The sequence below is a fragment of the Virgibacillus sp. FSP13 genome, from assembly GCF_054048505.1.
On sequence record NZ_JBSVKG010000020.1, the window covers coordinates 1 to 57,671 of the forward strand.

General features: G+C 36.3%; 52 protein-coding genes and 1 pseudogene (1 of these 53 running past the window's edge). 35 read left to right on the top strand and 18 right to left on the bottom strand.

Annotation, left to right across the window (positions count from 1 at the left end):
- The 6 genes from ACW2QC_RS15010 to ACW2QC_RS15035 form a co-directional block, all read left to right on the top strand.
- Positions 1 to 2,468: type III restriction-modification system endonuclease (locus ACW2QC_RS15010; protein ID WP_457544760.1), on the top strand; the 2,468-nt coding region annotated here is incomplete at its 5' end.
- A 632-nt stretch (positions 2,469 to 3,100) separates the two neighbouring features.
- Positions 3,101 to 3,583: a hypothetical protein gene (locus tag ACW2QC_RS15015; RefSeq protein ID WP_457544761.1), complete on the top strand. Its 483-nt coding sequence runs from the start codon at positions 3,101 to 3,103 to the stop codon at positions 3,581 to 3,583.
- Between the two features lie 157 nt (positions 3,584 to 3,740).
- On the top strand, positions 3,741 to 5,165 hold the full coding sequence (locus ACW2QC_RS15020) for a hypothetical protein (protein WP_457544762.1): 1,425 nt from the start codon (positions 3,741 to 3,743) through the stop codon (positions 5,163 to 5,165).
- 843 nt (positions 5,166 to 6,008) lie between these two features.
- Entirely contained in the window at positions 6,009 to 6,929 is a 921-nt protein-coding gene (locus tag ACW2QC_RS15025) for a tyrosine-type recombinase/integrase (RefSeq protein WP_457544763.1), read from the top strand.
- 230 nt (positions 6,930 to 7,159) lie between these two features.
- Positions 7,160 to 8,245 (top strand): SH3 domain-containing protein, encoded by a 1,086-nt coding sequence (locus ACW2QC_RS15030; RefSeq protein ID WP_457544764.1) that lies wholly within the window; start codon positions 7,160 to 7,162, stop codon positions 8,243 to 8,245.
- 786 nt (positions 8,246 to 9,031) lie between these two features.
- On the top strand, positions 9,032 to 9,331 hold the full coding sequence (locus ACW2QC_RS15035) for a hypothetical protein (RefSeq protein WP_457544765.1): 300 nt from the start codon (positions 9,032 to 9,034) through the stop codon (positions 9,329 to 9,331).
- A 57-nt stretch (positions 9,332 to 9,388) separates the two neighbouring features.
- On the opposite strand, the gene ACW2QC_RS15040 is transcribed toward ACW2QC_RS15035, so the two are convergent.
- Positions 9,389 to 10,396 (bottom strand): IS1595 family transposase, encoded by a 1,008-nt coding sequence (locus ACW2QC_RS15040; RefSeq protein WP_457544766.1) that lies wholly within the window; start codon positions 10,394 to 10,396, stop codon positions 9,389 to 9,391.
- 114 nt (positions 10,397 to 10,510) lie between these two features.
- On the opposite strand from ACW2QC_RS15040, the gene ACW2QC_RS15045 reads away from it, so the two are divergent.
- From ACW2QC_RS15045 to ACW2QC_RS15055, 3 genes are all read left to right on the top strand, one after another.
- Positions 10,511 to 10,705, top strand: coding sequence for an HNH endonuclease (locus tag ACW2QC_RS15045; protein WP_457544767.1), 195 nt, complete (start codon positions 10,511 to 10,513; stop codon positions 10,703 to 10,705).
- A gap of 146 nt (positions 10,706 to 10,851) precedes the next feature.
- Positions 10,852 to 11,307 (top strand): hypothetical protein, encoded by a 456-nt coding sequence (locus ACW2QC_RS15050; protein ID WP_457544768.1) that lies wholly within the window; start codon positions 10,852 to 10,854, stop codon positions 11,305 to 11,307.
- A 40-nt stretch (positions 11,308 to 11,347) separates the two neighbouring features.
- Positions 11,348 to 11,656: a nucleotidyltransferase family protein gene (locus tag ACW2QC_RS15055; protein ID WP_457544769.1), complete on the top strand. Its 309-nt coding sequence runs from the start codon at positions 11,348 to 11,350 to the stop codon at positions 11,654 to 11,656.
- A gap of 37 nt (positions 11,657 to 11,693) precedes the next feature.
- On the opposite strand, the gene ACW2QC_RS15060 is transcribed toward ACW2QC_RS15055, so the two are convergent.
- The 4 genes from ACW2QC_RS15060 to ACW2QC_RS15075 form a co-directional block, all read right to left on the bottom strand.
- Positions 11,694 to 11,915: a hypothetical protein gene (locus ACW2QC_RS15060; RefSeq protein WP_457544770.1), complete on the bottom strand. Its 222-nt coding sequence runs from the start codon at positions 11,913 to 11,915 to the stop codon at positions 11,694 to 11,696.
- Entirely contained in the window at positions 11,888 to 12,079 is a 192-nt protein-coding gene (locus ACW2QC_RS15065) for a hypothetical protein (RefSeq protein ID WP_457544771.1), read from the bottom strand. The genes ACW2QC_RS15060 and ACW2QC_RS15065 overlap by 28 nt, the downstream gene beginning before the upstream one ends.
- Positions 12,080 to 12,245: 166 nt before the next feature.
- A complete protein-coding gene (locus ACW2QC_RS15070) occupies positions 12,246 to 12,455 on the bottom strand; it encodes a hypothetical protein (protein ID WP_457544772.1) in 210 nt (69 codons plus the stop codon).
- Between the two features lie 128 nt (positions 12,456 to 12,583).
- Positions 12,584 to 13,057 (bottom strand): hypothetical protein, encoded by a 474-nt coding sequence (locus tag ACW2QC_RS15075; protein ID WP_457544773.1) that lies wholly within the window; start codon positions 13,055 to 13,057, stop codon positions 12,584 to 12,586.
- Between the two features lie 717 nt (positions 13,058 to 13,774).
- On the opposite strand from ACW2QC_RS15075, the gene ACW2QC_RS15080 reads away from it, so the two are divergent.
- From ACW2QC_RS15080 to ACW2QC_RS15095, 4 genes are all read left to right on the top strand, one after another.
- Positions 13,775 to 14,029 (top strand): hypothetical protein, encoded by a 255-nt coding sequence (locus ACW2QC_RS15080; protein WP_457544774.1) that lies wholly within the window; start codon positions 13,775 to 13,777, stop codon positions 14,027 to 14,029.
- A 117-nt stretch (positions 14,030 to 14,146) separates the two neighbouring features.
- The gene (locus ACW2QC_RS15085) at positions 14,147 to 14,410 is read left to right on the top strand and encodes a hypothetical protein (RefSeq protein ID WP_457544775.1); all 264 of its coding nucleotides are present in this window, start codon (positions 14,147 to 14,149) and stop codon (positions 14,408 to 14,410) included.
- Between the two features lie 849 nt (positions 14,411 to 15,259).
- Positions 15,260 to 15,589, top strand: coding sequence for a hypothetical protein (locus ACW2QC_RS15090; RefSeq protein ID WP_457544776.1), 330 nt, complete (start codon positions 15,260 to 15,262; stop codon positions 15,587 to 15,589).
- A 13-nt stretch (positions 15,590 to 15,602) separates the two neighbouring features.
- Entirely contained in the window at positions 15,603 to 15,755 is a 153-nt protein-coding gene (locus ACW2QC_RS15095; RefSeq protein ID WP_457544777.1) for a hypothetical protein, read from the top strand.
- 103 nt (positions 15,756 to 15,858) lie between these two features.
- Here the strand turns inward: ACW2QC_RS15095 and ACW2QC_RS15100 are convergent, their stop codons facing one another.
- On the bottom strand, positions 15,859 to 16,107 hold the full coding sequence (locus ACW2QC_RS15100) for an NUMOD4 domain-containing protein (RefSeq protein WP_457544778.1): 249 nt from the start codon (positions 16,105 to 16,107) through the stop codon (positions 15,859 to 15,861).
- A gap of 222 nt (positions 16,108 to 16,329) precedes the next feature.
- Here ACW2QC_RS15100 and ACW2QC_RS15105 point away from each other — a divergent pair, with 222 nt between their 5' ends.
- The 10 genes and pseudogenes from ACW2QC_RS15105 to ACW2QC_RS15150 all read left to right on the top strand — a co-directional run.
- Positions 16,330 to 17,652 carry a hypothetical protein gene (locus tag ACW2QC_RS15105; protein ID WP_457544779.1) on the top strand — a complete coding sequence of 441 codons (1,323 nt, stop codon included), beginning with the start codon at positions 16,330 to 16,332 and terminating at the stop codon, positions 17,650 to 17,652.
- Positions 17,653 to 18,078: 426 nt separating this feature from the next.
- Positions 18,079 to 18,714 carry a hypothetical protein gene (locus tag ACW2QC_RS15110; RefSeq protein ID WP_457544780.1) on the top strand — a complete coding sequence of 212 codons (636 nt, stop codon included), beginning with the start codon at positions 18,079 to 18,081 and terminating at the stop codon, positions 18,712 to 18,714.
- 80 nt (positions 18,715 to 18,794) lie between these two features.
- Positions 18,795 to 19,919, top strand: a complete 1,125-nt coding sequence (locus ACW2QC_RS15115; protein ID WP_457544781.1) for a 7-cyano-7-deazaguanine synthase — start codon at positions 18,795 to 18,797, stop codon at positions 19,917 to 19,919.
- Complete coding sequence (locus ACW2QC_RS15120) at positions 19,906 to 20,643, top strand: TatD family hydrolase (protein WP_457544782.1); 738 nt, start codon at positions 19,906 to 19,908, stop codon at positions 20,641 to 20,643. Before ACW2QC_RS15115 ends, ACW2QC_RS15120 begins: the two co-directional genes overlap by 14 nt.
- Before the next feature lie 30 nt (positions 20,644 to 20,673).
- The gene (locus tag ACW2QC_RS15125; RefSeq protein WP_457544783.1) at positions 20,674 to 23,430 is read left to right on the top strand and encodes a hypothetical protein; all 2,757 of its coding nucleotides are present in this window, start codon (positions 20,674 to 20,676) and stop codon (positions 23,428 to 23,430) included.
- A gap of 307 nt (positions 23,431 to 23,737) precedes the next feature.
- The gene (locus ACW2QC_RS15130; protein WP_457544784.1) at positions 23,738 to 23,899 is read left to right on the top strand and encodes a hypothetical protein; all 162 of its coding nucleotides are present in this window, start codon (positions 23,738 to 23,740) and stop codon (positions 23,897 to 23,899) included.
- Positions 23,892 to 24,173, top strand: coding sequence for a type II toxin-antitoxin system PemK/MazF family toxin (locus ACW2QC_RS15135; protein ID WP_457544785.1), 282 nt, complete (start codon positions 23,892 to 23,894; stop codon positions 24,171 to 24,173). Before ACW2QC_RS15130 ends, ACW2QC_RS15135 begins: the two co-directional genes overlap by 8 nt.
- A gap of 372 nt (positions 24,174 to 24,545) precedes the next feature.
- Positions 24,546 to 27,737, top strand: a complete 3,192-nt coding sequence (locus ACW2QC_RS15140; protein WP_457544786.1) for a DEAD/DEAH box helicase — start codon at positions 24,546 to 24,548, stop codon at positions 27,735 to 27,737.
- Between the two features lie 200 nt (positions 27,738 to 27,937).
- Positions 27,938 to 29,107 (top strand): N-acetylglucosamine-6-phosphate deacetylase, encoded by a 1,170-nt coding sequence (gene nagA / locus ACW2QC_RS15145; RefSeq protein ID WP_457544787.1) that lies wholly within the window; start codon positions 27,938 to 27,940, stop codon positions 29,105 to 29,107.
- A 206-nt stretch (positions 29,108 to 29,313) separates the two neighbouring features.
- Positions 29,314 to 29,472, top strand: a pseudogene (locus ACW2QC_RS15150) (aspartate/glutamate racemase family protein); the annotation flags it as partial.
- On the opposite strand, the gene ACW2QC_RS15155 reads toward ACW2QC_RS15150, so the two are convergent.
- Positions 29,466 to 30,008 (bottom strand): uracil-DNA glycosylase, encoded by a 543-nt coding sequence (locus tag ACW2QC_RS15155; RefSeq protein WP_457544788.1) that lies wholly within the window; start codon positions 30,006 to 30,008, stop codon positions 29,466 to 29,468. The pseudogene ACW2QC_RS15150 and the gene ACW2QC_RS15155 overlap by 7 nt on opposite strands.
- Before the next feature lie 255 nt (positions 30,009 to 30,263).
- On the opposite strand from ACW2QC_RS15155, the gene ACW2QC_RS15160 reads away from it, so the two are divergent.
- The 5 genes from ACW2QC_RS15160 to ACW2QC_RS15180 all read left to right on the top strand — a co-directional run bounded on the left by ACW2QC_RS15160 (position 30,264) and on the right by ACW2QC_RS15180 (position 38,574).
- Complete coding sequence (locus ACW2QC_RS15160; RefSeq protein WP_457544789.1) at positions 30,264 to 31,526, top strand: metallophosphoesterase family protein; 1,263 nt, start codon at positions 30,264 to 30,266, stop codon at positions 31,524 to 31,526.
- Between the two features lie 3 nt (positions 31,527 to 31,529).
- Positions 31,530 to 35,060 carry an AAA family ATPase gene (locus tag ACW2QC_RS15165; RefSeq protein ID WP_457544790.1) on the top strand — a complete coding sequence of 1,177 codons (3,531 nt, stop codon included), beginning with the start codon at positions 31,530 to 31,532 and terminating at the stop codon, positions 35,058 to 35,060.
- A 409-nt stretch (positions 35,061 to 35,469) separates the two neighbouring features.
- A complete protein-coding gene (locus tag ACW2QC_RS15170; protein ID WP_457544791.1) occupies positions 35,470 to 36,663 on the top strand; it encodes a DUF4317 domain-containing protein in 1,194 nt (397 codons plus the stop codon).
- Positions 36,664 to 36,859: 196 nt separating this feature from the next.
- Positions 36,860 to 37,969, top strand: a complete 1,110-nt coding sequence (locus tag ACW2QC_RS15175) for a flavin monoamine oxidase family protein (protein ID WP_457544792.1) — start codon at positions 36,860 to 36,862, stop codon at positions 37,967 to 37,969.
- Between the two features lie 362 nt (positions 37,970 to 38,331).
- Positions 38,332 to 38,574 carry a hypothetical protein gene (locus tag ACW2QC_RS15180; RefSeq protein ID WP_457544793.1) on the top strand — a complete coding sequence of 81 codons (243 nt, stop codon included), beginning with the start codon at positions 38,332 to 38,334 and terminating at the stop codon, positions 38,572 to 38,574.
- An 87-nt stretch (positions 38,575 to 38,661) separates the two neighbouring features.
- Here the strand turns inward: ACW2QC_RS15180 and qoxD are convergent, their stop codons facing one another.
- Genes qoxD through qoxA form a run of 4 tightly spaced genes read right to left on the bottom strand, consistent with a single transcriptional unit; the run spans position 38,662 to position 42,447 of the window.
- Positions 38,662 to 38,946 (bottom strand): cytochrome aa3 quinol oxidase subunit IV, encoded by a 285-nt coding sequence (qoxD, locus tag ACW2QC_RS15185; protein WP_457544794.1) that lies wholly within the window; start codon positions 38,944 to 38,946, stop codon positions 38,662 to 38,664.
- A 1-nt stretch (position 38,947) separates the two neighbouring features.
- A complete protein-coding gene (gene qoxC / locus ACW2QC_RS15190; RefSeq protein ID WP_457544795.1) occupies positions 38,948 to 39,544 on the bottom strand; it encodes a cytochrome aa3 quinol oxidase subunit III in 597 nt (198 codons plus the stop codon).
- A complete protein-coding gene (gene qoxB / locus ACW2QC_RS15195) occupies positions 39,544 to 41,490 on the bottom strand; it encodes a cytochrome aa3 quinol oxidase subunit I (RefSeq protein ID WP_457544796.1) in 1,947 nt (648 codons plus the stop codon). The genes qoxC and qoxB overlap by 1 nt, the downstream gene beginning before the upstream one ends.
- Positions 41,491 to 41,535: 45 nt before the next feature.
- Positions 41,536 to 42,447 (bottom strand): cytochrome aa3 quinol oxidase subunit II, encoded by a 912-nt coding sequence (gene qoxA / locus ACW2QC_RS15200; RefSeq protein ID WP_457544797.1) that lies wholly within the window; start codon positions 42,445 to 42,447, stop codon positions 41,536 to 41,538.
- Positions 42,448 to 42,910: 463 nt separating this feature from the next.
- On the opposite strand from qoxA, the gene ACW2QC_RS15205 reads away from it, so the two are divergent.
- A complete protein-coding gene (locus ACW2QC_RS15205; protein ID WP_457544798.1) occupies positions 42,911 to 43,312 on the top strand; it encodes a hypothetical protein in 402 nt (133 codons plus the stop codon).
- Between the two features lie 611 nt (positions 43,313 to 43,923).
- On the opposite strand, the gene ACW2QC_RS15210 is transcribed toward ACW2QC_RS15205, so the two are convergent.
- Complete coding sequence (locus tag ACW2QC_RS15210; RefSeq protein WP_457544799.1) at positions 43,924 to 45,378, bottom strand: DHA2 family efflux MFS transporter permease subunit; 1,455 nt, start codon at positions 45,376 to 45,378, stop codon at positions 43,924 to 43,926.
- 213 nt (positions 45,379 to 45,591) lie between these two features.
- On the opposite strand from ACW2QC_RS15210, the gene ACW2QC_RS15215 reads away from it, so the two are divergent.
- A complete protein-coding gene (locus tag ACW2QC_RS15215; protein WP_457544800.1) occupies positions 45,592 to 46,179 on the top strand; it encodes a TetR-like C-terminal domain-containing protein in 588 nt (195 codons plus the stop codon).
- A gap of 523 nt (positions 46,180 to 46,702) precedes the next feature.
- Here the strand turns inward: ACW2QC_RS15215 and betA are convergent.
- Together betA and betB are read right to left on the bottom strand one after the other, a co-directional pair.
- Positions 46,703 to 48,388 carry a choline dehydrogenase gene (betA, locus tag ACW2QC_RS15220; RefSeq protein ID WP_457544801.1) on the bottom strand — a complete coding sequence of 562 codons (1,686 nt, stop codon included), beginning with the start codon at positions 48,386 to 48,388 and terminating at the stop codon, positions 46,703 to 46,705.
- Between the two features lie 50 nt (positions 48,389 to 48,438).
- The gene (gene betB, locus ACW2QC_RS15225) at positions 48,439 to 49,911 is read right to left on the bottom strand and encodes a betaine-aldehyde dehydrogenase (RefSeq protein WP_457544802.1); all 1,473 of its coding nucleotides are present in this window, start codon (positions 49,909 to 49,911) and stop codon (positions 48,439 to 48,441) included.
- A gap of 253 nt (positions 49,912 to 50,164) precedes the next feature.
- On the opposite strand from betB, the gene cudC reads away from it, so the two are divergent.
- Together cudC and ACW2QC_RS15235 are read left to right on the top strand one after the other, a co-directional pair.
- A complete protein-coding gene (cudC, locus tag ACW2QC_RS15230) occupies positions 50,165 to 50,743 on the top strand; it encodes a choline uptake/conversion transcriptional regulator CudC (protein ID WP_457544803.1) in 579 nt (192 codons plus the stop codon).
- A 27-nt stretch (positions 50,744 to 50,770) separates the two neighbouring features.
- Positions 50,771 to 51,658 (top strand): glycine betaine ABC transporter substrate-binding protein, encoded by an 888-nt coding sequence (locus tag ACW2QC_RS15235; RefSeq protein ID WP_457544804.1) that lies wholly within the window; start codon positions 50,771 to 50,773, stop codon positions 51,656 to 51,658.
- Between the two features lie 162 nt (positions 51,659 to 51,820).
- On the opposite strand, the gene ACW2QC_RS15240 is transcribed toward ACW2QC_RS15235, so the two are convergent.
- On the bottom strand, positions 51,821 to 52,048 hold the full coding sequence (locus tag ACW2QC_RS15240; RefSeq protein WP_457544805.1) for a hypothetical protein: 228 nt from the start codon (positions 52,046 to 52,048) through the stop codon (positions 51,821 to 51,823).
- 162 nt (positions 52,049 to 52,210) lie between these two features.
- On the opposite strand from ACW2QC_RS15240, the gene ACW2QC_RS15245 reads away from it, so the two are divergent.
- Complete coding sequence (locus tag ACW2QC_RS15245) at positions 52,211 to 53,593, top strand: DUF6880 family protein (RefSeq protein WP_457544806.1); 1,383 nt, start codon at positions 52,211 to 52,213, stop codon at positions 53,591 to 53,593.
- Between the two features lie 362 nt (positions 53,594 to 53,955).
- On the opposite strand, the gene ACW2QC_RS15250 is transcribed toward ACW2QC_RS15245, so the two are convergent.
- Genes ACW2QC_RS15250 through ACW2QC_RS15260 form a run of 3 tightly spaced genes read right to left on the bottom strand, consistent with a single transcriptional unit; the run spans position 53,956 to position 55,933 of the window.
- On the bottom strand, positions 53,956 to 54,690 hold the full coding sequence (locus ACW2QC_RS15250) for a glucose 1-dehydrogenase (RefSeq protein WP_457544807.1): 735 nt from the start codon (positions 54,688 to 54,690) through the stop codon (positions 53,956 to 53,958).
- A gap of 16 nt (positions 54,691 to 54,706) precedes the next feature.
- A complete protein-coding gene (locus ACW2QC_RS15255) occupies positions 54,707 to 55,150 on the bottom strand; it encodes a MarR family winged helix-turn-helix transcriptional regulator (protein ID WP_457544808.1) in 444 nt (147 codons plus the stop codon).
- A 27-nt stretch (positions 55,151 to 55,177) separates the two neighbouring features.
- The gene (locus ACW2QC_RS15260) at positions 55,178 to 55,933 is read right to left on the bottom strand and encodes an SDR family NAD(P)-dependent oxidoreductase (RefSeq protein WP_457544809.1); all 756 of its coding nucleotides are present in this window, start codon (positions 55,931 to 55,933) and stop codon (positions 55,178 to 55,180) included.
- A 388-nt stretch (positions 55,934 to 56,321) separates the two neighbouring features.
- Here ACW2QC_RS15260 and ACW2QC_RS15265 point away from each other — a divergent pair, with 388 nt between their 5' ends.
- Both ACW2QC_RS15265 and ACW2QC_RS15270 read left to right on the top strand, forming a co-directional pair.
- The gene (locus tag ACW2QC_RS15265) at positions 56,322 to 56,972 is read left to right on the top strand and encodes an SDR family oxidoreductase (protein WP_457544810.1); all 651 of its coding nucleotides are present in this window, start codon (positions 56,322 to 56,324) and stop codon (positions 56,970 to 56,972) included.
- Between the two features lie 382 nt (positions 56,973 to 57,354).
- Positions 57,355 to 57,671 carry the start of a YitT family protein gene (locus tag ACW2QC_RS15270; protein WP_457544811.1) on the top strand. The gene runs 556 nt beyond the window's last position, so only the first 317 of its 873 coding nucleotides appear in the window; the start codon lies at positions 57,355 to 57,357; its stop codon lies beyond the right edge, outside the window.

Sequence of the window (57,671 nt, forward strand, 5' to 3'; positions counted from 1 at the left end):
GGAAAAGGAGAGATTATTTTCCTCTTGAAGTATTAAATTTTGTTAAAGCGACTTCTTTTGATAAGAAAATTCATGTATTGCTGATTAATATGGGAATGTTGAATTCCAAAACCATGAGTCTTATTTATGATGATTCTTCGCTATTTGGAAGTGCTGAAACCCCTTTTGATTTAGTTTCTAGAACAAAACCGTTTGTTATTATAGATGAACCGCATAAATTTAAGAGAGGTAATGAATCGTTTAAAAATATATTGAAATTTAAACCGCAGACAATTATTCGGTACGGAGCAACTTTTCCCGAATTAACAAATGGTGACAAGGATTACGAAAATTTACTTTATGATTTAGATGCAGTAAAAGCCTTTAATGATGATCTTGTGAAAGGTGTTTCGGTATTTGTACCAAAATTTGAAGGGAAGAAGAACGCAAAACTTACGTTTATTAACTCTGACGGTAAACTTGCTTCTTTCAAATATATTGAAGGAAACAAAGAGAAAACGTATCGACTAGGAAATGGACAAAGCCTATCCCAGATTACTTCTGAATTTCACGATATTGAAATTGAAAAACTAAATAAGAGCGTTGTGGAACTATCAAACGGAATTGTATTAGAAAAGCAACAATCAATTCATCCCTCTTCGTTTTCTGATACTTACCAAGAGGTGTTGATGAAAAAAGCGATAGACGCACACTTTGAGAAAGAAATGGAGTATTTTAATCTGCCTTCTCGCATTAAGCCTCTTACTCTTTTCTTTATTGATGAGGTTGATTCTTATCGAGAAAAAGTTGGCAGAACACCTTATATTAAAAATACGTTTGAAAAGCTGTTGAAACAAAAAACCGAATACATTTTAGAACATGAGGATATCGGAGAGGAATATCGGTCCTATTTGGAAGCTAGTTTAGCTTCAATATCTAAAACACATGGCGGGTACTTTTCAAAAGATAATTCGGACAAAGATGAAAAAATCCAAGAACAAATTGAAGAAATTCTACAGGATAAAGTTAAATTATTATCTTATGAATTTGAAGGTAAATGGAATGTACGTCGTTTCATCTTTTCAAAATGGACATTAAAAGAAGGTTGGGATAATCCAAACGTCTTTACCATTTGTAAATTACGCTCATCTGGAAGTGAAATTTCGAAACTCCAAGAAGTAGGACGGGGGTTGCGTTTACCTGTCAATGAATCTTTATTTAGGGTTAAAAGTTCTCAATTTGAATTGAGTTACATTGTTGATTTTACGGAACAAAAATTTGCTGAAAGTCTGGTTAAGGAAATCAATAATAGTGCAACCAGTATAGACCTAAAAGTGGTTACAGATACTCAATTTAAATTTTTAGCAAAAGAATATAACTCAACAGAAGATGAAATATTTGCTGAACTATTAGGAAAAAAGATCATCAACCGTCATGGGGAAATTCAAGATAACAAATTAGAAGAGCTATATACACTATATCCAAAACTTAGAAAATCCTTGAAACCTAATAAAGTTAGAAGTGGTGAAACAGCAAAACAATATGTTACGGTTCGTAAAAGTAACTATGAGGAATTTAAAAAACTTTGGGAAACTATTAATCAAAAGGTATTTATTGAATATCATTTAGGCACAGAAGAAGAAATAAAAAGTTTATTAGTGAATATATTAAAAGGAAATCCAATAAATCAGTTTGATTCCATTAAGATAGCGGAGAGAAAGATTGAAAAGAGTAAAGATGAAAAAGAAATGGTACTGCGCGATATAGATAGTAGTACATATTCTAGATATGAATATGTAGAAACAATTCCATATCATGAATTTCTAAAAATTGTATCAAAATCAACGTTCATTCCATTACCAACAATACATCAAGCATTGGTTGAATATCATCAATTTAATTCGATTGATAACAATACGTTTTTCACTCGAAAAACTGCATTGAACTTAATTAAAGAATATAAGAATCGAATAGCAGATGTCATGTTATCTAAAATCGAGTACAAACAACTTGATGTAGACGTTCATCCAACTGCATTAACTAATACGAATGGAACATTAAAAAAAGTTGCTGCACATGATGTAGGAACGAAATATTTAAAAGATGAGCCACAAAGTAAATATTTATACAATGAATTCTTTTACGATTCTAACGAAAACGAAACCATCAATGAGCAAATCAGCGAAGTAATAGTATTTGGAAAGATTCCAAAAAGAAGTATTCGAATTCCAGTAATTAATGGACAAACCTACTCTCCAGACTTTGCTTATGTAGTTAATCAAAAGGATGGAAAAACAAAACTTAACATTGTGATTGAATCGAAAAATAAAGAGGAACGTGGATTATCGATTGATGAGAAAGATAAAATTTCTCTTGCGAATCGCTTCTTTGATGCAATTAATCAATCAGATATAAAGGTGGAGTTCCAAGAGCAATTAGAGGGGCAGTATATGAGTGAAATTATCTATCAAATCTTAAAAAGACAATAATTTTAAGGCGATCTTCTTAGGTCGCTTTTTCTTTTAGATATTTACCTAATTGATGGGAATTAATAGTTATAAATATTTTCCCACAGCAATCTTTATTCGACAAATAGAGAAGAAAATATGTGAAGAGGTGCAGCGTTCAGGAGGACTATTTTATGGTTAATATCTTCCCTATCATAGCCCCTAATTAGATTGGAGGTTATATACAAAAAAAGAACTAAATTTAGGGCAAACGCTATATAATAGTCGTGTTGAAAACGGATAAAAAAATTTGAAAAAACCAGCTGCATCAAGGGATTGAGCGGTTCAGACCTATGAAGCCGTTCATACCTATAACTGGGTATACCTAGAACATACCCAGTTGTGGTTATGAAACTGAATAAATACAGTATGGTAACTAGTATTGGTTACCATTATGCGTTACTTTTTTTAGTTACAAAATATGTACAGGAACTAGGTATGTTGGGTAAAGTAGTTATTTCTTCATAGTTAACTTATAAAATAAAAATCTGAAATGTTTCCTTTCTTATTCTGAAAACAATCAAAACAAACTTTGTAAATGTTTTTAACAGATTCCTCTTCGAATGTGATTAGATACCGATTATAATGTTTAAAACATCTAGGAGGAATGTTATATGGAAATTATCAGAGTAATAGATGAATTAAATAATGGAGAGCCTATTTCAGATATGGCATCTGAGTTAGGGATATCCGTAAAATTACTAAAAACAAAATTGAAAAATGCAGCAGTAAGTTTTGATAGTGATGCAAAAGTATGGAAGTATAATGGTTCTAATAAGGAAATTTCATTGAGTAGAGATATTACAAAAACTATTAAACTTTTAGGTGTCGACAAACCTTTTGTTAATAGAAATGCAACTAATAATAAGAAGAGTAGTGCATCCTATGATTCAGATTATAAATTGTACAAGGATTATTTAGCTGTAAACCAAGAGAAAATAGAAACGAAGAAAACTATTTTCTTTTCGGATGATAATTATGATACAATTAAAAATATAAGTAAAGAAAGATCATTAAAAATTAGCGTCCTAATTCATGTATTGATTATGAAGGGACTTGAATATTATAATCTTGATAACGATGAGATAATAAATTAAAATTCTATTTGTCCAATTTATTTATATATCGATCATATATAAATACAATTTAATATACACACAAAGGGAGAACCCCAAAACTACTAGGTCTTTTAAATAAAGGCCAGTATAGTTTTGGGGTTTTTTTTGTGTTTTGGATTTAAACGGAGGTAGCAAAATGACAAAAATAGATAGAAAAATGATGATGCAACTAGATAACCTAAGAAAGTTACCTGCAATTTCATTAAGACTAATTCCATATTTAGCTTCAAAAACGGATTTGGATGGACGAATCAATATTACGATATGTGAAATAGAAAATGCTGGGATTATGTCTAATAAAGTGGTTAGAGATGCTCTACAACATTTAGAAGAGAATAAGTGGATTTATCATACCGAAAATTATCATTACTACAGTAATTTTAATATTAACTCCCAAGAATCTAGAAAAGATTATCATTATATCAATTTGTATAAATTCTTTACAGATAAAAAGTTTTTCAGGTTACATCAACGTCAATTACTGTTTCTCTATTATATTCTTAGTGCTAAGATGCCGGGAACAGAACATTCTATTGCGATTGAACATTTATATAGTAATCGGACAAATCAAGAAAATGTAAAAATGCCATTCTTTATTAGCTTTGAAGATATGCTAACAAATCTTGTAAAACTCATCGAAGCTGGCTTTTTTGAAGTACGACTTGGAAAAAGTAAATTATTTTTTAATAAAGAAACAGAAAATATTAAAGATAAAATTCGTATATATGCTGGAAAAACCAAAGGGAAGAAAAAGCAACGGATGAGTATGAAAGAAGGGAATAATAAGATCATTCATATCCGTATATCAAGAAATTTGGTATCTAAAGATCAAATTGTAGATATATATGACTCATCGCGCTTATCAACATTATCAGATTTGAAATCCATTGCAATTGAATATGGCTGCAGTTTAGATGTATATGAAGAAGATATGTTTAAAAAAATTCATGCTACTAAGGAAGCATTGTATAAAGAATTTGGAATTACTGGAATTCAGTTATATAGAGAGGCAATAGTAGATTTCTTTGAAACACAAACACATTCATTCGAAAATTTAATGAGGATTGGTGAGTTCTCAAATGTTCTAAAAAACTATTATGTAATTCCTCTTATTGAAGCAGAACTGAATAGAATTGTTAGTAAAGTTGAAAAAGAATGTACTGAAGGTAAAAATGAACTACCGTACGGTGAATTTGACTCGGAACATGCAATTGCAATTTTGCAAAAGAGTAATCCATATTTATCATATTTTACAGATTACGCATATAATGATAGAAAAATCTTATTAGATTATGACTTGAAGAATATCAATTATAACCTGTACGATGAGGTTTCAAAATTAAATCGAAGTTGGTATTTGTTTAGGCATAAAGTTGATCAAATTTATAAGTATGAGAAGAATGCTTATAATAATGATACAGACCAAGTTGTGTATTTAGCAAAACAAGGTTTACTCACGGATAAGAATCGTCAATTACAAGATATTAGCATTAAAAAACAGAAAGTTGTATATCAAAAACCTGAAAATAATATTCTCTTTTATAACTGGTTAGAGGGGTAATGGTTAAGAAATAACAATTGAGTAGTATCTGGATTTAAGATTCATGAAAATAAATTAATAGTCTTATGAGCTGGCCGGCTTAAAAATATAGTTAATAGACAAGGTTATGAAGTTCTATTTGAAATTGGTTGCTTATCACTTTAAAAAAAATTAAAAATAAATAATTCTGCCATTCTGCCTAATTGGAGAAGGGCTATTTGTCGTACCTCTTTTTTTCCTCTTAATAATCATCAGATTAAATCCTTTAACTAAAATACCTATACTAGCGGATGTAAAATATTCGATTTCCTTTTTTGAGAAATTTTTATAGTATCCTTGAAAAAATTATTTTATAAGGATATTTTTTTACTTAAACTGATAATGTTTATTCTATCAAAGATACATTTTAAATTATGTGGGAAAAGTTTTGCAGGCGTATTTTTAATATGTACCCCCGAACCCTTGAAATATATAGGTTTTTGCTGGAATTTCTATTTTTTAATGAAGAGCCAATTATTTATATTATGGATCTTATTACTGGATATATTATGAATTATATTATTGGTATTATTAAAACGGAGAGATAATTAATGTTGTTTTTAAAATATTATTTTCAAAGATTATAATTAAATCCTTCCGATAAGGAATCTAGTTGTATTAATAGATAATTCTGACCAAAGTTTTGTTAGGATGTCCTAGTGAATAAAAACCAATGATTATTTCGCAAGTAAACTCATCATATAATATACATTATGTACGTTGCATAGTTTATTAGAGGTGTTATACTCGACATATAATGTGTCATTTATTGATTAAATACATTGATTAAAAGTTTGTTAAACTCGTCATATAAGTGGAAGGGTGATGGTTCTGATTACAGATTTTATAGCTTATCTTCGTGAGAAGGGTATTTCTGATAATACGATTATTGCTTATAAAAATGATTTAAATAAATTCTGTCAGGATTTAAACATTAATCTAGTAGACTATGTTACTTCAACTGATATTAGAAGGTGGATTAGTAGCATGTTAAATCCTACTGATATTAAACCATTGTCAGTTGCTACAATCAATAGACGGATTAATTCTTTAAGAAGCTACTATACTTGGGCAACTTTAAATGGTAAGCTTCAACATAATCCTATGAAAAATATTAAGGATTTAAAATCGGCTGATGAAGCATCTGAAAAAATCATGTGGCTAACTGAAGATGAATTTGAGGATCTGCTTCAACTAGTTAGAAAAAAGCCTATAAAAAGTCGTGCAGTCGATCCTGAAGAAAAATATCGTAGAGACCGTGCAATTATTTTTATACTTACTTATGCAGGACTACGTGTAGAAGAATTATCTAATTTAAAATTAACCGACATAGATATAGAGATGAAGCGGCTCCGTATTGTTGGAAAGGGAATAAAGGTAAGAACTATTCCTATTTCAAATTTATTATTGGCTGAAATAAAAGATTGGCTAGAATACCGAAATGAAATGACTAAGGCCAATGAGAACATAGCTGCTTCGCCGTTTGTTTTTTACAGTCAACGATCACCGAAATTTAGTGTGAGAGGAATACAGACGATGATAGAGGGATACAGTTTACCAAATAAAAAATTCACTCCTCATATGTTTCGACATACGTTTTGTAAATGGATGCTAAAAGCAACTAATAATGATATTGAGAAAGTAAGAAGGTTGGCTGGACATAGTAATATTGCTACCACCAGCAGGTATTTAAAAGATTCATATAGTGATTTAGCAGATGCTGTCGAGGCAATGCCAAGGTTTTAAATAATAACGTTGTTTTGAAATAAAGGTCAATTATTGGAATAAAGATTGATGACCTTATATTTAACAGGAAAATAATTAACTAGTTATTTGTTTTACTAACTTTATAGAGGAATTAGATTTTGTTAAAGGTTTTTACTTGAAGGCGTAGCAGGTTGGCAATAGAGTGTGGTCTGTAATTTTTTTGAAGTTGTTAATTTATAAATAGTCTTATAATAAAGGTAGGGGTAATAATGAAGAAAAAGGATACTAGTCAAATAAGTTCAGTCCGAAATCTAATGTCAGGTATAGATACCAGTCAGTTAAGCTCGATTCAGAGCTTAATGTCGAGCATAGATACAAGTCAATTAAGCGTAACGCAAAACTTAATGTCGGGTATAGATACCAGTCAGTTAAGCTCAGTTCGGGGCTTAATGTCGAGCATAGACACAAGTCAATTAGGCATAGCGGCGCAAAACTTAATGTCAGGCATAGATACCGGTCAGTTAAGCTCAGTTCGGAGCCTAATGTCGAGCATAGACACAAGTCAATTAGGCATAGCGGCGCAAAACTTAATGTCAGGCATAGATACCGGTCAGTTAGGCTCAGTTCGGAGCCTAATGTCGAGCATAGACACAAGCCAATTAAGCATAGCGGCGCAAAACTTAATGTCAGGTATAGATACAAGTCAGTTAAGCTCAGTTCGGAGCCTAATGTCAAGTATAGATATTGGACAAGTAGCTTCATTTGGAAAACTTTATCATGCAATTCCGGAAAGTTTAGTCAGAATAGATTGGGCAAATTTTAAGGTTACGGATGAGGATATTAAACAAGCCCATAGTTTATTAGAAAATAATAATATTGAAGAGGAAGTACTGAAAGAAGTTAGTGTACATAAAGACCCTAACAAAATAAGTCAGAAAGTAAAGATTGTTTTTATATTTATTTTTGTTTATTTCATTCCTGCACTTAACAGTATTATTCAAACAGCAGAATATACAGAAGACATATTGATACCAAAGGTTCAATCTTTTATTGAACATCAGCAGGAAGGTTTATTTCCATCGAAAAATGCTAGTATAAAGTGGCTTAATAAAGAACTTAAAAAGGATGTTTCAGAACAAATCACAAAGAACTTCAGGATTGTTATTAAAGATGACCTTGTTGCATATAAACAGAAAACAAAGGATTCAAGAAAGGTTGGAACATTAAAAGTTGGGTATGTTGTTCAAATAATAGAAAAGAGGAAAAATTGGTCATACGTAGTTTATTCTAGTTTTGAAGACAATCAAGTAATAGAAGGTTGGGTTTTTACTAGATACCTTAAACAAATTAAATAACGATGATTATTAACCCAATAATTTATTTATACCGGAATGGTATAACATTAGACAAGGTATGGAATTAAATATGAACCCGATTTCACCAATTTTAGGAATAAAAAGATTTCTATTGCTGTTTTATATTAGATTAAATTAATTTGTTATAGGCTTGAATTGGTGCATATCTCTTATGCTACTGCAAACTTGGCAAATAATTGGATACATAAGTAAATAATCATCTTGAAATGGTTACTTAGAACAATGCGTGTCGATACTAGACTAGTATGGTATGCCATTTTGGAGGTGGAAATGGTGGGAGTTAGTATCGGTGATTCTTGTAGAATCTACAAGAAATGTAAAATATGCGGAGAAACTAAATATGTGAAAAGATTCCAAACTACAGGTGGGAGAAGAAGGAACCCTTCTAAACGAAAATCATATTGCCGGGATTGCAAGGATCGCAGGCATGAAAGAATACTTGACCCATGGCAAGAATATAAATTTGATACGTCAATGTTAGATACTACTAAGGAAATAATCATCCGTGGCCGGAATTCAAATGATTATAGATATGAAAATATAATAAGCTACGACAAAGCAAAGAAGTTAGTGGAAGAAGGCGCGGCAGGTATCGTACATAGTACATTAATCCATAATTTTTTTAGGCTGTTTTCGTAAACTTTGTTGTTTTTTACTAAAATATTATAAATTGAATCTTCTGTTATAATATATATAGAGAAATACGAAACTTTTTATCTATTTAAACGTATTTCTTTATAGATACTTTTATAGAGGAGGGATAGTTTGAAAGCATTATTTTACTTGTTCATCTTTGCTTTCCTTGTTTTCATACAACTTTTTCCATATCGGAAAATAGTAACAGGAGAGCATATAGGTGAGAATTTAAAGCACCTCAAGGAACATCAATGGTTCAGGGATTATCTGAATGATGAAAAGTACAAAAAACTAATCATTCACAACGGAAATGTCCGTAAAACTATTGGTAGTTTTAATACAAGCAAACTTGATAGAGATTCCTATTTAGTTAAGTCGCAAAAAAAGTTGAACAAAATCTTAATTAGAGAATTGAATAATGCCAACTAAACAGTTTGTTTCAATGGAAGTTCACCCTAAAAATCGACCTCTTTTTTGAGGTCTTTTTTATGCACTCCTGAGCATTTGTACAGTCCTGTAATTTGATTTTTGACACGCTGAAATAAGCATTTGTTCTACTTGTTTATCAAACGCTAAATCCTTACCTATTTCAAGCCAACGGAACCAATAAAGGTAGTTGTCTAAGTATTTGGTTGCAACGCCTTGAAAACGTTCCATCCAGCCTTTTAAACGGCTATGAGAGTTATTAACGTGTTGAATGTGATAAATACCCTTCTTAACACGTTGTTTTTGTCTTTCGTTGATTGTTTCGTGTTGTAATCCCTTGATTTTAGCGAACTTCTTGTAATTAGTAGCTGTATCTGTACATAACAAAGCAGACGGGTGAATATACTCACCTATCACAGTATCAATTTCTTCGGCTTTAACACGACCTGTTCCTGCTTTTCGAGCGATTAAATTTCCGTTTCGGTCTTGTGCTACTACAACAGCAATTTTAGAGTTAGAAATCCCTCTTTTCTTGTCTTTTTCACCACGTTTCTTGGGCTTTCTCTCGGTGACTTCACGACCTTTTAACGACTCACGAAAGAATGTTTCATCACTCTCAACTATGCCTTGTAGTTGATTAAAACCCAAACTACCTAATGCGTTCAAAATTTTATGTCTCCAATAAAATGCAGTGGATATGTGTATTTGAAGGCGTTTAGCGATTTTTGGTAGTGTATAACCTTCCACCATTAGTTCAATATACTTAACCCATTTTTCAGGGTATCGTGAACCTGAAAATGGAGTGTTGGTCATATCGTTGAAAGTTTTATTGCAATCCTTACATAGATAGCGTTGTCTTGACCGATATTTACCATTACGTTTAACAGACATACTTCCACAATGAACACAAGCCATACCCGAAGCAAACCGACCCTCACGAATGGTTTTGAGCAGTTTTGTAATTTTATCTGGTTCTTCTGGAAACAAATCATCCTTCATAGCATTAAACAACGCTAATTGCTCTGATTTAGTTAAATCGCTGAAATCCTCATACACATCTTTCCACATATCTGAACGCCTCCTAAGCCCTATTATATCAACCTTTTAACAGTTTGGTCAAGAAAGCAACTATCTATACGAAAACAGCCTTTTTTTAATAAGAAAACTTTAGGAAAATTCGTATTGGAACGTGATGGATACAGATGCCATTACTGCGGTTCCTATGGTGATACGATTGATCATAAGGTTCCTAGAGCAAAAGGTGGAGCAAGAACGCCCAGCAACTGTGTATGTGCTTGTATAGAGTGTAATCGGTATAAAGATGATATGGAGTATAAGGAATACATAGATAACATGGTATTGACTATACAGGGGTGACCGGAATAATTTAAATATATTGGTACATTGTATTAGTACCATTCTGTTTGTTTTCAAATTGGAAAGCATGTATTAGAAATGTGATACAGTTGCTTTGAAAAATTTAACGTAATATTAGTGCAAAGTGGAAGGAATAGAGTTGTTTTATGACAGAAAATAAGAGGAAATTCGAATGGGTGGATAAATGGGTCAAGATGTCAGGTGAACGTGCAAGAATTGATGCTAAAGTCCATAAGACTGCTATTGTATATAACGCAAAGCATGGGTGGGTTAAGGAGTATTACGACGGTACAATTGAGAGAATGGATATCGAAGAAAATCGGGGTAAGAAAATGCGGGAGAAAGAACGAATAAATAGAATTATGACTTTGTTACAAACTATTTGGGTGCAACAGCCAGAATGGCGCTTTAATCAATTGATTTCTAATCTGCAGGGTATGTATTCAGCAGAAAACGAAGGATATGGTCAAAGAATGATGAAAGAGCAAGGGCCATTAGGAGATGAAGTAAAATCATCATATTTGGATTTTTTCTACTTAGAAGATGACAAGTGGGAAGAATTTCTGCAAAAGATGGTTGATAATAAGGCAAAAGACGATTAATGACCTTTTTACCATTTGTATTGTCAGCAGAAGAAACTTAATGAATATGAGGGTTGTACTGTGTTATATGATGTTCTCAAAGAAAAAGCGTGATTTAATATTAAAAATCGGAATTAGGCATGGGATTGATAATATACGAGTATTTGGATTGGAAGCAAAATTTGAAGATGGACCAAATAGCGATCTTGACTTACTTGTTGAAATTAATGCAGAAAGAAGTCTATTTGATCTGATTCGGTTTAAACATGAACTTGAAGATATTCTTGGTATAAGCGTTGATGTCGTCACTAAAAACGGAATTCATTGGAGTATAAAAAAAGCTGTATTAGCTGAAGCCGTTCAACTATGAAAAGCAACAAGTAAAAGCCGTCTTTCACATTTGTTATTTAAGATTCAGTAGGCACATAATCCATCTCGTATAATTCAACGTAATCTAAACTTCGAAGTTCTTCTCCAATCAATTTTCCCGTCAATTCATCAGTTAGATAACGGAAATATTCATTTGCTGCGTCAAGCTCTTCAAATACTTTACCAACTACATAATGCCCTCGACTGTCAAAACCAATAACAACATATTTCTTCATTGCCTTTTCCATTCTCCATTGCAATCCGGGCATTGCCACCTCACCGTTCGGTCTTCCTCACGACTGTAAATCGCAATCTTTCGGGAACCGTGAGTAGCACCACCATAGTGAACTCTATCTTTTTCCGGAATTGGTTTTCCTTGCAGATTAGCACCGCAATAAGGACAAAATTCTTTGTTATCGTCCATTTTTCTCCTCATCCTTTCTTATAACAATCGAGTATGTAGCCGCTTTAATTAGCACTTCTTTCCGCTTCTATTTAATTTTATTGCCATATATATGGCTTCATTTGACCTGAGTATATCAACACCAATTTGATATGTTGCTAAGGCCGGTGGTATATACTTGTTCTTCTTACTTTCTATTACCAAACCATTTATCCCATAATTCGTGAAAAAGAAAATTGTATTTAATCATTACTCCGTAACCAAATACAAGTGCAACAAAGGTAAATGGATGAATAGGCTGGTTAAAGAGGAGATTAACAATAACCATATATGTTGCTGCTAAATTAAGGCTAATTGCCATAGCATTGATGAAAAAGGCGAGTTTAAAGAAGTCCATATGTATTCTCCTTTTAAAATATTTTGCTTCATTGTGTTGGGTTTTAATTGCATATCTAATGATTATAATCTGCATGTGCAATTTCTGTAGAGCTACCTAATATCCTAGAGAACTTGAACATCCACTTATCACGAAAGCACATCGCTCATCACACAACCTGCCAGTGGAATTGATATGTTAGTGTGCCGGAACAACCAATTAACCAATTTTGGTTCCATACTAAACTCTTCAACAAATACCTTTCCTTCGATAAACAATATGGCAATACTAGCGGATATGCTAATATGTGTATCGCGATACTCAAAAGTCATTACGGTATCCCTACTTTGATATTGTTCAATGTCTGTTCCAGAACTCTCAAAATAGATGGCAATTTTATCATCGCTGGTAATCTCGACAAGTTTGTTATAAAAGTCTTCAATGTTTTCCTCAAAGACTTCCTTTTTTAGTTCTCCCTCTGCAGTTTTGTCATTAAAATTTGTATGATATTGCTTCAAATCAAGCCTTTCATTTAAATATCTTTTCCAACTGGCTTGGTCAAGGGGTTGCGTTGATTTTGCTTCAAATTTTCCTACAATACCAAATATGTAGAATGCACCCATTAATTTCATTCCCTTTCGAATTTATCTATTGCTACATGGCTTTATTTATTTACAAGCTATTATAAGCATTTTTATGTCAATTTTATACCCTAAATCCTTGACAGGTCAGTTTGTAGTCATGAATGGTGGATTCAAAGGCATAAATGGTTAGTTATGAATTCTTGTTACTAAAATGAATATGGCATGGACTAATCCCTAGAGTTACCATAGATGATTGGAATGTACATTTTTATAAATGAAGCGGGAAAAGTTCATATGGTTTACCTACCCTTTTGTTACTTTCCCCGTTCATTACTAGGTATTGTAAGTTGTCATTGATTATCTAGTCCAAAAAAATCATTAATATTTTCTTGAATATGATAAACCACCTCGGATATTGTCCAAATTCTACTTCTCCATTCGTTATAATAATCAGTGAAGTCATAGATATTTTCGTATCTCCCGTTATATACAATTTCAAATCATTCCAATTCGAAGGTAATAGATAAAAAGATTGCTACGAATAGAAAGAAAAGGTTAAAATATGCAAATTTACCAGTTAGAATAATAGTATAAAGATCATTTTATTTACTTTTACTAAAAAAACAGAATAACAGGGCCTATTGGGTCTAAGAATTGGATAAAAATCATCGGTAAGATGTGTGACGAGAAAACAATCGTTAACATTCTTATCGATGTTTTTTTATATGAAAAATCAATGAAGGGAGGTGAAACAAAATGAATCAAATGGAAAAATTTTATGTAATCAAAAGAACAATAGGGAAAGACGAACAATTTACAGTAATTTATGCGTTGTCATTAGATGAAGCAGATGCAATTTTTCTAGTACGGCATAAGGAAGATAAAGATGCTATGAAAAAAGGAGAAGAATTTCTCATCTTTGAAGCGGATAAAGAGCTGAAGTTTGATGAAAACAATCGAGCTGAATTACCGACAAAAGGGGAAATGATAATTCATCGACAATTATCGTAAAAGAAGACCTTTCAAGTTCGAGTAAGCTTAAAAACCATCGGTAAATATGTGACGAAAACAATCATCAGCATTTTTGCCAATGTTTTTATATTAAGGATCAGTGTGGAGGGAAGCCGAATGAATCAAATGGAACAGTACTTTGTTGTAAGAAGAACTGAAGAGAAGGATGAACAATTTGCAGTGATTAATGCAATGTCATTAGCTGAAGCTAAGGCGATTTTCAAAGTCCGATATGATGATTTCGATATCACTAATGAAGAAATGAAGGAAGAAACTTTTTTCATCTTTAAAGCAGATGGAGAGTTGAAATATGATGAAATCAATCGAGTACTACTTACAGAAGTAGGGGATATGACAATTATTTCAAGGTGGCAGCAATAAGAATGAATTACAAAGAGATGGCTCCTATTGGTTCTAATGGGAGTCATCTTTTTTTGTTTCTGTTATTAGTTACTGATAATGTTTAGCTTTAGCATCTGAATAGCTATAGAAATATTACAATCAATCTGTTAAACGTTAGCTGTACCAAACGTCATGTATTAAAGCAATATATATTCGTAAAGGTTGATGTCTAGGAACTTTTGTCCTAGACATCAGCAGCTCTGTTATCTTTTTAATTCTTCAGCACCGTGTTTTAATAATATATGGTAACGATTAAAGTAACTAATACTAGATACTAGGCAGAATAGAAGAATTAAAAGGTTAATAGTGAAAAAGTGAAGGAAGGTATTGATAATACAGGGTTTTGACATGGGATTCTGAGTGAAAATTTTTAAAATCAAATAATTAATTGCAGAAAGAACAATAGTCCATTTGCCGCACAGAAAATTGTCTCTACTTTAAAGCTAAACTTTGATGATGTGCTTGAAGTATGGGATTAACACACTTGGTGAATTTGTCAAAGGAGAGTTTAAAGCTAAGCCTCTCAAACTCTCCTTTGTGGGAAGTGATACTCAGTTATAAAATACAATCAAGAGTTAAATAAAGTAAATACTTTTTGGAAGGGAGTGATATTCATGAAAATTCCACTATTGGGTTTAAATAAATTTAGAAAAATATTAATGAAGCAGGGTTACTCCCAACCCAATTTTCAAAAGAAAATGGTACAAGTGAAGCTTATCTTAATCAAGTAATCAATATGAAGAAACACACATCTCCAAATACAGCAAAGAAAATAGCTAATGATTTAAAAATGTTTGTCGATTTATTTATTATAGATGAAGGAGTGGAATGAAGGAAATGATATCCAAAGAAAAGGTAGACCGAATGATGAATGCGGATGCAGCATGGGCTACTGTATTATATCTGTTTCAGGAACATAGCAAACTACAAAACTATTTAGTAGATGATAATTTCGATTTAGATAATGGCCTTATTCATACGAATCAGTTATTAAAGATATCAAAACCTTGGTCAAGAAGTGAGCAGTTCATGTTGCAACTTGCTATTCATTTATTCAATGGTGAGGTTAAAGTGGATTTAAATGATATCGATTATCTTGATTTAAACAATAAAAAGTTAGTTTTGGAAGTATTTAAGATTAGATTCAAAAGCATGTAGAAAGAAGAATTATATGAAATATATAGAAGCAAAACAAACAATAACACAAGAAGAAATAGAAGAATTATTACCGACGATAGATGTAGCGGTTGCTTTAATGGCTTATGCTGGTTTACGAATCAATGAAGTGATGAATTTAAAAATTGATGGTATCGATATTGATTAAATTTTACCCAATGGAGAATTAGGTGATTTTCATACGCTATTAAAAGATGGCTCCAATATTATCAATAGAGCCATCTTATTTTTTCAAAATTAACAATCTGTAATTATTTGTAAATTGCTTTTAAAGCCCCTTTAAATTCATTTTCGGCTACCCCAGCAAATTCTTTCTTCCATAACTGAAATACATTTTTATTCTCACTAACACCGTTCTTTGATAATTTTACTATATGAAAACCATATTCATCGTTGCATCTTGATAAGAAACGCTGTCTTCTTATTGAATAAATTCTACCGGATCTCGTAATTTTATATAAACCTTCGTATCCAGTTATATCTTTCATTTCTTCTTTCACAAAAATACCACCTCTTTAAAAATTATCTTAATCGTATCATAAAAAAGGTAATAAATTATTTTAAAAATCCCAGCATTGTTATATATCGAGGTTTAAGACGAATTAAATACATAGTTATTATGTATCATTCGAAAATGGCAGGATAAAATCAGGTTTTTGATTAGAACTCTTTAAAGTTGGCAAAAATTGCTTTTAATAGTCTAACTTTAAGGAGTGGAAAAGTTGAATAAGATGAAAGATATTGCAGGAAAAAGGTTTGGATTGTTAATGGCAGTAAGGGTTGTTGGAAAAGCTAAAGATGGCTCCTTAATATGGAAAGTTAATTGTGATTGTGGGAACGGAGATGAGGTTAACGGAAGCCTACTTAGGAATGGTACTAAAAGACATTGTGGCTGCTTAAAAAATTATGGGAATCGATTTAGTGATTTGACAGGACGCCAATTTGGGCATTTAACAGTACTTGAAATTGCTGGAAAGGCGAAAGATGACAGTTATTTATGGTTGGTTTATTGTGATTGTAATCCAGAATATTTGTTTTCTGTAAATGGATGTGATCTAAGAAGGAAAAGAAAGACTCATTGTGGTTGCAGACATGGAAATAGAGCAGAATTATTGTGGGAAATATATGGGGATTTACTAGTAGTAGGATTTCAATATAATGTCAAAACTAAGGAATTTCTATGGCAATGTTTATGCAATTGTGGTGGGTATACAACTGCTAATACTAGAGATTTAACTAGTGGAAGTAAAAAGTCTTGTGGCTGCCTAAAGTCACCGAACTTAATTGGAAAAAAGTTTGGAAGACTAACTGTAATAAAAAAGTTGGATAGTAAGCGAAATGGCTATTCTCTTTGGAAAGTTTTATGTGATTGTGGAAATCTTGATATGGCCACAACAGGTCATCTAAATAGTAAGAGTAAAAAAAGCTGCGGTTGTTTAAATCTTGAAATAGAAGATATAAGTGGAGTAAAGAAAAACATGCTAACTGTTAAGCAGAAGGCTAATTTCCGTAGTCAAAATGGTGAAACTTTATGGGATTGCATCTGTGATTGTGGAAATAAAACTTACATAACTAGAGACAAGTTAATGTCCGGACACAAGAAATCATGTGGATGCTTAAAAGATTTAAGATTGGAGAAACATCCTAATTGGAAAGACGGCGTATCAGCTGTTCAAAAATATTTAAGAAGGAGTATTAATGAATGGAAACAAGCAAGTTTAAAAGCTACAAATTATAAATGTTTTATTTCCGGTGAAAAAGGTAGACTTGTAGTTCATCATGCGGATGATAATCATCCTTTTTATGTCATCATGCAAGAAACGTTTGAATTAACACAACTTCCCATATATTCGACTATCGGCCATTATACACAAGAAGAACTTACTTTATTAAGTAGTATCTGTCTAGATTTACATTTTAAGTATGGTTTGGGAGTTCCATTAAAGCCAGAATTACATGAGGAATTTCACCATATTTATGGATTTACGAAGTGGAGCAATCAGAATTTTAGGGAGTTTGTAGAGTTTAAAAGCAAGAAATATTAAGTGGTGATTTTAATATGATTTCTGAAATTCAAAAGTCGCCTTACTTATTATGGAAGTTAATAAGTAAGGCGACTTTTGGTGTGCATAATTGTAATTATCTATATAAAATGGTCTGAAAATACCAATATTGTTAAGATTTCTGTATAATAGAAGTAAAAATAGTCCCGTGTGAGTGAATAATATTTTTATTATCTAGTTATCCCATTAGTAATTGATTAATAGTTTTAAGCTATCAAACTATTATAGATCAAATTGACTTTATTTTAGGTTCTCTCTTTCGAAGGTAAGCGCTTTAATAAGTGGTGGTAGATAAATGTTTAAAAGTGCAAAAGGAACTAGGAGTGAATAATAATGACTTAATGCAATGCAAAAATAGAATCTAGGGAGTACTACAGTTTTATTATCTAAAGGAAAGGAAGATTAATAATGGGAACATCAAAAAAGAATTTGAACGACCGGATCAAAAAGTTACTTAAAGAAAAACCATTGGATCAACTGAGTGAATTTGCCCCGGAGGTTTCTAAAATAGCATTATCTAGTGAATTGCTAAGTGATTCATTAGATAATGAAAAAACACTTCATACATCAATAGAAGTAGTAACTAAGAAGTTTATTTCATTAGGAAGTAATGGATACAAGGGTAAAACAAAAAGAGACTTAATAGAAGATAATCTTACACAACAAGAATTTTTAGAAATGGTACTTAAAGAAATAGAGGAAGAAAGTAAAATTAACTCAGTAATTTTGGAAAAGTCCCTAAAAATTGTTATGACGAAATTATTAGATCAAGATTCATATGATGTATATGTATTTTCACAATTATTATTTTATCAGGTTGTTCATAACCTTTTATTAAAAGAACTTCAAGAAACACTTAAAGATAGTTATGAAGAGTTATCTTATTCACAAATAAGGGAAATGGTAACATCACTAACAGATAAGATAATGGATACTGAAGTTTACACTGTAATAAATGATTTTGTCGATAGAAAAATCACATTTAATAATTTGTTAGAAATTATAACAAGTGCAACCAATAAAGCGGATTTTGGTGAATTTTAATGGTACTAAGTTCCAATTCCCTAGCTACATTACATAAAATATTCCTAAAAGAGTTTTCGTATTCTGAGGAAGAATCTAATTTGAAAGCATTAGATTTAGTTACTATTATGGGAAGTATTTATTGTGCTGACATTTACCTGAGTAAAGTTGGAAATAAGCCAAGGGAAATTGATTTAAAAATTCCTCTTTTTCAGTCCAATCTTTGGGAAAACACTAGAAGAGAAATTGAAGAACTTGTTAATTGGGTATCAGGTGATGAGTTTAAGATTAGTTTTTGTGAAAATAAATTAAATCCATTCGAAAGTATTTCACTACCAATTAACTTCAACTTCGATACTACCTTATTTTCTGGAGGTTTAGATTCGTTAGCGGGAGCATTTGTAAACTATAAAAAAGGGATTAATAGCGATTATATTGGCTTCATTAATAAAGCTGAGGAAGGTACTAGGCAAAAAAAAGTAGCTAAATTTTACAGAAAAAAATTTAGTGCAGAATCTAAGGTTCAATTAGTTGACAAACCTAATTTAAGTAAAAGTAACTATACGCAAGCTACTCGATCACTTCTTTATATTGCTCTTGCAGTAGCTAATTCTCAATTTAACAATTCTCATGAAGTATATTTATATGAAAATGGAATATTGTCATTAAACCCAGAGATATCAGGTAGGTTTACTACAAAAACAACTCATCCTAAGACAATACATAAATATAGCATTATACTTTACAAACAGGGTTTTGACGTTAAAATAAACCATCCGTTTATGTTTGAAACAAAAGGGCAAATTATAGATAATATGGATAAGGACTTTAAGTCACAAATACAATATACCTTTACTTGTGGACAAGGTAGAACTCATCCAGAAAGAATTCATAAGGGGCAATGTGGTATATGCATTCCCTGCTTACTTAGGAAGATTTCAATTGCAGCTTATGACAATGAGAAATACGACGACAAGTACCATTATGGTTATGGTATTAAGTATTCTGACTTTGAGGATAGTATATATCGTAAAGATTACGAATCCAATATTCAGTACTTTACCGATTATTATAATTCAATTCAAGAAAACCGAATACATCATGAAGTTGATGTTAAAAAAGAATATTATCAAGGAATCGATAATTATTTGTATAAGAATAAGCAAATGTTCTTGAAGTTTTCATATGAATTTGAAAGGTTTTTAGAAAAGTATGACCCTAATTGATACTCATGTCCATATTGATTTTTATCAAAATCCAGAAAAAATTGCTGATGGTTATGAACAGCAACGAATCTATACTTTGTTTGTTACAAACTTGCCAGAACTATATGGGAAATATATAAAGTTATTTAATAATTATAAATATGTAAGACTTTGTTTAGGATTTCACCCACAGGTAGCAAGTGAATTTGAATTTAAATATAATCTATTTGATAGATACGTAGCTAATACCAAGTACATAGGTGAAGTAGGTTTAGACTATAAGGGAGAGTTTAAGGACATAAAAGTAAAACAGTATGAAATATTTAATTATGTTACTTCTCCTCAATTTTCTGCAGGAAGGGTTTATTCAATACATTCAAATCATTCAGAGGATGATGTATTAGAGGTACTACAAAACAATAACGTGAAACATGCAATCTTACATTGGTATTCAGGAAAATTGACTACATTGGAAAAGTTTGTCAATAACGGTTACTACTTTTCAATAAATCCCAAAATGTTTTTAACCAAAAACGGAAAAAAAATAATTGAACGGATTCCAAAGAACCTGCTATTGTTCGAAACGGATGGTCCATTTGTAAGAATAGATAATAAAATCATCCAACCAAGAGATATAAGAGTGATTTATGAGAAAATTGAACGTATAATTCCTGATTTTGAAGAAATTACTTTTAGGAATTTTAAGCGTTTACTAATAGAAAAGGATTTATCTAATAAAATTTAACCAATAAATATTTGATAATAGGAGATGAAAATGGGAGATTATCTTTCAATAACAAATAAAATTAAAGTTTTCATAAGTTCAAGATGTGGAGATGATTTTGAGAGGTATAATAAAGTTCGAAGAGAGTTAAAAAGACTTATTGAGTCAAGTCAAATAGCGGATGTTTATCTGTTCGAGGAAGAAGGAGCTTCAACACAAACAGCACAACAAGATTATCTATATGCAATTGATGATAGTGATTTGTGTCTGTTCTTAATTGATAATTATGATGATGTAACACCAGCGATAGTTAAAGAAATTTCTAGGGCCAAATCACATCCAAAGAAGTCAATATTTTTATTTTGTGATGAAAATGAAGAAAAACCTACACAAATACAAAATGAATTAAAAGGGGCCACAGGTTCCAAATATTATGTTGTTAATAATTTCCAAGAATTTATTAAACATGGATATGAAGATTTAATGAATGATATTACTAAGATTTATAGACATTATTGTAGAAATAGATTAGTAGATATTGAATTTGAAAATGATAAGAATGAAAATGTGGAAGTAGCAACTTCTGTGTTTTCGGATTCAATATCTAAGCAAAACTTTAGGGGTATAGATAAATCAAAATTTTATATTGGTAATCTAATTTATCCATTGAATATTGAAATAGAAGATAGTACAGAAATAGATGATTACGTTGAACAATTTCTTAGAGTTTTATGGGGAGAAAAAGGAATAAAAGAATTTAATGTCGGATTATTCTTAGAAAAATTGGGAGAAAATCAGGATAAAGAATTAAATGAAATTGTTAAATTGAGATGGCAAGCAATACAATCATACTGGTTAGATGATTTAAATATGGTGAACAAGTACCTAAATGATGCATTTAGATTATCAAACAAGAAGTCAATGCCAGATTGGTTTATACAAGATATTTTAATTGATCTAAGGAATGTTGAAAGAAAGAGGGGTCAACTAGAAAATAAAATAGTATTTGAAACTAATGCTCAAAAAGAGATAAACAAAATGTCTCAAGAGCTATTTTATCCAGTAATTGATAGATCCGATAAGCAATTCTATGAAGAAATAAATAAAGAATATAGGAGATATAAATCAACTTCCATATACTCAGTTAGATATGGCAATAATTTAACTATCTATACTGAACAGTTAGCCAAAATCTTTGTAACAGCTTGTTATTATGGATCACTCACACACATATTACTATTAAGGAATAGAATTAGAGATGTTGCATTCCACCTATGTGAAGAATATGATGACTGGGAATTCAGAGTGTTATTAATAAAATTGTCAATGGTGACTGATGATAGTAAAAAAATAAAAGAATACATAACTATATACAACAATATTCTTGGGAAAATGAATTCAAAAGATGTAATGGAAATATATGATTTTACGAATTCATTACCTATAAAGCTAGAAAGATTAAAATCTAAGTTAGAAGTAATCAAGCATTTAGGCTATTTTTTCAGTGATACCGATTACAAATTAATATTTGATGAACTATCTAAAGAAATAGTTGGATGGATAGAACAAGAAAATCGAGCAGTAATGTTAGGCGATTTAATTATTAGTACCATTCAGGAAAATAGGTTTAGAATAGATTCAAATTTAATTGTTGACATATGTATAAAAATAATTGATAAAAAGATGTATCGTTTTTATGATAAAGTATTTGGATTGCTTGAAGTCTTAGACTTCTCAAATGTTATTGATAGAAATCTAGAGTTATTAAAAAAATCTTTAATAGAGTCTGCGCTTGATCAAGAGGTGAGGAATAACTCTAATAATTTGATCAAGGCAATAATTAATTTAACTCAACAAGTAAATGAATATAAAAGGGAATTCAATCCTATTGTTAAGGAAAATATGACCGAATCAGATAATCAGTTATATTTATTAGAAACTACTGATACCATTGATACTTTTTATGTATTAAAATATATAGAGGAAATAAGAAACAATATAAATACACAAGGAAAAAAAGGGATTTATAGCTTTGGTGCTTATAACCCTTATGTCATAATTAAAAACATTTTCAAATTAAACCCAGATATAGTAGAATTTAATCAGGCTAATGACGTAATTACAGTATGTAAAGAATCTATATTAGCAAACAATATCTCGTACTCAGAAAAAACAAGTGCAATTCAATTAATTATTTATATAAAACTAAAATTCAATAAAATAAATATAAATTATGGCGATTTATACAATCAATTAGTAAATAATGAAGAATTAATGTTTGATTCCACTGAAGAGTTATTTCAAAAGCATTCACAGTTAACTTTGAAATTGAACTTTATAATGTTCCAAATGGTTTTAAACAAAATGGATATAGTAGAGTTAATCGATATTTTAGCAGAAGTAAACAACGAAGAAGAGTTTGAACTAGTTCAATGTTTAAAAGCAATTATAAATGCAATTAATAATGAATTCTTTATAGAACTTGATAACGGAGTTCAAAATGTTTTGCTTCAATTTGTTTTTAGTTTAAAAAACCATAGTAATCAAGATATAAGATATCTAGCAGCGCGATTATTATTAAATATGATTACACTCCATAATAAAAAAGTTATTCTAACACAACTATCTAAATCTATGGATTATGATAATGTATATATAAAGAATCTTATTATTAATAATTTTGATAATCTATGGGAATTGGATAAAGATATTACTAAGCTTATGCTACAGAAAGCATCAGTAGATAATCACTTTTTGGTTAAGAAAAAAGCAAAAGAATTTTTTGAAAAAAATTCAGTCCAGATTTAAAATTAATGAGTTACATTCTTTTGAGCTATTAAAAAGATAGTTTAGAATAATGAATAAAAAGCATTTTACACAAATTTTTCACAAGCCCTCAAAGAACCCTTATATATCAAGGGGGGAGGGAGCATATTGTATCCCGACCACCGGTATCGACGTTATACACGAATTTAATAAAATATTATTATCGTAAAAAATAAGGACATAACACCAATGTCCTTATTTTTTGTTGTATTTTTCAGGTTGATGATTGTTCTATTAAAGTATTGTATAATTGATTTAATAAAATCATTAATAAATGAGGTGGTTATGAATGACTGCTGATGAGATACTGAAGGCAATTGAAGAAATGGATAACGGAGAACGGATAAAATTGCTCAATAAGTTATTTGATAATTACTTTGACAGTAGGCCACCAAAAGAGCAAATTATAAAAGAGAAAGATGAAATGTTTTGGGGTAAGGAAGATGAATAAAACAGGTAAGCGTGGAGAGGTATGGACTGTTGAAATAAATGGGAAAAGAAGACCTGTTGTTATTGTAAGCAATGATAATGTAGTTGTAGAATTAGACCACTTAATCGCAACAGTTACAAGTCAACATGTAAGAAATGAATTTGATGTTGCAGTAGAATACTGGGAAGAAGCGGGCTTAGACAAACCGTCCGTTGTCAGATGTTCTAAGCTAAATACTGTGCATTTTAAAGAGTTGCTATTTAAAATAGGGAAGCTACATGAACATGATTCATGATTTGGAGAGAGTTTTGACAACAATACGAAACTGCTTTTAAATTTTGTGTGTATGATGTAGAGAACGATCCACCGGTATCTTTAGGTGAAAACGAATTTATTTTAAAACACTCACAAATGTTGATACACATCAATATTTGTGAGTGTTATTGGTTTTTTGGGTCATAATCAGATAGTTTCCCTCCCCCATCGAAATTACCATTTTCCCAAATTACCTTCATATATTTTTCCGCCATCTCTTGTATAACTGTGAAATTTCCGGTCTTTATCATCGCCCCCCATCAACGTCCGTTTATATGGCACAAAAATACCCTTCATGATAAATTTATAGAAGAAGATTAAAGACCGGTATTACAAAAAAGGAGGCAACCCCATGGAAATGAAACTCAATCAAAAAATCATCAAAGAACGGTGTGGGGCTGTCTCTTTTAAGCGAGGAGAAGCCTTTTATCGGAACGGAAAAGTAACAGTAGAAGAGGTAGCTCCCGATTCCTTACATGCCACAGTACATGGAGTGGAGGATTTTCATGTACACCTTGAGAAATCTTCTAAAGGATTTCAGGCGACCTGTAGCTGTCCATCGCTTTCTTCTGTTCAAAAGGACTGCCAACATGTTGCTGCGGTATTAATTGCTTGGCAATATCACCAGCAAGAGAAAAATCAGGATGGACGGGCCTTTGACCAAACAGAAGGAGAACTATCGGAAGGATTGTTACGATTATTTGAGTCGAAACCAACCCCTCGAAGTGGCCAGCAAATCCATTTTGAAAATAGAGAAGTTCTGGATACGACTTTTATCTGTAAAGGAGTTACTGCCGGAGGGAATGAACGATTCGGTATTGAAATTTCCATCGCATCAGAGAGAATAGCGGATCTCCGCGAATTTTTGGAGAACGTTCGGAGAGGTAGAACTCATGCCCTTTCACAAGAATTCCTATACGACCCAACTAAGTATTGTTTTGACAGCGTGACCGATGCCATTGTGCAGGAGCTCATTCTTGTGATGGATGATGAAAAAGTGTATCGTCGTGCAATATCTAAAAGCCTTCATCAGGACAAAGGGATGCTCCTCGTTCCAGCATCCTCCTGGAATAGAATCGAACCATTATTGGTATGTGCTCCGCAAGTCATCTTACAATACGCTGGGAAAAGCTATCATCATTTTCATGTGTCTGATGAACCGTTACCTTTAACATTTGAATTTACGGGTACAAAGGAAAATGGATATCAATTGCTTATTAACGGTTTAAGCGAAATGATGATTTTAAAAGAATATGACACTGTCCTATCGGCTGGGGAAGTTGTTGTCGTAAAAAGAGGGGAAGCGGAACGTCTCTATGAATTGAAGCGAATGCTAGAGCGTTCCAAAACGAATGAAATTGCGATACCGACTCATCAATTGAAATATTATATGGAACAGTTATTGCCACATTTAAGAAAAATGGGGGAGGTCCATTTATCTGGGGAAATTACTGCCCAACTACATAAAACACCCCTCCAGGCAAAGCTCTATGTAGATCGTGTGAACAATCGTCTGCTTGCGGGGCTGGAATTTCATTATGAGGGGGTGGTCATCAATCCACTCGATCATCAGCAACCAAAGGTAGGTTCGATGATTATTCGCGATACAGAGAAGGAAGAAACGATTCTTCAGTTGATGGAGGAGAGTAAGTTTACCCAAACAGAGAGTGGCTATTACCTGCAAAATGAGGAATTAGAATATAATTTTTTGTACCATGAATTGCCGAAACTGCAGAAATTGGTTCAAGTGTATGCGACAACTGCTGTACGCATGCGAATTTTACCAAAAACAACAATCCCGAAAATCAAGGTGAGGCATTACAAGGAACGGACCCACATGCTTGAGTTTACGTTTTCGGTTGACGGTATTCCAGAGGCAGAAATCAAAGAGGTGTTAGCAGCACTAGAGGAAAAGCGGAAGTATTACCGGCTGCGGGATGGTGCATTGCTATCCCTGGAGACGAGAGAAATGGAAGAGATCGGGCGTTTCTTGCATGCTGTCCCCGTTCAAGATGATGAATGGGAAAAGCGCTTCGAAGTTCCTGTTGTGGAAGGGCTAAGGCTTATCAATTATTTTGAGGATAGTGATGCCGTTTCGCTGGAAGCATCATTCCGTGATTTTCTAGAGAAACTTCAACATCCAGAACGCCTGCATTTTGAGGTTCCGGAACAATTAGAGGGAGTTTTGCGTAACTATCAAAAACAGGGGTATCACTGGATGAAGACTCTTGCTAGTTATGGATTTGGTGGAATTCTAGCGGATGATATGGGACTTGGGAAAACCATTCAAAGCATTGCATTTATTTTATCCGAACTTCCAATTATTCGTGAAAAAGGACAGCCGGCATTAATTGTGTGTCCTTCATCTGTTACGTATAACTGGCAAAGTGAAATTATGAAATTCGCACCAGAGATTCAAGCGATGATCCTCGATGGAAACAAGTCAGAACGGATGCAGTTGCAAAAAGAAATAGCAGATATGGACGTCGTCATCACGAGCTATCCATTACTTAGAAGTGATTTGCGCTGGTACGAGAAACAGGAATTTCATGTTGTCTATTTTGATGAAGCACAAATGTTTAAAAATGCCTTAACCCAAACTGCCCGAGCGGTGAAACAACTGCAGGCAACCCACCGTTTTGCTTTAACAGGTACGCCAATGGAAAATGCGCTAGAGGAGCTCTGGTCAATCTTTCATGTCGTTTTTCCTGAGTTATTCTTAGGGCTAAGGGAGTACAGTGAATTAACGAATAAACAGATCGCCCGGAGGATTCATCCATTTATGCTCCGCAGGGTCAAGGAGGATGTGCTTGATGAATTACCAGAGAAAAGGGAAGTAATCGAAGCGACTGAATTACTGCCTGAGCAGAAGACACTCTATGCCAGTTACTTGGCCAAATTGCGCCATAAAACCCTCAAGCATTTGGACCAGGAAACAATACGGAAAAATCGCATTAAAATCCTAGCCGGAATAACTCGGCTGCGTCAAATTTGTTGTCATCCAAGATTATTTGTCGATGGATATGAAGGGTCTTCGGCAAAATTTGAACAGCTGATGCGGATTATCGAGGAAGCAAGGCAATCTGGACGACGCCTGTTGATTTTTTCCCAGTTTACAAAGATGCTGCAGTTCATTGGGCAAGAAATCGCTTTTCAAGGTATTCCATATTTTTATTTGGATGGACAGACGCCGGCAGAGGAAAGAGTGGCGTTATGTAACAGTTTTAATGCCGGCGAACGGGATATCCTTTTGATTTCCTTAAAAGCAGGTGGGACTGGGCTTAATTTGACTGGGGCAGACACCGTTATTTTTTATGATAGCTGGTGGAATCCTGCCGTCGAAGAACAAGCAGCTGACCGCGCCCATCGCATCGGTCAAAAACAAACGGTTCAAGTCATCAAGCTGGTAGCCAAAGGGACGATTGAGGAAAAAATGAATGAATTACAAGAGAGGAAGCGGCATTTGATCGAGCAAGTCATCGATCCAAAAGATGAGCGGCTCAACCGTTTAACGGAAGAGGATATACGGGATTTGTTGGGGTAGGGGGCTGGAACTGGGGGGTAGACCCTTTTTTAGAAAAAGGGTCTGTCCTTCACTGTACAAAGTGGTAGAAAAGTGGGACTAGCACCATAATTGATGGGTTAATTGTTTAAAAGTAGATGCTCTTACCTAAGCACCAAAATAAGCTCTTTACAATTTTTATTAGAGTTATTAATAGTTAGTCAATGGATAGCTAAAAAGCTTTGAAAAAAAGAGAGGGGAAAAGATTTTATGAAAAGGTCATTCTTAATGCCCAGGTCATCACAAAGAATGAAATAATACCAGGTGCTGTATGGATAGAAGATGGACAAATTCAAAAGATTGATAGTCACATGAATTCAGAGGTTCCAGAAGATTATCAAGTAATAGATGCGCAAGGTCATACGTTAATACCAGGAATGATTGATGTTCATATTCATGGTGCGCATGGTGCCGATATGATGGACGGTACTGTAGAAAGTATTATTGAGGTCTCTAAAACCTGTGCAAGAACAGGTTGCACATCTTTTCTTGTTACATCTGTAACCTCGTCAACAGAAGATTTAATACATATGATTCAGAATGTAAAAAAAGCAATTGGTAGTGAGTCAGGTGCCAAAATTGAAGGTATTCATCTAGAAGGCCCCTACCTAAATGTGAAACGAAAAGGAATGCAAAATGAGTTGTATTTGCGGCATCCAAATATAGAAGAAATGGAAGAGATTCTAAAAGAGACAGGTTCACTCGTCAAGATGGTTACAATCGCGCCTGAGTTGCCAGGTGGAATGGAGATGGTTGAGTTTTTAAAAGAAAGGGGAATCATCGTTTCTATTGCCCATTCTGATGCCACATATGAAGAAGCAAAGGAAGCTTTTTCTAAAGGAGCAAGCCATGTCACCCATTGTTTTAATGGGATGCGACCGATTCAACATCGGGATCCTGGAATTGTAGTTGCTGCATTTGAAGAATCTCATGTGAGCCTCCAAGCCATTGTCGATCATATTCATTTACACCCTGCCATCGTTCGATTCATGCATCGAATGAAGGGTGCTGAGGGAGTTGTTTTGATTACCGATGCATTACAAGCCATGTACATGGGGGATGGTGATTATGAATTTGGCGGACAACAAGTGACAGTTCGTAATGGAGAGGCCCGATTGGCAGATGGTACACTAGCATCAAGTACAGTTACGATGAATGAGGCCTTACGAAAATCGGTTGATAGCGGAATACTATTAGCAGAAGCGGTTTATATGGCTTCTACAGCACCTGCGAATATTCTTGGGCTTCAAAGGAAAGGTAGAATATCACCTCAAGCAGATGCCGATCTAGTATTGATAGATTCTGAATGTAATGTACTGTGGACGATGATAGAGGGCCAAATCATACGTTGAGATGGACCAATGATACCAGCGCTCTGTACTGTCTAATGAAGAAGATCCGGCGATAGGCCCTTTTTCATTAGTAAGGTACAAAATTTGAGACGTTAAAACTTTCAGGAAAGATAAGACAAATGCTGATTCTTTTGAGACTTTCATATACACGCTTGTATGTTATTTATTAGAAACTGTATTCTACTATTGAAGTAGGGGGACGAATCGTGAAAATCATTGGCTTAATTGGTGGAATGAGCTGGGAATCATCGGAAAAATATTATCGAATCATTAATGAAGAAGTAAAAAATAGATTAGGTGGTTTGCATTCCGCAACGTGCATATTATATAGTGTCGACTTTGCGGAGATTGAACGATATCAATCAACATATTGCCAGTCCTCAATGAACAGAGACCACAAATTAGGTCGTCTTCTAACTGCTAAAGGATGATATGCCACCGTTGTTTTGATACCTCTTACATCGTACATTTTCCCTCGTAATGATTTGACATCCATTTCTTCATCTTGAAAAAAAGATTGGACGGATACAATTCCTAGACATAGGATGAATGTAGGTTTTTTATTTTGTAGTTGCTGATTCAAGTGCATCATGCAAGTTTCCCTTGTCATCTCTTTATCGTAAGCACGGGTTGGTTTTCGTTTTAAAATATAGGTCACATATAGATTGTTAACACTTAATCCAACGGTTGTGGTAGCTTTTTGTAATGTCTGTCTTGTACCGCAAACGAATGGATCACCATTACGATTATCACGTGCACCTGGGTTGTCTAGGATGACCATAATCGGAGCAGTTGGATTCCCTTCTCCCCAAATCATACGTGATCCATGTTCAATCAGACCGCACTTACCGCAATCTTCAACCGTACTAGGAGTTGGTTCTTCTGGGCATATACTTGACAAAAATCGGGCATTATTCCTGTCATCTCCCTTTAAAGATTATTGTATCACCAATCCAATTTCTTATTTAAAAACCCTCGGAATGTTCCCCGTTGACAATTTGTTGCATTAATTTCAAAATAGTAATAATCTTATTTACTTGATATTATACCAAATAGTTACTTTATAGGTAATAAGAAAAGATCAATTCTTGCTAGATGAAAAAGGATAATTTGTTACAATTAAACTAGAGTTAATAGATTGTTAGGGAGGAGTATTATGGCTTTTTCGTTTATACATGCAGCAGATATTCACTTGGATAGTCCGTTAAGAGGTCTAGAAAAGTATGAAGGTGCTCCAGTTGAAGAAATTCGTAATGCAACAAGGGAAGCGTTAAAAAACTTGGTTAATAAAGCGATTGAGCAACAGGTTTCCTTTCTTATTATTGCGGGCGATCTTTATGATGGTGATTGGAAGGATTATAATACGGGATTATTTTTTGTCAGCCAAATGACGCGCTTACAAAAAGAAAATATAAAGGTGTATTTAATTCGAGGAAATCATGACGCGCAAAGTTTAATTACAAAAGAATTAAAGTTACCTGATAATGTCGTGGCGTTTCCTGTAGATAAAGCGACAACAGAAGTGGATGAAGAATTAAAAGTAGCTATCCATGGACAAGGGTTTGCCTCAAGGTCGGTAACGGAAAATCTGGCAAAAGAATATCCTGGGAAGCTTGATGGGTACTTGAACATCGGCATTTTACACACGAGTGCGACTGGCCGGGAGGGACATGAGAATTATGCGCCATGTTCTGTCGAGGAACTCGTTGCCAAGGGTTATGACTATTGGGCATTAGGACATATTCACCTACGTGAGGTATTGCATGAGCAAAATCCTGCCATTTTATTTCCGGGTAACATTCAAGGAAGACATATTCGGGAGACTGGTGATAAAGGCTGTACAATTGTCCATGTGAAGGACGGACACATTGATTCCTATGAACATCAATCATTAGATGTACTAAGGTGGGAGGTTTGTGATGTTGATGCATCCATGTCAGAAACGATCGATGACGTTATTGAGGCAGCAAGAATTCACTTAGAACAATTGCAACAACAGGCTGATGGGAGATTTTTGGCTGTGCGTTTTCATATCACAGGTTCTAGTCCTGCACACCAACAATTAATCGTTCAGAAGGACCATGTAATCAATAACCTCAGGTCGTTAGCTTTAGAAATGGGAGACATCTGGATCGAAAAAGTAAAGATAAAAACTACCCGTTTACTTAATATGGATGAACTACAAGAACAGCACACCCCTATTGCAACCATCCTAGAATTTCTAGAAAACGTGAAGCACGATGATGATGCGTTACAATTGCTACTAGAGGAATTGACTGATATTCACAATGCATTGCCATATGAATTGAAGAATGGTGAGGACGGATTGGATTTTTCAGACATGTCTACGGTCAAGGATCGATTAAAAGAAGTAGAGGATTTAATTTTGTATCATATCCAAACGAAGGCAGGTGTGTAGGAAATGAGGTTTGACTATTTACACTTAGAAGCATTCGGACATTTTACGGATTATAAGTTATTGTTTGACGACAGCAAGAGCTTTCATATTCTTTATGGACCAAATGAAGCAGGGAAAAGTACCATACTACGTTCAGTGTCCAACTTTTTATATGGATTTCCACAACAAACAGATGACTCGTTTCTCCATAACAATCAGAAGCTAAGAATTGGTGGTCAGTTGAAAAATAAGCAAGGGGAAACATTGCCATTCATCCGTCGTAAAGGTCGCAAAAATACAGTATTGGATATGGATGGACAGCCATTGGACGAAAATGTTGTACAAATGTTTCTAAATGGGATGACAGAGTCTCAGTTCCTTAATATGTTTGCTCTTGATCATGTTCGCTTGCGTGAGGGTGGCGAAAGTTTGCTTCAAAGTGATGGAAACGTTGGGGAGAGCTTATTTTCCGCTGCATCAGGTATTAGTGTGCTTCGGAATGTGCTGGAGGAGTTAGAAAACACGTCTCGTAGCCTTTATTTAAAAAGTGGTTCAAAGCCAACGATCAATCAAGCGATAAAAGAGGAAAAAGCCCTCAATAAACAAATTTCTGAAAATCAACTGAAAGTACAAGCATGGAAAGATCTAGAACAAGGGTATCTAGACGGGGAAAAGAAAATTGAAGCGCTAAGACAGGAATTTCAAGAATTGGCTACGGAAGAAATGAAGTATCGCCGGTTAAAACAAACGTTGCCCAAAATAGCACTACGTCAAGAAGCGATTGATAAGCGTAATGAACTAGAACATGTTCCAGATCTGTCTGAACGTGCGGAAGAGACCAGGAAAGAAAACATGGAACGGTTAGGATCGGCCCAAACCAAACAGGAAAATGCGATGGAGAACATCAAGAAAGTTGAAAGTGATCTGGAAAATCTATCAATCCCAGAGGGGCTTATCGAACAAGAAGCAAAAATTGAAGCATTAAATCGGGAAGTAGATAGCTATCAAAAGGATTGTAAGCAGATTCCGACTTTACAAGGGGAACAGAGACAACTAGAGCAACATGTTCTCACCGCTTTAAAAGAGATTGATGCAACGAATACTAGCATGGATCGTATTGATCAATATCGTATTTCTGCAGTAAAAAGGAAATCGATCCAAGAGCTAAGTGATAACTATCCACTACTAGAACAGGAACGGAAAAACGTTGAGTCGGATGTTGTTACAATTAACAAGGACCTCAACAAGCATACAACTGCATTAGCTGAACTCGGTGATGCCGTTGATGTGGACGCATTGGAACAGGCGATTAATCGCGTGAAGAATGAAGGAAAATTGGAAGAACGACTAAACGAAAAACAGATACAACTGAAACATTTACATCAAGAAATCAATGAATCTATTCGTCGGCTTTCTCTGTGGAATGGAACAAGTGAAGAAATTACGCAATTAAAGGTTCCTAGTTTAACAAATACTGTAAAGAAATATGGGAAGAAACAACAGGAGTTAACCCAAGAGCTTAAACAATTGAAGGATAAAATCTTTGCGGAAAAACAAAAAATAAAAGCAAATGAGGAGCGGATTCGCGAACTTGAATCGCTTGCAGATATTCCAACCGAAGATGTCTTGCAACAATTACGAAATCATCGTGATGCTGGTTGGTTAGTCATCCGAAACAAATTGAATAATGAAACGATCGATGATGAAAAGCTAGTGGCATTTACTAACGGACTCCCACTCGATTTAGCGTTTGAAAAAAGCATGGGTGAGTCAGATGATACTGCCGACATGATGCGCAGAGAAGCGGAAAAGCTTGGGGAGAAAAATAAACTCATTTCTGATATCGATGGAAGTAAGAAGACACTAGCTACATTAGAAACGGATTATGCTCATGTTGAAGCAGCATTACAGACATGGAATGAAGACTGGAAGAACGAATGGCGTCCGGCTAACATTGAACCATTAACACCTGAAGAAATGACGGAATGGCTGGAGAAACATGAGCACATCCTGTCACTAATATCTGAATTTAAAAAAGGACAGGAAGAAGTTAGCAGGCTAGAAGTGAAGCGAGATGAATTAAAAGCTTCATTAAGAGCGACACTAGCCGAACTTGAAGTTGTTTCTGATAATTCAACACTTACAGAACTTGTTAACCAGGCTGAAAAAACGAGAAAAGTTCTAACAGAAAAAAAGAGTCGTAGAAGCCATTTGCAAGACTCCGTTAATGACTTAGAGAATAAGCTGGAAGATGCAAACGACCGAAAAAATGAGGCAATCAAGCAACTCGAACAATGGGAACAAGCATGGGAAAACGCATTGCGTGGACTCACGCTTTCTGTTGATACTTCTCCAACTGTTGTAAAGGAATTATTAGAGACGTATGATGCTTGTGTTCGTAGTTTTGATGAAATGAAGCGGGTTGAAAAAGAAATTAAAACAACAAAAGAGCGGATGGATCTATTTACAGAAAAGGTAAACAGTCTCGATCATTCCCTTATACAAGCATCAGATGATATGGCAATGGATGTGATCGTAACAAACGTATACAAGGCATTGAACCAAGCCAAGCAAGATAATTTGCAGCTAAAACATTTACAACAGCAAGCACAACAACATGAACAGGATAAACAAGCAACTGAAAACGAAATAAAAGAGGCAAACACGAAACTAAACAATTTGATGGAGCAAGCAAATTGTGCCACATTAGAAGAACTGGAAAAAGTAGAAGCAGCTTTTAGACAGAAAAAAATGTATTCGGAAAAAATCGTACAGTTAGAAGAAGAATTGCTTGAAGTAGGAAATGGCCTAACGTTGGATAAATTACTAGAAGAGGCCAAGAGTGCAGATAATGATTTAATTGATAATGAGCTAGAAGAACTTAGTCGAAAACGAGATGACTTAGACAGTAATAGGTCGGTTATCGAACAAGAGCATGGTGTCGTAAAAAAGGAATACGAAGATAAAATTGAAGGAACAAACTTTGCATCGGTTCAAGCAGCTGAAGAAAAGCAAAGCGTATTAGCAAAAATTACACACTTCACCGACCAATATGTGAACTATAAATTAGCTTCCTTGTTACTAAAAAAAGGTATCGAATTTTATCGTGAACAGAATCAGAGTCCAATCATGAATCGCGCAAGTCAAATTTTTCAACGTCTTACATTACATTCATTTGACGGCATTACAGTTGATTTTGATGAAAAGGATCAACCTGTTATCATGGGGATCCGAAACGGTAATGATAAAGTGAAAGTGTCTGGTATGAGCGATGGAACGACCGATCAACTATACCTAGCTCTAAGAATAGCAAGCATTGAAAAATCCGTAATCGAAAATGAACCCATTCCACTAATCGTTGATGATATACTTGTTCATTTTGATGACGAAAGGTCAAAAGAAACGTTGAAAATTTTGCTAGAGCTATCAAAACAAACGCAAGTTATCTTCTTTACCCACCACGCTCGGCTTATTGAATTAATGAAAGAAGTGACGGTGGAAGATAGTTTTCAGCAAGAGGAAATAGAGAGTGCTGGGGCTTATGTGATGAATTGATGTGGAGTGGTTGATGGTTTGGTGTCAGTTCCTGCTACACTAAAGTGATAGATAAGTGGGGGACTGATACCATTACTTAGGATAGTAAAGGGGATTTTGGTTTAGAGATTGCCATCTTTATAGAAACGGTGAAGCTGGAAACGTGTACCGATTTGATTATTGAAAGCATTAGACAAGGCGAATACCCAACAGATTTGTCTTTAACCGCAACCCCAGCAATGTTTAACGGTATAATAGCAGTGTAAAAATACTTGTTATGCAAGTATTTTTACACTGCTATTTATTTTGAACAAAAATTCACCTCAAGTTAACACCAGGAAATTCATGGAGTAATGGTTTAAGAAGTATATATGATAGAATATATAGACAAAGAAAACAAGCTGATAACCGACTTAGGAGTGGAACGAGATTGAACAAAACAGACATAGCCGATATTCGAAAACAATTCAAATTAAATAATGATTTATTAAAAATTCATGAAATCTTTAATGTGTACATTATGAAAGAGTCGAGTGAGATTTATCATCATGAAAGTTTACCTTTTGAAATGCTGGAAGAGGAACAGAAAGAGTTATTTATGAACAACTTTAAAAAAGTACTAACAGGCCAGTTGGACGAGAAGTTGTTTGAGTTAAAGTTTCAACGTGATGTGGAAGATAACAGTCAGCTCATTCTTCATCAAGGTCTACTAAGTAACGACACAGAAGAGTGGAAAGGTCATATGCTTCGCCTTGTTGAAAAAATGCTAAAAGATAAGCAATATGAAATGGATATTGTTGTGAGCTTTATTCGGGGAGAATATATGAAGCCGATGAAAGCTCGTAATGAAGAGGCTGAAGAAAGTGAACGAGATACCGTTTATTCCCATTCCTTTATTCTATGCAGTGTGAATAAAACGCAAGATCCGAAAAAGGAATTACTGTTTGACTATGTTGAAAAGGAGTTTAAGTACAATATTGTCGTTGATCCAATTATCAATCTGAAAGCTCCAGTATCTGGATTTCTATTCCCTTGCTTCACGGAAAATGCTGCAGATGTCAACCATATTCTTTATTCGGCGGGGAAAAAATATGAACTGAATTATCATTTTATCGAGGAAGTATTAAATGCAGAAGAAACGATGACTGCTGCAGAGGATAAAATTGTATTTGAGGAAATTGTGAGACATGTTGCAGGTGACCAAATCAATACATCCACCCTTTCCAATGTGTATGATGAAATTCATCGTGTCGTGGAGGAGAATGAAGAGGAAGATGTACCGAAATTAGACTACAAAGATGTGGAAAAGGTTTTAAAAGTGAGCGGGGTAAAAGAAGTCGATACAGAAAAGGTTGAATCTGCTTTTAAAACAGTGATTGATGATGAAACATATGAGTTAAAAGCAAGTAACGTTGTACCGAAATATACATCAAAGTCGATCAAAATCGAGACAAAAGCAGCGAATGTTGCCATTAGTCCACAAGATTTAAGATATGTTCGTCAAGTACATTTCAACGGGAAACGTTTTTTAATGATTGAAGTGGAAGAAAATACGGTGATTGAGGGCTTTGAAATGATACCGGAAGCTTTGTTTCAAAAAGCGGAAGATGATGAGGAAGAATGATTGATGGAAATGGGGGACAGGTAGGTTGGAAAAGGAATCTGTCTCTCTTTTCTGTAGGTATCTTGCGGTTTTTGTTGAGGTTTGAATTTAATTGCTCAAAAATACATTCCTAGCTAGTGGCAACTTATCGATTGAATGTTAATTAGAAGTGTTCCATTTGTTTAGACAAAGTAATACGTAGATTGGAGATGAAAATATGAATGATCCTATTATAATTGTTGGAGCCGGTTTAAGTGGCCTTCGTGCGGCATCTATGCTTATTTCAAAGGGTATCAAGTGTAGAGTTCTGGAGGCGCGGGGGCGAATCGGGGGTAGAGTTTTAAGTAGGAAGGCTGAGGACAGAACTGATCTCGGTAAGTATGATCTGGGACCAACATGGTTTTGGCCGCAACATGAGCCTGTTATCTCCGGCCTTGTTAGTGAATTCGAGTTACATACATTCCTACAGCACACGAAAGGATCAATGCTTTTCGAACAGTCCCAAAATGAACCTATACAGCGGCATGTTCTACCAGAAGGGGCTATGGAGAAATCGGTTCGGCTTGCTGGTGGGGTTCGATCCCTCATTGACGCCGTATCAGCAACACTTCCCTCTAAGACGGTGGAATTAGATACGCGTGTAACGGCAATTCGGATGAATGAAGATGGAACGGTTACCGTTGAGGCAGACATTAAGGATGGAACGAAGAAGCGTATACGCACAGGAGCTGTTATTTTAGCATTACCGCCCCGAATAGTGGCACAACGCATCGCATTTTCACCTTCTCTATCATCCAAACTTATAACGAGCTTGGAAAATAAGCCCACATGGATGGCAGGACAGGCCAAGGTGGTTGCGGTTTATGATCGTCCCTTTTGGCGAGAAGATGGTCTTTCCGGCCAGGTAACAAGTTGGTGTGGTCCCTTGCAAGAGATCCATGATGCATCACCAGATACTGGTAATGGTGCACTCTTTGGCTTTTTCGGGATACCCGCAAAGATACGCCAAGAGCTGGGAGAGGAAAAAGTTCGCAAACTTGTCATTGACCAATTGACTCGTCTCTTTGGGCCCTCCGCTGAAAAACCAATTTCCCTTCTATACAAGGATTGGTCCAGCGATCCCGACACTGCGGTTGACGATGATTCCATACCACTTAGTGATTTTCCAAACTATGGTCTACCGTTAAATAATGGCGCGTGGGAAAAGAAGATCATTTTTGCCGGTACAGAAACATCTTCTGATCATGGAGGACACCTTGAAGGAGCACTTCGATCAGCAGAGCATGCGACTTTAGAAGTTATGGAGTTATACAAAGCACATTTATGATACGCTCCATTTGAAAATATACTACCTCATAAAAAGCACATTTTAATCCGTTATTGAAAAAAACAAACAGTATAAACAACAATGTAAATCGAACATAATTTTGGGAGGTATAATAACCTCCCCTTTGTTACATCCCATGTCAACGCTTTTCATCCTTTTTTGTTTTATCAAAGTTTGATAAGGATTATCTATTCAATAATTTTTAATAAAAGCAATTAAGAGCAGTTTACCGCAATTGATCCATTTAATGAAATAACACTTAAAGAGTGTATCTAAACTGTTGTAGGCACGCCGATGCCACATAATAAAAATTTGACAAAATTGTGAACATGACTAATGATAGAGATAAAGGGGATGGGTTCATGAAGTCTAATATAAAAATACTGAATGTTGTGAAGTTGGTTGGGTACACGGTGCTTACGCTCGGAATTGCTATTTTCTTATATGGATTCTTTGTAAGCGAATACAGTGCTGTGACAGCAATTGGTATTGGGATCGTTATGGGGGCTGTTTTTATCTTTCTAATGGGGGTTTTCTTTGTTGCTACCGAAGAAATGGAGAAAAATACAGCCAAAGGGGTCTTGCTTGATCCATCAAAAAAGTGAAAACGAAAAGGAGCACCCTTACAAAGGATGCTCCTTTAGCTTCAGCACCATATACGCCGCTATCCAGGTGCTTACACTTTTCGTTTTTTAAGCCATATCCCATACCATGATTAGGAGAGTACCCAATATACTGAATATGGCTATTGCAAATCCATAAATGAGGCTCGTATAGATGGTCTTTTTATCCTTTGTTTCCCCGGCATGCATAAATACAATGAGTTGCAAACTAGCTTGCACAAACGCAGTAATGAGCAAGATGGTCATCCCTGCTGCAAATGACAGATCAAAGAAATAAACAGACAGTGCAACAATGGTAAGAACCAAAGAAAAGACAAAGCCAATGACTTGTTTTCGCGGAAATAATTCGCCCATGTTACATCATTCCTTTCAAATAGATAAAGCTGAAGATAAAGATCCATACGATATCTAAGAAGTGCCAGTACAAGGAAAAGATAAACGACTTATTCGCAGTTCCTGTCGTGATTCCGTTCTTTTTCACTTGTAGCATAATAAACAATCCCCAGAACAAACCGATTGTTACATGTACACCATGCGTACCGAGTGTCGTTAGCAAACTGGCGGTGAATGCACTGATTTGCAGGCCGGCACCAACATGTACATAATGCACAAACTCATAAATTTCTACACCCAGGAAGGTAAGACCAAGCAGCAATGTAACCGTAAAAAAGCTTAGCATCGCCTTTTTATTGCCAATCCGCATCGCGTGGACGCCGAGTCCAATCGTAAAACTGCTTGTTAAGAGTACAAAGGTTTCGATGAGTACCGGTGTAATTTCAAAGATTTCTGCGCCAACTGGACCGTTTCCTGTACGATTTTCCAGGGTAAAGTAAACGGCAAACAAGGTGGCGAACAACATGATCTCGGCTCCAAGAAAAATCCAAAAACCGACAATATTGAGTTGGTTTTGTTCCGATCTATATTCAAGAGGAAGCGCATGATCCATTTTCATTAGCTAACACCTCGCATTTTCTTTTCCGTATCTTCAATTTCCTTGGCAGAAATGTAATGCCCGTCATCTTTTTCAAATGAACGATAGGCCATAAATGCAAATATCACGATTGTTGTAATAATTGCCGGTATCCACATGCTGAATACGAAGGCAAATCCCCATGCAAAGAAAACACAACTCAACAGGAATGGCCAGCCACTATTATTGGGCATGTGAATTTTTTCTATCTTGTCACTAAATATCGGACGGTCATTTTTCTTGTGATCCCAGAATGCTTCAATGGAATCTACTTCAGGTGTGGTTGCAAAGTTGTACTCCGGCACTGGGCTGTGTGTCGCCCACTCCAGTGTACGTGCGTCCCACGGATCTGCACTAATATCCCTGGAAGCATGGCGGACACTGTAATACACGTTATAGACAATTAACACAAACCCTATTGCGAGTCCAATGGCACCAGCAAACGAGAGTAAGTTAAGTGGACCAAAACCAGTCGCTTCCGAGTAGGTGTACATTCTCCGTGCCTGACCATCCAGACCGGTAAAGAACATCGGGAAGAACGTTACATTAAAGCCGATCGCAATAAACCAGAACGCCCATTTACCAATTCGTTCACTTAACATGAAGCCAAACATTTTCGGCCACCAGTATGTCAGGCCGGCAAGCATAGCAAATACAACCCCAGGAATAATCGTGTAATGGAAATGTGCCACTAGAAACATCGTGTTATGGTATTGATAATCAGCACTTGCCATTCCTAGCATAACCCCGGTCACCCCGCCGATGGTGAAAATAGGGATGAAACCGATGGAATAAAGCATTGGCACGGTAAATTCAATTTTTCCTTTCCACATCGTCAGTAGCCAGTTAAAGATCTTAATCCCGGTCGGAATCGCAATTGCCATCGTTGTAATTGCAAAAATACTATTGGTTAATGGACCTTGCCCCATAGTAAAGAAGTGGTGCGTCCAAACCAGGAATGATAAGAACGAAATAATGACGATGGAAGCAACCATCGATTTATATCCAAATAAGTTACGCCGTGCAAACGTAGAGATTACCTCACTATAGACTCCGAATGCTGGTAAAACTAAAATATACACTTCCGGATGTCCCCAAATCCAGAACAGGTTGGCCCAGAGCATATCCATTCCGCCATTCGTTGTGGTAAAGAAGTTTGCTCCGAATAACCGGTCCATCGTACCAAGTAATAATGTAATCGTTAATACTGGAAAAGCGAACACCACAATAACGTTGGTAATGAAAGCAGTCCAAGAGAACATTGGCATTTTCATTAATTTCATGCCAGGTGCCCGCATTTTTAAGATGGTTGTAATAAAGTTGATCCCGGAAATTAGGGTGCCGATCCCGGCAATTTGAATCGACAGCATATAATAGTTGGTGCCAACTGATTGGCTAAAATCATTTCCGGCAAGCGGGAAATACGATGTCCAACCTGCGTCTGGTGAACCGCCAACAACGAATGAAATGTTAAATAACATTGCACCCATAAAATATAACCAGAAACTAAGGGCGTTCAACCGCGGAAATGCTACGTCCCGGGCTCCAATTTGTAAAGGGACAACAAAGTTCATTAATGCATAGATAAAGGGCATTGCCATAAAGATAATCATGACGACCCCATGTGTGGTAAAGACTTCGTTGTAATGCTGGGCGTCTAGGAACGCATTTTCAGGCACAGCAGTTTGCGCCCGCATCATAATCGCATCTACTCCACCACGAAAGAGCATGAGCAATGCGGATATTAAATACATAATACCAATTCGTTTATGATCAACGGTTGTCAGCCATTCACGCCATAAATATCCCCATTTTTTAAAATAGGTCAAACCAGCAATAATCGCAATTACTGTTAGACCAATGGCAACCATCGATGCATAAATGAGAGGATCTGCATGAGGAATGGCAAACCGATCAAAGTAGTTCATACTTGTTTTCTCCTTTCAAAAGTCGTTAGCAAATGTTGAAGCTATTTATTCATGATGATGCTGTTCGGCATCATCCGTATTGTTTTTATTTCCTTCTTGCGTGATATCCGATCCATGCTGGTGTCCACCATGATGGCCCTCTGGAGGTGGCAAGAAGGTTAAGTGTGTACCACTAAACGTCATTTGGCCAAGATGACCAGGCTTAAGCAGCTCGTCAAATTTTTCTTCGGTAATTGGTTTAGCTGTTTTCAGTACATCGTCAACCCATTCATCAAACTTTTTAGCAGGCATGGCTTTGACCTGGAATACATTTTCGGCAAATCCTTCACCGCTAAAGTTGGCATTACGGCCCATATACTCACCAGGCTCATCTGCTGCCAAGTGCAGTGTCGTCACCATATCGGACATGGCATATTTCTGCCCGCCAAGCTGCGGAATCCAGAAGCTTGTGATCGGTCCATACGAATAGAGTTTAAATTCAATGGCACGATTGGTTGGAATGTATAGGTAGTTAACCGTCTCGATATTTTCTTCCGGATAACTAAAATGCCATTTCCAATTCGAACTAGAAGCATAAATAATTAGTGGTTCCTGCTCTTCATAACCTTCAGGTGTCGCTTCTACCTGATACGTCGATTTGACGGTAACGATAGAAAGAAACACAATGATAATAACTGGAATAGCAACAATAATGGATTCAATCCACTTACTTCCTTCGATATGCGGCGGTTCATAATCATCTGGCTGCTTGGAAGCTCGGTATTTAAAGACAACAAAAACTAACAGACTAAATACCGCAATGACAATGATAGCCATGGTTGCGATTGATATCCAAATCACATTGGTTGTTGTTTCTGCTTGCGGGCCTTTTGGATCTAACACCTTTAAAGGCTCACAACCGGCAAGCATAATAAGTGTAACGATAAGCGAACTTAAAAAAGTCCATTTTATTTTCAATGAAAGTACCCCTTTCCATTCATTTTGCAACTTCAACTATAGTAAAATCCTTCATAATGTGATTAACTTCACAGTTGGCATACTCTATTAATGCCACAGGCAAAAATAAAAGGCAATACTTTGTGATTAATGTCACAAATTAGTCATGAATGTTTGTCAAAAAGTGTTCATGAATGGCGCTCGGGTATATGAGGGGCTTCGGGATAATGGGGATCGAACAGGGGATAGCCAATTAAAAGAGGACACCTGCTGGATGCGTCCTGGAAACATAAGATATCGATTAACAGTTAGGAAAACCGATAGAAAGTAAGGAGAACAACTGGCTCGAGCTGATAACTGTATTTAGATAAACAAGTGGAATGGGATTTTTTGTTACTAAATATGTTAAAATTAAATCATATACAAATTTTCAAAATTGGAGTTGTGAGAAAATGTATGTAAAGCATTTAAGGTGTAGGATCGGATGGTAATAAAAGATGGAAGTATTAAGAAGTTTGTAGCAAGTGGCTTCTTTGCATTGGCTGGTGCCTTTTGCAACTTTTTAATAACGTGGGGATTCTTTCAATCATTCGTAGTGTTCATCATCTTCTTTTTTGCATGCCTTTTAAATTATGAAAGTGATGATAATAAAAAAACGGATAAGGGCTTTGAATTGTTTTATAAGAATCTTTCAAACAGAAGGAAATTTATACGAAATATGTGGTTGCTTCCGGTTACGTTGGGAGCGTCAATGTTACCCTGGTTTGTGCCATCATCTTTTGAGCTTTGGAGAAAAATTATTATAACACTTATATTGCTAGGGTTAACTGTTATATCGGTATCTTATTCATATGCAAAGTGGAAAAGGGAAAATAAAAAAAGCTGATTAATAAGCGTTACATATCATTTATAGTGAATTTCCATTAACGGGTACCTTAACCGAATAACATATTTATTTAACAGGCCATTTTGTGAAATATTACGTTTTACTGTGGGGTTTAGACTCACTCTCAAGCAGTACTGAATAATTCAACGCATTGTGGTTACGTTAATAATGAAATTGTTGCTTCTATATTGGGGGAAATTTGTATTATGTTTACCCAATATTTTTATTTTAATTATATGGCAACAATCTATAGGTCAAAACGTATGATAATGGAGGCGATAACATGGTTAAAGACTCATATGCTCCAAAAGAAAAAAATAACAAAGCCAAAAGATCGAATGAACACAGAAGAAACAAGGGCAAGTCAAATGCAAGAAATACAGAGTCTTGACAGGAACACTTGGGACGGATGCGCCGTTACGTGTATGTTAAAAGAGTAAATTGGAAGAGTGGATAGGTTTGTACCACTGATAGCTATAGCGCGAATAAAAATAAAGCCCACACAAATGTTAGTGTATCACGATTTGTGTGGGCTTTTGTATTTTTTAGAAATGGTTTTGTCATCCATTCAAATGTCCAGAGCGGGTTAGTGAATCGAACGCCATGTTCCATCATGCTTCTTGTACTTGTTCCACTCGTTTAATAAAGAAGGATAGGATTAAACTGATAATCCCGAATAAAAAGATTGCAAAATATGCGTCATTAATTCCCTGAATGGAAGCTTCCATAACCATATGTGCTTTCGTTTGACCGTTTGTTCCGCCATGTGTCATGAGATCCTCTAGATGTGTATTGGTTCTGGTTGTCATGATGGTCACAAGCAGTGAAGTACCGATTGCACCTGCTACTTGTCTAGCAGTGTTCGAGATGGCAGTACCATGCGCATGAAGACTGGATGGCAGTTGATTGAGTCCTGCGGTTTGGACCGGCATTAGAAATAACGCCATCCCAATGCGGCGGCCTGCATACAGTAAAATCAGAAACGTATAGCTGGTAGCGTCTGTCAAATCTGTAAAGGTATAGGTTGTGGCTAGAATGATCGCTGTTCCGATAATCGACAACCATTTTGCACCGAAGCGATCAAAAAGTTTTCCAACAGCTGGACTCAATAATCCCATTAATAGTGCACCAGGCAACATTAGTACCCCTGCCTCCAAAGCGGTAAAGCCTCGAGCATTTTGCAGGTACAGCGGTAGTAAAATCATATCTGCATACATGACCATCGTAATCACACAATTAATGATTGTAGTCAAAGTAAACATGTTATATTTAAAGGCTTTAAGGTCGAGAAACGGCTGTTTAGAAATCAACTGTCGCCACGTAAACAATCCGATTGCAATGATACCCACTGCAAGAGACACGAGTACCTCTATGTTGGACCAACCTTTATTGCCGGCCTCACTGAATCCGTAAAGAAGCCCCCCAAATCCGATTGTTGAAAGAACTAAACTAATCATGTCAATTTTGCTTTGGGATGTTTCCGATACGTTTTTTAGAAAAATAAAGGCGCAGATGATTATGATGACTACAAAAGGAATCATGCCATAAAACAAGACTTGCCAAGGAAAAGCATCCAAAACATAGCCAGTAAGCGTAGGCCCTATTGCAGGAGCAAAAATAATCGCAAGCCCAACTGTGCCCATCGCAGTTCCCCGCTTATGTGGAGGGAAAAGCGATAAAACTACATTCATCAGCAATGGCATTGTAATTCCCGTGGAAGCTGCTTGAATTAACCGTCCAGTAAGCAATACCGGGAAATTCGGTGCGATGGCCGATACAATCGTTCCAATTAGGAAAATAAACATCGAGCTCAAGAATAACTGACGAGTCGTAAACCGTTTCATTAGAAAGCCTGTAACCGGAATCAACACGCCATTTACCAACATATATCCCGTTGTAAGCCATTGCCCCGTTGAAGCTTCAATATTAAAATACTCCATTAATTTCGGGAGGGCAACAGTCATCGTGGTTTGGTTAAATATCGTAAAGAAGGCCCCCAAAATCATAATAGTCAAAATGGGAATCTTTTTTATAGAACTGCTTTCAGTTGCTGCACTTTCCGTCAAACCAATTCATCCTTTCGAAACTAATGTAGATAATTTACACTGTGTATAATAAAAACATAAATTCAATTATAGGTTTAAGGAAAGATGATTTCAAGATACAATAATTAACAAAGTGTCTATTAGTTTACATAAATAACACTAATGTAGGTGAATTTAAAAATACACTACATATATTTATGAATTGTTGATTTGTGGAAGGGTAGGAAATATAAAATGAGTAAGAACAAGAACAAGATAGACCCACGCATCATCCGTACACGTCAATTGCTTCGAGATGCTTTTATTGGATTGCTTCAGGAAATCGATATTGAAAAAATATCTGTAAATAGCCTGACTGAACGCGCTGGCATCAATCGCGTTACCTTCTATCTGCATTATCGAGACATAACCGATATGATGGAAAAGCTGGCAGATAATATGATTGAGGATATTTCTCATGTGGTGGATCAAGCAACGGCTATACAACAACCTAAGGAAAAGTTAGATTGGGAAAGGATGATGGCAAAATTTCTCGAACAGATAGCCAAAGATGCAAATTTCTATAAAACCGTTCTCTCGACTAAAGGAATACCAATCTTTAGAAATCATCTATTACAGTTTATAGAAGAAAGGATAATTTCAAGTGTGGAGCGAAGGGGGAGTGACTCACGCATTCATAAAGCCGGCATTCAAAAAGATATTCTAATCTGGTATGATTCTGCTGCTCTTATAGGTGTAATTATCGCGTGGCTTAGAAATGACATGCCATATACACCTTCTTATTTAGCTAAACAATTTTATTTGATTCATAATAGGAAATGACAAAGCCCAGGCACTCGATGGCTAAATCAAATCAGCTTCAAAAAGAACGCCATCAAGGTTACCGTTTCTAAACCAAATTATCGGCAAAATGTCCTTCATTCAATTTTTACAGTACACAGTGTGGATGAACCGTTTTGGTTGTAAGCATCCTCCTTCTCTCCAAAGAATAGGCAAAAAAACCAGATGAACAAAGAAGAGTAAAAGGCAAATCTAATACAAGAAATACCGAGTCGTGACTGTGAACCATGGGAAATGTCCACCAAATTAAAGTTGCTCTTGTATGACAGATCGTACAAGGGCAAAGAAGGGAAGTCTTGTTAAGATCTACAGACTTCCCTTTTATTTATCTATAGAATGATATGAAAAATAAGTGTATCCGCCATCCGCTCTTTCAGATTGAAAATGAATTGGTGGATTGAAAGATGTCTGAACCCTTATTTCCAAACTTAAATCAATTAATCCAGTAGTTCAGCTCAGTGGTGTCAAACTAACATTTTCATACCCTGATTTTTAATTACTTTACTTACTTCACTAATGTGCCTGCGTCCTTTGGGTGCACTCCATGACGATAATAATCCATATAGGAAGGTGTCATCGGTTGATGTCCAAGGATGATGTCTGCAGCTTTTTCGGCTAACATCAACACCGGTGCATGGATATTCCCGTTCGTCGTATGAGGCATAGCAGAAGCATCAACGACCCGTACATTGTCTAGGCCATGAACCTTCATGGTTAGCGGATCCACAACAGCCATCGGATCTGAAGCGGGCCCCATTTTTGCCGTGCAAGATGGATGAAGTGCTGTCTCGGCATCATTCGCTACCCACTCCAAAATTTTCTCATCTGTTTGAACAGAAGGACCAGGTGAAATTTCGCCTAAACTGTAAGGCGCTAACGCTGGCTGCGAAAGGATTTCCCTGGAAACGTGTACTGCTTCAATCCACTCCCGGCGATCTTCTTCCGTGGACAGATAGTTAAATACGATACTTGGGTGCTGAAAAGGATCACGCGAACGAATCTTTAGGCTTCCTCTGGAGTTGGAATACATCGGACCAACGTGTACCTGGAATCCATGTTTCGTGTCCGCCTTTTGCCCATCATATCGAACCGCAAGCGGAAGGAAATGGAACATTAGATTCGGATAAGGAACATGGTCATTCGAACGGGCAAAGCCGCCACCTTCAAAATGATTCGATGCTGCTGGTCCGGTACGTCCAAGTAGCCACTGCAAGCCAATCCAAGGCATTTTTGCTTTATTCAGGCTAGGTTGTTCCGAAACAGGCTGCGGACAAGCGTGCTGAATATATACTTCAAGATGATCCTCGAGATTTTCACCTACACCAGGAAGGTCAACGACAGGTTTGATGCCAAGCGAGCGAAGATGGTCAGCGTTTCCCACACCCGACAACTGAAGTAGTTGTGGCGTGTTGAATGCACCACCAGAAAGGATAACTTCTCCCGCTTTAACATGATAGGTTTTCCCATTTTTTTGGTATGTCACACCATTTGCTCGAGTACCGTCAAAGTCGATACTGGTAACAGAAGCACGCGTCTCCACTGTAAGGTTTTTGCGTCGCATTGCGGGACGTAAATATGCACGCGAAGCGGACACTCGTCTGCCATTGTGCACTTGACTATCGAATGGTCCGAATCCTTCTTGACGAAAACCATTCACATCGGGTGTTCTCGAATAACCAGCCTCTTCAGCAGCATCAAAAAAGGCTTGAAATAGAGGATTCGTGGCAGGCCCGCGCTTCAGTTTAATTGGACCGTGATGACCACGATACTCATCAGATGAATCTGCTCCGAAAGTGGATTCTAGTCGTTTAAAATATGGAAGGCAATGGGCATAATCCCACGTTTCCATACCTGGTGCAGATCCCCACCGGTCATAGTCCATCGGGTTGCCACGCTGGTAAATCATCCCGTTAATGGAACTTGATCCTCCTAGTACTTTCCCCCGAGCATGCGCGACGCGTCGCCCATTCATGTAAGGCTCAGGGTCAGTAGCATAGATCCAGTCATAGAAGCGATTGCCTGACGGGAACATCAAAGCTGCTGGCATTTGAATAAACAGATCCCATGGATAATCACTGCGCCCCGCTTCCAAGACAAGAACACTGTTCGATTTATCTGCACTTAGACGGTTACCGAGTACAGAACCCGCACTACCGCCACCAACGATTACATAGTCATATGTTTGTTTCATCTGTAAAACCTCCTTAAAAATCTATGTGTTTCTTTCATTATTTAAAACAATTATGAAAACCAATGAATCGGCTCTGGCTTCAGATTATGGAAAACATGTTTCGTTTCCTGGTATTCTTCCAACCCGGTTTTTCCTAATTCGCGGCCAATGCCGGATTGTTTAAAGCCGCCCCAGGGTGCATGCGGGAAGTACAGGTTAAAATCATTGATCCAGACCGTTCCCATCCGCATCTTGGCCACACATCGTTCGGCTTTGGCTATATCTTTTGTCCAAACCCCACCGGACAATCCGTAAATCGAGTCATTTGCTAGATTGATAGCTTCATCTTCTGTCGTGAATTTCTCCACCGTAATTACCGGACCAAACCCTTCATTCTGAACAACGCTCATATCCGTTGTGCAGTTTGTAAGAATTGTAGGCAAGTAGAAAAAGCCGTTTTGTAATGCTGAATCATTCGGGCGCTTGGCACCAACGGCAACGGTTGCACCTTCCTTGATGCCTGCTTCCACATAGTTGATCACTTTATTTAAATGTTCCTGAGAAATAAGCGGTCCCATTTGTGTTGTTTCATCAAAACCATTGCCAAGTTTGATGTTTTGGACCCGATCTACTAATTGCTGAACAAAATCATCATGAATGCTTTCTTCTACAATCAATCTTGTACCCGCAGAACAAATTTGCCCAGCGTGGAAAAAGACCGCATTCATTGCCTGGTCAATGGCTGTTTCCAAATCTGCATCAGCGAAGACAACATTGGGATTTTTTCCGCCAAGTTCTAATGCAAGTTTTTTCACATTAACACTGGCAGCCTGCATGATCTTTTTCCCAGTTTGAATCCCGCCAGTGAAGGAGATAAGATCGACATCAATATTATTGGAAAGTTCGGCACCAACGGTATCTCCCGCTCCGAGAACTAGATTGGCAACGCCTGCTGGTATGCCCGCTTCTTCCATTAATTCAAATACTTTCACATGGGTAAGCGGTGTGATTTCACTTGGCTTGATCACTAACGTGTTGCCGGTAACCAATGCTGGTGCAAGCTTCCAAGACGCTTGTAGCAATGGGTAATTCCATGGTGTAATTTGTCCGCATACACCAACCGGTTCTTTAACCACCTTACTAACAGAATTCGGTAATGGGGAATCAATGATTTCTCCGCCGTCTTTATCTGCTATTTCGGCATAATAGCGGAATACGCCAGCAATATCTTCCATATCACCGCGGCTTTCCTCAACTGTTTTCCCGGTATCCAGAGACTCGAGCTCTGCTAATTCTTCTTTGTCACGTTCAATGAAATCAGCAATTTTGCCGACGATCTTACCACGTTCGGTAGCTGGTGTTGTCGGCCAAGGACCGTGATCGAACGCTTTTCTGGCAGCGGCGATTGCTGTTTGTGCATCGGCAACATCTCCTTCTGCCGCAACTGCAATAACTTCTTGATTAAATGGATTGATAATTTCTCTTGTCTTTTTTGAGATGGAATTGACCCATTGACCATCTATATATTGTTGCTTTATTGCCAACGTTACCCCTCCTACACTTTATATTAATTTCGTTAAGAAAAAATTTAACGTTTTTAACAAAACAAATGTATCATGGAGGCTTTTGTTTGTCAAAAAGAAAATCTTAAAAATTTCCTTGAATCCATTCATCATCGAAAATGTAAAAGATCCATTGCAGTTTATGATTTGACAATAATTTTTAAATCGTTAATATTAAGTTCGTAAAGAAAAGATTTAACAAATTTAATTTATTTAATGTTATGGGGGTGATGAAATGCTGGATGGGCAAGAAGAACATGATGCACATGATGAACAAATACGACAAAAAGTTGAACAGGCAAAGGATCAAGTGATTGGTGCCATTTCGGAAACGATGGACTTATATGGAGTGACACCGTCCGCTGGGAAATTGTATGCGATGATGTATTTTAAAGAGCAAATGAATCTGGATGAAATGCGTCAAGAGCTTGGGATGAGTAAACCAAGCATGAGTACGAGCGTCCGTAAGCTACAGGATAATGGGATGGTGAAAAAAACATTTCAGAGGGGTTCTAGAAAACATACGTACGTAGCAGAGAAGGACTTTTTCCGTTCGTTCATGTCATTTTATTGTCAAATGTGGGAACGAGAAGTAACGATGAATATGGAAGCGATCAATCATGCGGAGGAGGACCTACAGGAAATTTTGAACGATGATACCGTTGCGGAGGATATACGGGAAGAAGTGACAGCGGATTATGAATTACTTGAATCGTCAAAGGTGTATTATCGCTGGCTGGAACGATTAACGGCCAGCATACGAACAGGGGAAATTTTTGAATTTTTACCGAAAAACCTAGAAGAAGACAAATAACTCAACATGAAAAGGGGTATGTATTTAATGTTTTTTAAAAAGCTGAACGTGGGTATTCTGTTCATTTTGTTAGTGGTGCTCACGGCCTGTGGAAGTACAAGTAATGGAGAGGAAAAGGATTCAGGTGAAACAGATGAAGTGAAAACGATTAAAATGGGACAAATCAACTGGGCAGAGAATGTCGCTGTTACAAACATGTGGAAGGTCATTTTAGAAGATGAAGGCTACAATTTGGAACTGAAATTATTGGATATGGGAGCACAGATGGCAGGTGTTGCAAATGGTGACCTTGACGTCAGTCCTGAGGTATGGCTGCCAATACAGGATGCCAGTTATTTAGAGCGCTATAAAGATGAGGCCAACTTCTCGGATGAATCCTGGTATGATAATGCCAAAGTCGGTTTGGTTGTTCCCAAATACATGGACGATATCAATAGTATTGAGGATTTAAATGCCCATAAGGATGAATTTGAAGGTGAAATAACAGGATTTGAACCTGGAGCTGGAACAATGGTAGTAACCGGTGAAATGATAGATGAGTATGGTCTTGACTTTGAATTGATCCAAAGTTCTGAAACGGCGATGATTGCGTCAATCGGCAAGGCGATAGATAATAACAAGCCTATAGTTGCACCACTTTGGAGTCCACACCGCGTATTTTCGGAAATGGATCTGAAGTATTTGGATGATCCGAAAAAAGTGTATGGCGAGGCAGAAAAGATCTATCATGCTACCCGCCATGGATTTGCTGATGACTTTCCTGAGGTAGACAAATGGCTGAAAAACTGGAAAATGAATGATGACCAAATTGGCGACCTAATGAGTATGATCAACGAAGCAGATGACCCAGCAGATGGTGCAGCCAAATGGGTGGAGGATAATCAAGAATTGGTTGATGAGTGGCTAGAGAAATAAAGACTAAAAAAGCGCCTTGAAAAAGGTGCTTTTTTTTGGTCACTTCGTACGAGAACATCGACCTGAAACGCGAAAACATCGACCCGAGAACGAGAACATCCAACAGAATTGTAAAAATTAGTAAGGCTAATTATGTATGAATTGGTAACCATCGGCTGTTTCTTACTGACTCTCTATATTCTGACTCCCTATATTACTAGCATATTCAAAAAGCTTTGATTCCTCATAGTCGGATAACACACGTTTTGGAATAATGGTTTGGTTGAATGGATCTATTCCTCGAACCTCTGCAACCAGCATTTCACCTTTATAAATGTTGTAGGCGGTTCGATCATCACTCGGCTCTATTTGCTTTTTGTTGAACAATTCATTTGATTTGCTTTCCTCCACAAAATCACTCCTAACTTTTTTTTTTAGTTTCTCTCACTGAAGATGTTTTATACACCTTATAGATCCGCGCGCAACCTTCACATCCCCTGTCCCTTCAAAACATTCTATATATTATGGTAAACTAAGGAATAAACCGTTTTTTCTGGGGAGGAGTCCGATAATTTGGATTTACATAAAAAGGTTTCCAAGCTTACGAAAGCTGAATTAGTTGATTTAGTCATGGATTTGGTCGATGGGGATGAGAATGTTGAGAAGAAAGTGGAATTTAAACTTGTCAGCCCTAATGACGAAGTAAAGGCTAGTAAACAATTAATCAGACAGTATATTAATGAGAATAAGAGACGGGGGTTCATCTCCTGGCGAAATGTGCATGCTGCGCTTCAAGGTGCGGAGATGGTACTTGATAAAGGCCGGGATAAGCTTGTCAATGGAGAGGAACAGACTGCGATTCGGTTAGGAATTGCGGTGGTTTCCATTGCGATTGACATGTTTCAATATGCGGATGATTCCGGTGGCGATATTGGTTACATCATCAATAAAGGCATCACACTTCTGAAGGATGCATCGTCTATGGTGCTTCTATCAAGTAATCAGCGCGTACAGGATAACATGTTTAAGCTAATCCTAAAGGAAGCGACGCATCAACGATATGACGGCAGGAGTGACCAGCGCATTGATCTGTTAGACGTATGTACGGTATACGCTGCCCGTTCCACTGCCAGACAGAAGCTTGAGGAGACGTTGGATAAACTTTTACGGGAAATTTCGGCTAGCTCATCCTGGTCATCGGATTCTGATCAGCAGTCTATCATGCAGCTGCAGTTAAATATTCTCGAGCGAAATGGGGAAACGGAGAAAGCAGAACAGCTTATCAGAGAAAATATGGATTTTAGTAAGTTTAGGGAAATGGCGATTGAAAAAGAAATGACTAATGAAAATTATGCTTCTGCGTTAAAAATTTGTGAGGATGGGGAAAAGAAAGACAGCAATTATCCTGGTCGCATTGAGAAGTGGAAGAAATATCGCTTGCAGGTGTATGAGGCATTAGAGGATATCGAAAAGCAAAAAGAAGTCCTGCTTGAGTTTGTCTATGATAATCAATATGAGGCGTATGGCAAGTTGAAAGATTTATATTCTCGGGAAAAATGGCAAGTTGTTGTGGGAGAAATTTTCGATGAATTTGAGGAAAAATCCGGCTATCTGCCACATGTGTATGAGTACATTGCAAAAGCCGAGAATCGAAGCGATAAAATCCTTAAATACTGTGAACAATCACCGTCTACCATTACAGAACTTTACCCATATCTACTGGATGATTATAAGGAGAAGGTCGAGAAAATGTTTACAAGTTATATTACTTGGGAAGCAGAGCATGCAACGGAAAGGAAGAGATACCGTAATGTATGCCAGAAATTAAAACAGTACAAAGAAGCATGTGGGGAAGTGGTGTTTCATGACATGGTTAACGAACTGAAAAAAACCTATAACCGGAAGCCTGCGTTTATCAATGAATTAGAGAAGGTAGAAAAGCAGGTTTTGATTTGACTGCATACCATCCAAGCCTTTCAAATGCATGAAGAGTTGGAGAAGAAAATGGGGATTGCGATCCAATAAGAGGTCGTTCAAAAAGTCACCAAATAATAAGCGGCGAACTCAACGCTTACTTGTTTTTCCTCTCCTCATGTACCTATTTATGTACACTCCGGGGCTCAAAGCTACGCCGCCTCGACCTTCTTGCTTCTAATTTGGCAACTTTTTGAACATGCACCAATAAGGGAACTTTTGGGAGATAGCCAAATCAATGTGGGAATTTTGACGAAAGAATAAAAAAACAATTCTTAATTAGAGTGCCTGACCCTTAGCGATCAAAAAGATTAATACGCTGAGGGTTAGGCACTTAAATCTAATTATTGTGCAGTTAGCCCGCCATCAACGACAAACTCAGAACCAGTACTGTAACTTGATTCATCTGAAGCGAGGTATAAAACAAGATTTGAAACTTCTTCAGGTTTTGCAACTCTTCCAATTGGTATATGTTTTGCAAATTCGTTAATTACATCTTTTGAATCCGCTTGTGCAATCATTGGGGTTTCAATAACGCCAGGGTGAACAGAATTTGCTCGAATGCCATAATGGGCTAATCCAAGAGCGGCTGCTTTTGTCATTCCTCTTACAGCAAATTTTGAATCGGTATATCCAACCGCTCCACCAACTAGACCATTCATGGACGAAATGTTTACAATCGACCCGCCGTCCGTCTTTTTCATAGATGTTATAACTGCCTTCATACCAAGGAATACAGATACCTGATTAATGTCAATGATTTTTCTGTACTCCTCAACAGATATTTCCTCTATAGACTTATTCATACTAATCCCTGCATTATTGACAAGCACATTTACAGGGCCAAATTCTTTTTCAGTTGCGGTAACAACTTCTTCCCAATTCGCTTCCTTTGTCACGTCGAGCTTGATGAATTTTGCATTTTCACCAAGTTCAGCTGCTAATGCTTGTCCTTCTTCCTTAAGAATATCGGCAATCATCACCTTAGCACCTTCTCTTACGAACAAACGGGCATGCGAGGCCCCCATTCCACGTGCTCCTCCTGTAATAATTGCGACTTTACCATTTAATCTATCCATGTTAACTTCTCCAAATTTAAGATTCTGTACTTTTTCGATCTTGAATACCTTTTAATAATTTTTCTTGAATCATTAAATATTGATTGATTTCTTCTTCATTCAGGACTTCAAAATGCTGCAAAAACACTTCTTGACCAATTGCCTGTGCTTCTGATAATGCCTTTTCGCCAGCAGGTGTAATATTTAGCCGGGTAGTCCGGCGATCGCTTTCATCATATTGTCTTTCACCTAGTCCTAAATGTACAAGCTTTGTGGCAATACTCGTCATCGCACCTTTTGTGTAGCCAAGTGTATTGGCTAATTCTACTTGTTTTTGCGGCCCCTTCGACTTTAATTCCGCTAATACAAGAATTGGTGAAATTCCGAGTGGATATCGAAATGCCTTTGTGAATCGTATAATGTTTTCATTATTGATTTGTTCAATTGCGTGAATAAGTTTAAAAATATCCGTTTGTCTCAAATGATCCTCTCCAAATAAAAGAAAATATTAATGAAGCATAATGGATCCGCCATCGACCATGATTGTTTGGCCCGTAATATATTGTGAATCCTCGGAGGCAAGGAACACTGCAACACTGCCGATATCCTTTTCGACATCACCAAAGCGACCCATTGGAATTTTGCTCTTAACTGCTTCGTAATATTCAGGCTGTGCTTTTGACCATGCCTCCACACCAGGTGAATAAGCGATTGGGCTAATTAAGTTGACATTAATACCGAATCTGCCCCATTCATTTGCGGCGACACGTGAAATTCCGCGAATAGCTTCTTTTGCAGCAGCATATGCACCTTGTGTTTCATGGCCATTCAAACCTGCACCAGATGCAAAATTAATTACATTGCCCTTTGATTCTTTTAAATACGGAAGTGCTGCCTTCATTAAATAGAACGTTGGATAAAATCCGGTACCAAATGACAAATCCAGGTCATCCTGTGTTGTATCCTCAATAGTTGCTTGTTTGGATGCATGAGCATTATTTACTAATACATCAAGCTTGCCGTATTTATCAATCACTGTAGTAATAATTTGACCAAGGTTTTCGTGGTCCATTAAATTAGCTTTTAGAAACATAGATTTAGGAGAAATAGCTTGTAGATCCTTTTCCATTGCTTTACCAGTTTCTTCGTTAAGGTCAACAATTGTCACAATCGCGCCTTCTTTTGCCATTGCCTTTGCCATACCACTGCCGATTCCGCCAGCGCCACCAGTAATAATGACTACTTTATCTTGTAATTTACCCATTATTGTCATCCCCTTAAGAAAATAGTTTAGTGTTAAACCATCTAGTATAGTTTAACACTAAACTATACTTTTGGGTAGTGGATTGTTTTATATTTAACTGTCAAATTAGTATCCAAAAAATCTAAAACTGGAATAGAGTTGAATCATATTGCTGTTCAATGTTACTTGGTAAGAATCGGAAATAAAGCAAGTATATAATGCGGATGCAAGTTATTGGATAAAAAAGGAGTACACCTTTCAGAATCAAATGATTACGTACTATAACTGACTTGAGAATATTTCCGGCAAACAGATATCTAGACATTGTCCATTCTGTTCATTTACGATAAGAATACACACAATAGTTAGGCAATAACGTTATTTGTTTTCCCAGAAAGGATGATTAAACTTGAAAATACTCGTAGTAGGGGCAAATGGCCAAATCGGCAAGCACCTTGTTTCAATGATCCAAAAGAATGATAATTTGGAAGCGAGGGCAATGATTCGTAATAAGGAGCAGGCTTCCTTTTTTGAAAACGTAGGCGCGGAAACTGTGGTAGTCGATTTGGAAGGGGAAATTGAACCGATTGCAAAAGCCGCTGAAGGAGTCGATGCGATCGTATTCACGGCAGGGTCTGGCGGACACACAGGGAAAGACAAAACCATCATGGTGGATTTGGATGGTGCTGTTAAGGCAATCGAGGCGGCTAAAGCTGCTGGCGTGAAGCGGTTTGTCATGATTAGTTCGTTCGACACGACACGTGAAGCAATACAAGCTGCCCCTGCATCGTTTGCACCGTATGTTGCAGCAAAGCATTATGCGGATGAATGGTTGAAACGGGCCGATTTGGATTATACGATTATCCATCCTGGCTTGTTAACAAATAATAAAGGAACGGGCCAAATAGAGGCAGCAGTTGAAGTAGATCGGGATGAGGTTCCTCGAGAAGACGTGGCAAGCGTTATTGTTACCAGCCTAGAAAATGAGACGGCGATTGGAAAGGAATTTCAGGTAGTGACTGGACATACACCGATTGAGGATGCAATCAAATCCATTTAATAAAATTTGCTGTTCTGAAAGAAAGACAATTTGCCGATAAGGTGAGTTGTCTTTTCGTTATAAAATTAATTGGATATGTATAACTTTACTTTTATAACGGGCCTCGTTCGGATCCGGCGCTAAGCAACTAGTAAACTTTCTTCGTCTTCCTCAGATACCTCTCCTCTTATTTCATCCATGAGAAGCTTTTTTATCAAATTTTCATAAATATTGTATCTCCTTGTTCAATGAGAAACCCCGTACGAAAAAAAGTCAACATTAACTTAAAACTTAAGGAAAGCCTACGAATAGGAAATGAACACCTTAAAATGACCAGGAATACTTAAAAATCTTTTTTTGTGGTAAACTTCAATTAGAATAAAAATTAACAGCGAGGAATTATATGAATACAACAAAGAAGCGCATCCCTTATAGACTGAAAATGATTTTACGAGGATTAATAATTATTATCGGCGGGTTTATAGCATCTTACGGACTTGAAGCGGTATTAATCCCAAACAGTGTCTCTGATGGAGGAGTGACGGGGCTAAGTATCGTTGGATCACAATTATTTGGATTGCCGTTAGGTGTTTTAATTGTCGTCATTAACATCCCTTTCATTTGGTTAGGATATCAACAAATTGGTAGAAGTTTTGCCATTTATTCGATTCTCGGCATAGCTTCACTAGCCCTTGGCACAAGCATCATGCATCATATCCC

Coding starts and splice junctions, on each gene's coding strand:
- ACW2QC_RS15110 (WP_457544780.1), top strand. CDS start 18,079: ATGGGAACATCAAAAAAGAATTTGAACGACCGGATCAAAAAGTTACTT.
- ACW2QC_RS15205 (WP_457544798.1), top strand. CDS start 42,911: ATGGTAATAAAAGATGGAAGTATTAAGAAGTTTGTAGCAAGTGGCTTC.
- qoxD (WP_457544794.1), bottom strand. CDS start 38,946: ATGGGCGAATTATTTCCGCGAAAACAAGTCATTGGCTTTGTCTTTTCT.
- ACW2QC_RS15015 (WP_457544761.1), top strand. CDS start 3,101: ATGGAAATTATCAGAGTAATAGATGAATTAAATAATGGAGAGCCTATT.
- ACW2QC_RS15160 (WP_457544789.1), top strand. CDS start 30,264: ATGGCTTTTTCGTTTATACATGCAGCAGATATTCACTTGGATAGTCCG.
- ACW2QC_RS15095 (WP_457544777.1), top strand. CDS start 15,603: ATGAAATATATAGAAGCAAAACAAACAATAACACAAGAAGAAATAGAA.
- ACW2QC_RS15025 (WP_457544763.1), top strand. CDS start 6,009: ATGGTTCTGATTACAGATTTTATAGCTTATCTTCGTGAGAAGGGTATT.
- ACW2QC_RS15040 (WP_457544766.1), bottom strand. CDS start 10,396: ATGTGGAAAGATGTGTATGAGGATTTCAGCGATTTAACTAAATCAGAG.
- ACW2QC_RS15235 (WP_457544804.1), top strand. CDS start 50,771: ATGTTTTTTAAAAAGCTGAACGTGGGTATTCTGTTCATTTTGTTAGTG.
- ACW2QC_RS15130 (WP_457544784.1), top strand. CDS start 23,738: ATGACTGCTGATGAGATACTGAAGGCAATTGAAGAAATGGATAACGGA.
- qoxB (WP_457544796.1), bottom strand. CDS start 41,490: ATGAACTACTTTGATCGGTTTGCCATTCCTCATGCAGATCCTCTCATT.
- ACW2QC_RS15075 (WP_457544773.1), bottom strand. CDS start 13,057: ATGGGTGCATTCTACATATTTGGTATTGTAGGAAAATTTGAAGCAAAA.
- ACW2QC_RS15090 (WP_457544776.1), top strand. CDS start 15,260: ATGAAGGAAATGATATCCAAAGAAAAGGTAGACCGAATGATGAATGCG.
- ACW2QC_RS15030 (WP_457544764.1), top strand. CDS start 7,160: ATGAAGAAAAAGGATACTAGTCAAATAAGTTCAGTCCGAAATCTAATG.
- ACW2QC_RS15070 (WP_457544772.1), bottom strand. CDS start 12,455: ATGGACTTCTTTAAACTCGCCTTTTTCATCAATGCTATGGCAATTAGC.
- cudC (WP_457544803.1), top strand. CDS start 50,165: ATGCTGGATGGGCAAGAAGAACATGATGCACATGATGAACAAATACGA.
- ACW2QC_RS15140 (WP_457544786.1), top strand. CDS start 24,546: ATGGAAATGAAACTCAATCAAAAAATCATCAAAGAACGGTGTGGGGCT.
- betA (WP_457544801.1), bottom strand. CDS start 48,388: ATGAAACAAACATATGACTATGTAATCGTTGGTGGCGGTAGTGCGGGT.
- ACW2QC_RS15250 (WP_457544807.1), bottom strand. CDS start 54,690: ATGGATAGATTAAATGGTAAAGTCGCAATTATTACAGGAGGAGCACGT.
- ACW2QC_RS15020 (WP_457544762.1), top strand. CDS start 3,741: ATGACAAAAATAGATAGAAAAATGATGATGCAACTAGATAACCTAAGA.
- ACW2QC_RS15055 (WP_457544769.1), top strand. CDS start 11,348: ATGAATATGAGGGTTGTACTGTGTTATATGATGTTCTCAAAGAAAAAG.
- ACW2QC_RS15260 (WP_457544809.1), bottom strand. CDS start 55,933: ATGGGTAAATTACAAGATAAAGTAGTCATTATTACTGGTGGCGCTGGC.
- ACW2QC_RS15080 (WP_457544774.1), top strand. CDS start 13,775: ATGAATCAAATGGAAAAATTTTATGTAATCAAAAGAACAATAGGGAAA.
- ACW2QC_RS15180 (WP_457544793.1), top strand. CDS start 38,332: ATGAAGTCTAATATAAAAATACTGAATGTTGTGAAGTTGGTTGGGTAC.
- ACW2QC_RS15165 (WP_457544790.1), top strand. CDS start 31,530: ATGAGGTTTGACTATTTACACTTAGAAGCATTCGGACATTTTACGGAT.
- qoxC (WP_457544795.1), bottom strand. CDS start 39,544: ATGAAAATGGATCATGCGCTTCCTCTTGAATATAGATCGGAACAAAAC.
- ACW2QC_RS15120 (WP_457544782.1), top strand. CDS start 19,906: ATGACCCTAATTGATACTCATGTCCATATTGATTTTTATCAAAATCCA.
- ACW2QC_RS15085 (WP_457544775.1), top strand. CDS start 14,147: ATGAATCAAATGGAACAGTACTTTGTTGTAAGAAGAACTGAAGAGAAG.
- ACW2QC_RS15135 (WP_457544785.1), top strand. CDS start 23,892: ATGAATAAAACAGGTAAGCGTGGAGAGGTATGGACTGTTGAAATAAAT.
- ACW2QC_RS15125 (WP_457544783.1), top strand. CDS start 20,674: ATGGGAGATTATCTTTCAATAACAAATAAAATTAAAGTTTTCATAAGT.
- ACW2QC_RS15065 (WP_457544771.1), bottom strand. CDS start 12,079: ATGGACGATAACAAAGAATTTTGTCCTTATTGCGGTGCTAATCTGCAA.
- ACW2QC_RS15215 (WP_457544800.1), top strand. CDS start 45,592: ATGAGTAAGAACAAGAACAAGATAGACCCACGCATCATCCGTACACGT.
- ACW2QC_RS15050 (WP_457544768.1), top strand. CDS start 10,852: ATGACAGAAAATAAGAGGAAATTCGAATGGGTGGATAAATGGGTCAAG.
- ACW2QC_RS15175 (WP_457544792.1), top strand. CDS start 36,860: ATGAATGATCCTATTATAATTGTTGGAGCCGGTTTAAGTGGCCTTCGT.